This is a genomic window from Candidatus Leptovillus gracilis (assembly GCA_016716065.1).
Lineage (GTDB): Bacteria > Chloroflexota > Anaerolineae > Promineifilales > Promineifilaceae > Leptovillus > Leptovillus gracilis.
Genome location: JADJXA010000001.1, coordinates 403,700 through 461,370 on the forward strand (window position 1 = coordinate 403,700; position 57,671 = coordinate 461,370).

At 56.7% G+C, this 57,671-nt stretch carries 54 protein-coding genes and 1 pseudogene (1 of these 55 cut by a window edge); 28 read left to right on the forward strand and 27 right to left on the reverse strand.

The genetic code is table 11. The annotated features are described in order from the left end of the window. Positions 1-158 carry the beginning of a universal stress protein gene (locus IPM39_01740; protein ID MBK8984798.1) on the reverse strand. It extends 742 nt beyond the left edge of the window, so only the first 158 of its 900 coding nucleotides appear in the window; the start codon lies at positions 156-158; the stop codon falls past the left edge of the window. Between the two features lie 100 nt (positions 159-258). On the opposite strand from IPM39_01740, the gene IPM39_01745 reads away from it, so the two are divergent. The 4 genes from IPM39_01745 (at position 259) to glpX (ending at position 4,280) form a co-directional block, all read left to right on the forward strand. Next, on the forward strand, positions 259-411 hold the full coding sequence (locus tag IPM39_01745) for a pilus assembly protein (GenBank protein ID MBK8984799.1): 153 nt from the start codon (positions 259-261) through the stop codon (positions 409-411). A gap of 117 nt (positions 412-528) precedes the next feature. Continuing rightward, on the forward strand, positions 529-1,125 hold the full coding sequence (locus tag IPM39_01750; protein ID MBK8984800.1) for a zinc ribbon domain-containing protein: 597 nt from the start codon (positions 529-531) through the stop codon (positions 1,123-1,125). A gap of 21 nt (positions 1,126-1,146) precedes the next feature. Next, entirely contained in the window at positions 1,147-3,306 is a 2,160-nt protein-coding gene (locus IPM39_01755; GenBank protein MBK8984801.1) for an STAS domain-containing protein, read from the forward strand. After that, on the forward strand, positions 3,303-4,280 hold the full coding sequence (glpX, locus tag IPM39_01760; GenBank protein MBK8984802.1) for a class II fructose-bisphosphatase: 978 nt from the start codon (positions 3,303-3,305) through the stop codon (positions 4,278-4,280). Before IPM39_01755 ends, glpX begins: the two co-directional genes overlap by 4 nt. Before the next feature lie 175 nt (positions 4,281-4,455). On the opposite strand, the gene IPM39_01765 is transcribed toward glpX, so the two are convergent. After that, the gene (locus IPM39_01765) at positions 4,456-4,893 is read right to left on the reverse strand and encodes a hypothetical protein (protein MBK8984803.1); all 438 of its coding nucleotides are present in this window, start codon (positions 4,891-4,893) and stop codon (positions 4,456-4,458) included. A 360-nt stretch (positions 4,894-5,253) separates the two neighbouring features. Between IPM39_01765 and IPM39_01770 the strand changes: the two genes are divergently transcribed. The 7 genes from IPM39_01770 (at position 5,254) to IPM39_01800 (ending at position 14,447) form a co-directional block, all read left to right on the forward strand. Next, on the forward strand, positions 5,254-6,984 hold the full coding sequence (locus tag IPM39_01770; GenBank protein MBK8984804.1) for a sugar ABC transporter permease: 1,731 nt from the start codon (positions 5,254-5,256) through the stop codon (positions 6,982-6,984). 79 nt (positions 6,985-7,063) lie between these two features. Beyond that, positions 7,064-7,876 (forward strand): carbohydrate ABC transporter permease, encoded by an 813-nt coding sequence (locus IPM39_01775; GenBank protein ID MBK8984805.1) that lies wholly within the window; start codon positions 7,064-7,066, stop codon positions 7,874-7,876. Positions 7,877-8,028: 152 nt separating this feature from the next. Continuing rightward, a complete protein-coding gene (locus IPM39_01780) occupies positions 8,029-9,606 on the forward strand; it encodes an extracellular solute-binding protein (protein MBK8984806.1) in 1,578 nt (525 codons plus the stop codon). Positions 9,607-9,722: 116 nt separating this feature from the next. Next, positions 9,723-10,580, forward strand: a complete 858-nt coding sequence (locus IPM39_01785) for an inositol monophosphatase (GenBank protein MBK8984807.1) — start codon at positions 9,723-9,725, stop codon at positions 10,578-10,580. A 99-nt stretch (positions 10,581-10,679) separates the two neighbouring features. Further along, a complete protein-coding gene (locus IPM39_01790; protein MBK8984808.1) occupies positions 10,680-11,555 on the forward strand; it encodes an HAD-IB family phosphatase in 876 nt (291 codons plus the stop codon). Then, positions 11,506-12,588 carry an alanine--glyoxylate aminotransferase family protein gene (locus IPM39_01795; protein ID MBK8984809.1) on the forward strand — a complete coding sequence of 361 codons (1,083 nt, stop codon included), beginning with the start codon at positions 11,506-11,508 and terminating at the stop codon, positions 12,586-12,588. The genes IPM39_01790 and IPM39_01795 overlap by 50 nt, the downstream gene beginning before the upstream one ends. 272 nt (positions 12,589-12,860) lie before the next feature. Next, positions 12,861-14,447: a phosphoglycerate dehydrogenase gene (locus IPM39_01800; protein MBK8984810.1), complete on the forward strand. Its 1,587-nt coding sequence runs from the start codon at positions 12,861-12,863 to the stop codon at positions 14,445-14,447. A gap of 34 nt (positions 14,448-14,481) precedes the next feature. Here the strand turns inward: IPM39_01800 and IPM39_01805 are convergent, their stop codons facing one another. The 10 genes from IPM39_01805 to IPM39_01850 form a co-directional block, all read right to left on the reverse strand. Further along, positions 14,482-15,342: a Jag N-terminal domain-containing protein gene (locus IPM39_01805; protein MBK8984811.1), complete on the reverse strand. Its 861-nt coding sequence runs from the start codon at positions 15,340-15,342 to the stop codon at positions 14,482-14,484. 27 nt (positions 15,343-15,369) lie between these two features. After that, a complete protein-coding gene (locus IPM39_01810; GenBank protein MBK8984812.1) occupies positions 15,370-16,245 on the reverse strand; it encodes a membrane protein insertase YidC in 876 nt (291 codons plus the stop codon). Positions 16,246-16,278: 33 nt separating this feature from the next. Then, complete coding sequence (locus tag IPM39_01815; GenBank protein MBK8984813.1) at positions 16,279-17,427, reverse strand: PQQ-like beta-propeller repeat protein; 1,149 nt, start codon at positions 17,425-17,427, stop codon at positions 16,279-16,281. A gap of 14 nt (positions 17,428-17,441) precedes the next feature. Next, positions 17,442-17,651, reverse strand: coding sequence for a membrane protein insertion efficiency factor YidD (gene yidD, locus IPM39_01820; protein ID MBK8984814.1), 210 nt, complete (start codon positions 17,649-17,651; stop codon positions 17,442-17,444). Then, positions 17,648-18,028 carry a ribonuclease P protein component gene (rnpA, locus tag IPM39_01825; GenBank protein MBK8984815.1) on the reverse strand — a complete coding sequence of 127 codons (381 nt, stop codon included), beginning with the start codon at positions 18,026-18,028 and terminating at the stop codon, positions 17,648-17,650. The genes yidD and rnpA overlap by 4 nt, the downstream gene beginning before the upstream one ends. Positions 18,029-18,044: 16 nt before the next feature. Beyond that, on the reverse strand, positions 18,045-18,284 hold the full coding sequence (rpmH, locus tag IPM39_01830; protein MBK8984816.1) for a 50S ribosomal protein L34: 240 nt from the start codon (positions 18,282-18,284) through the stop codon (positions 18,045-18,047). 148 nt (positions 18,285-18,432) lie between these two features. Next, the gene (locus tag IPM39_01835) at positions 18,433-19,062 is read right to left on the reverse strand and encodes an ATP-dependent Clp protease proteolytic subunit (GenBank protein ID MBK8984817.1); all 630 of its coding nucleotides are present in this window, start codon (positions 19,060-19,062) and stop codon (positions 18,433-18,435) included. A gap of 321 nt (positions 19,063-19,383) precedes the next feature. Continuing rightward, entirely contained in the window at positions 19,384-20,676 is a 1,293-nt protein-coding gene (gene eno, locus IPM39_01840) for a phosphopyruvate hydratase (GenBank protein ID MBK8984818.1), read from the reverse strand. A 161-nt stretch (positions 20,677-20,837) separates the two neighbouring features. Continuing rightward, a complete protein-coding gene (locus IPM39_01845; GenBank protein ID MBK8984819.1) occupies positions 20,838-21,155 on the reverse strand; it encodes an AzlD domain-containing protein in 318 nt (105 codons plus the stop codon). After that, positions 21,152-21,883 carry an AzlC family ABC transporter permease gene (locus tag IPM39_01850; GenBank protein ID MBK8984820.1) on the reverse strand — a complete coding sequence of 244 codons (732 nt, stop codon included), beginning with the start codon at positions 21,881-21,883 and terminating at the stop codon, positions 21,152-21,154. The genes IPM39_01845 and IPM39_01850 overlap by 4 nt, the downstream gene beginning before the upstream one ends. 180 nt (positions 21,884-22,063) lie before the next feature. Here IPM39_01850 and cax point away from each other — a divergent pair, with 180 nt between their 5' ends. Continuing rightward, complete coding sequence (cax, locus tag IPM39_01855) at positions 22,064-23,146, forward strand: calcium/proton exchanger (protein MBK8984821.1); 1,083 nt, start codon at positions 22,064-22,066, stop codon at positions 23,144-23,146. An 18-nt stretch (positions 23,147-23,164) separates the two neighbouring features. Beyond that, positions 23,165-24,658, forward strand: a complete 1,494-nt coding sequence (locus IPM39_01860; protein MBK8984822.1) for a HAMP domain-containing histidine kinase — start codon at positions 23,165-23,167, stop codon at positions 24,656-24,658. 47 nt (positions 24,659-24,705) lie between these two features. Here the strand turns inward: IPM39_01860 and IPM39_01865 are convergent, their stop codons facing one another. Beyond that, positions 24,706-25,296, reverse strand: a complete 591-nt coding sequence (locus tag IPM39_01865) for a class I SAM-dependent methyltransferase (protein ID MBK8984823.1) — start codon at positions 25,294-25,296, stop codon at positions 24,706-24,708. 66 nt (positions 25,297-25,362) lie between these two features. After that, positions 25,363-26,502 (reverse strand): citrate synthase/methylcitrate synthase, encoded by a 1,140-nt coding sequence (locus tag IPM39_01870; GenBank protein MBK8984824.1) that lies wholly within the window; start codon positions 26,500-26,502, stop codon positions 25,363-25,365. A gap of 513 nt (positions 26,503-27,015) precedes the next feature. Between IPM39_01870 and IPM39_01875 the strand changes: the two genes are divergently transcribed. Next, positions 27,016-28,224, forward strand: a complete 1,209-nt coding sequence (locus IPM39_01875) for a citrate synthase family protein (protein MBK8984825.1) — start codon at positions 27,016-27,018, stop codon at positions 28,222-28,224. Positions 28,225-28,683: 459 nt separating this feature from the next. Here IPM39_01875 and IPM39_01880 read toward each other — a convergent pair whose 3' ends face one another. After that, the gene (locus IPM39_01880; protein MBK8984826.1) at positions 28,684-28,866 is read right to left on the reverse strand and encodes a hypothetical protein; all 183 of its coding nucleotides are present in this window, start codon (positions 28,864-28,866) and stop codon (positions 28,684-28,686) included. A 251-nt stretch (positions 28,867-29,117) separates the two neighbouring features. Here IPM39_01880 and IPM39_01885 point away from each other — a divergent pair, with 251 nt between their 5' ends. The 8 genes from IPM39_01885 (at position 29,118) to IPM39_01920 (ending at position 33,987) form a co-directional block, all read left to right on the forward strand. Then, entirely contained in the window at positions 29,118-30,284 is a 1,167-nt protein-coding gene (locus IPM39_01885) for a histidine--tRNA ligase (protein MBK8984827.1), read from the forward strand. Then, complete coding sequence (locus IPM39_01890; protein ID MBK8984828.1) at positions 30,235-30,390, forward strand: hypothetical protein; 156 nt, start codon at positions 30,235-30,237, stop codon at positions 30,388-30,390. Before IPM39_01885 ends, IPM39_01890 begins: the two co-directional genes overlap by 50 nt. Positions 30,391-30,447: 57 nt before the next feature. Then, complete coding sequence (locus IPM39_01895) at positions 30,448-31,293, forward strand: NAD(+)/NADH kinase (protein MBK8984829.1); 846 nt, start codon at positions 30,448-30,450, stop codon at positions 31,291-31,293. A gap of 4 nt (positions 31,294-31,297) precedes the next feature. Beyond that, positions 31,298-31,447 carry a hypothetical protein gene (locus IPM39_01900; GenBank protein ID MBK8984830.1) on the forward strand — a complete coding sequence of 50 codons (150 nt, stop codon included), beginning with the start codon at positions 31,298-31,300 and terminating at the stop codon, positions 31,445-31,447. Positions 31,448-31,459: 12 nt separating this feature from the next. Continuing rightward, the gene (locus tag IPM39_01905; GenBank protein MBK8984831.1) at positions 31,460-31,720 is read left to right on the forward strand and encodes a hypothetical protein; all 261 of its coding nucleotides are present in this window, start codon (positions 31,460-31,462) and stop codon (positions 31,718-31,720) included. A gap of 97 nt (positions 31,721-31,817) precedes the next feature. Next, positions 31,818-32,192 carry a hypothetical protein gene (locus IPM39_01910; GenBank protein ID MBK8984832.1) on the forward strand — a complete coding sequence of 125 codons (375 nt, stop codon included), beginning with the start codon at positions 31,818-31,820 and terminating at the stop codon, positions 32,190-32,192. A 44-nt stretch (positions 32,193-32,236) separates the two neighbouring features. Next, positions 32,237-32,944 (forward strand): AAA family ATPase, encoded by a 708-nt coding sequence (locus IPM39_01915; GenBank protein ID MBK8984833.1) that lies wholly within the window; start codon positions 32,237-32,239, stop codon positions 32,942-32,944. A 212-nt stretch (positions 32,945-33,156) separates the two neighbouring features. Continuing rightward, positions 33,157-33,987 carry a hypothetical protein gene (locus IPM39_01920; GenBank protein ID MBK8984834.1) on the forward strand — a complete coding sequence of 277 codons (831 nt, stop codon included), beginning with the start codon at positions 33,157-33,159 and terminating at the stop codon, positions 33,985-33,987. A 30-nt stretch (positions 33,988-34,017) separates the two neighbouring features. Here IPM39_01920 and IPM39_01925 read toward each other — a convergent pair whose 3' ends face one another. After that, entirely contained in the window at positions 34,018-35,223 is a 1,206-nt protein-coding gene (locus IPM39_01925) for a S41 family peptidase (protein MBK8984835.1), read from the reverse strand. 186 nt (positions 35,224-35,409) lie between these two features. Between IPM39_01925 and IPM39_01930 the strand changes: the two genes are divergently transcribed. From IPM39_01930 to prmA, 6 genes and pseudogenes are all read left to right on the forward strand, one after another. After that, on the forward strand, positions 35,410-36,945 hold the full coding sequence (locus IPM39_01930) for an undecaprenyl-phosphate glucose phosphotransferase (GenBank protein ID MBK8984836.1): 1,536 nt from the start codon (positions 35,410-35,412) through the stop codon (positions 36,943-36,945). Positions 36,946-37,096: 151 nt separating this feature from the next. Beyond that, positions 37,097-38,203, forward strand: a complete 1,107-nt coding sequence (hrcA, locus tag IPM39_01935) for a heat-inducible transcription repressor HrcA (protein ID MBK8984837.1) — start codon at positions 37,097-37,099, stop codon at positions 38,201-38,203. Continuing rightward, entirely contained in the window at positions 38,193-38,723 is a 531-nt protein-coding gene (gene grpE, locus IPM39_01940; protein ID MBK8984838.1) for a nucleotide exchange factor GrpE, read from the forward strand. The genes hrcA and grpE overlap by 11 nt, the downstream gene beginning before the upstream one ends. Before the next feature lie 25 nt (positions 38,724-38,748). Next, a pseudogene (dnaK, locus tag IPM39_01945) lies at positions 38,749-40,645 on the forward strand (molecular chaperone DnaK). A gap of 63 nt (positions 40,646-40,708) precedes the next feature. Next, positions 40,709-41,863, forward strand: a complete 1,155-nt coding sequence (dnaJ, locus tag IPM39_01950) for a molecular chaperone DnaJ (GenBank protein ID MBK8984839.1) — start codon at positions 40,709-40,711, stop codon at positions 41,861-41,863. A gap of 152 nt (positions 41,864-42,015) precedes the next feature. Next, positions 42,016-42,942, forward strand: a complete 927-nt coding sequence (gene prmA / locus IPM39_01955) for a 50S ribosomal protein L11 methyltransferase (protein MBK8984840.1) — start codon at positions 42,016-42,018, stop codon at positions 42,940-42,942. Positions 42,943-43,071: 129 nt separating this feature from the next. On the opposite strand, the gene infA is transcribed toward prmA, so the two are convergent. The 11 genes from infA to IPM39_02010 all read right to left on the reverse strand — a co-directional run bounded on the left by infA (position 43,072) and on the right by IPM39_02010 (position 57,642). Further along, positions 43,072-43,344: a translation initiation factor IF-1 gene (gene infA / locus IPM39_01960; protein ID MBK8984841.1), complete on the reverse strand. Its 273-nt coding sequence runs from the start codon at positions 43,342-43,344 to the stop codon at positions 43,072-43,074. An 18-nt stretch (positions 43,345-43,362) separates the two neighbouring features. After that, complete coding sequence (locus tag IPM39_01965) at positions 43,363-44,592, reverse strand: S1 RNA-binding domain-containing protein (protein MBK8984842.1); 1,230 nt, start codon at positions 44,590-44,592, stop codon at positions 43,363-43,365. Between the two features lie 322 nt (positions 44,593-44,914). Next, entirely contained in the window at positions 44,915-45,781 is an 867-nt protein-coding gene (locus IPM39_01970) for a fumarylacetoacetate hydrolase family protein (GenBank protein ID MBK8984843.1), read from the reverse strand. A gap of 149 nt (positions 45,782-45,930) precedes the next feature. Then, the gene (locus tag IPM39_01975) at positions 45,931-48,294 is read right to left on the reverse strand and encodes a M23 family metallopeptidase (GenBank protein MBK8984844.1); all 2,364 of its coding nucleotides are present in this window, start codon (positions 48,292-48,294) and stop codon (positions 45,931-45,933) included. A gap of 183 nt (positions 48,295-48,477) precedes the next feature. Beyond that, positions 48,478-49,719 carry a DUF3048 domain-containing protein gene (locus tag IPM39_01980; protein MBK8984845.1) on the reverse strand — a complete coding sequence of 414 codons (1,242 nt, stop codon included), beginning with the start codon at positions 49,717-49,719 and terminating at the stop codon, positions 48,478-48,480. A gap of 25 nt (positions 49,720-49,744) precedes the next feature. After that, positions 49,745-50,530 (reverse strand): alpha/beta hydrolase, encoded by a 786-nt coding sequence (locus IPM39_01985; protein MBK8984846.1) that lies wholly within the window; start codon positions 50,528-50,530, stop codon positions 49,745-49,747. Between the two features lie 96 nt (positions 50,531-50,626). Next, positions 50,627-50,992, reverse strand: coding sequence for a response regulator (locus IPM39_01990; protein ID MBK8984847.1), 366 nt, complete (start codon positions 50,990-50,992; stop codon positions 50,627-50,629). A 116-nt stretch (positions 50,993-51,108) separates the two neighbouring features. Then, positions 51,109-54,027, reverse strand: a complete 2,919-nt coding sequence (locus tag IPM39_01995) for a GAF domain-containing protein (GenBank protein MBK8984848.1) — start codon at positions 54,025-54,027, stop codon at positions 51,109-51,111. 56 nt (positions 54,028-54,083) lie between these two features. Further along, positions 54,084-54,980, reverse strand: coding sequence for a response regulator (locus IPM39_02000; GenBank protein MBK8984849.1), 897 nt, complete (start codon positions 54,978-54,980; stop codon positions 54,084-54,086). 151 nt (positions 54,981-55,131) lie between these two features. After that, positions 55,132-56,217, reverse strand: a complete 1,086-nt coding sequence (locus tag IPM39_02005) for a shikimate dehydrogenase (GenBank protein ID MBK8984850.1) — start codon at positions 56,215-56,217, stop codon at positions 55,132-55,134. Positions 56,218-56,361: 144 nt separating this feature from the next. Continuing rightward, complete coding sequence (locus IPM39_02010) at positions 56,362-57,642, reverse strand: multidrug transporter (GenBank protein ID MBK8984851.1); 1,281 nt, start codon at positions 57,640-57,642, stop codon at positions 56,362-56,364. Positions 57,643-57,671: the final 29 nt, after the last annotated feature.

The following is a 57,671-nucleotide window of genomic DNA, read 5'->3' on the forward strand; positions in this document are numbered from 1 at the left end:
GCCACCGGGTCCTGCGGGGAATGGTTTACGGTCGGAGCCACCACCGTCAATAGAACAAGTTCCGTCCCCACCCCTTCTGCCAACCGCGCCGCCGGCAGCGCCACCCGCTCGGCCAGGTCTGAACCATCTAATGGGAGTAAAATTTTTTTTAACTTCATAAAACCTCGCAAGTACCGCTATCGTACCATCATACCAATGACCTGTTGACAAACAAAGTATGCCCTGTTAGCCTACTTCGTACAAAAGGAGGTGAGATACATGTTATTTCTGCCGCATGAAGATGGGCAGGGCATGACCGAGTATGGGATTACCATCGTCTTAGTAGCCATTATCATCGTAGCTATTTTAACCCTTCTTGGCCCGCAAATCGGCAATATGTTTAGTCGAATTACAGGAGGATTCCCAGATTAAAGCCGGTCATTCATCATTGGTATTTTTCCCCTAAATTATTTTTTTATCTTGCGCCCCTTCACGGGGCGCTGCTTTTCTGTGTTATAATCTTCGCGCTGTGGTAGCGGAGAAGCAATTATGACAATTCCCGGTCTGGAAACGATCACCTCATTTCTGACAATTGTAGCGGCCGTGATGGGCGCGCTGTTGGCGGCGCTGTGGCTCAGCCTGGTGATTTGGGCTTTTCGGGACATGCGCTCGCGGTCGCGGGACCCATTCGCCCAAATTTTGGCGGCGTTGGTGGTGGCGGCGCTGCCCTTTGTGGGCCTCATCATCTACTTTATCCTGCGCCCGCCAGAAACGCTGGCCGAAGCTTACGAACGTGCCCTGGAAGAGGAAGCGCTGCTGCAAGAAATCGAAGAACGGCCGTCTTGCCCTGGCTGCTCGCGGACCATTGACGCCAACTGGATTCTGTGTCCCTACTGCCACACGCGCCTGCGTAAAGCCTGCCCCGACTGCCACTCGCTCATGGAACTATCGTGGAACCTGTGTCCGTTTTGCGGCAACCAACATATAGACCTGTACCACGTGCCGCTGCCAACCACAGAAGCGAACCCCACCCATCTACCAGACTTTGTGGCTCCCGCAGACGAATCATCGCCCAACACCCTGGCAGATGAAAGCGATGAACCAACGGCCGTTTCCCCTGCCCTGGAAAATCAACCAGACACGTAACCTGTACAAGGAAGTTGTTTCATGCTTGCCAAACTTAGACCCAGTCTGAACTTTGGCGTGTTGTTTAAGCCGGCGCTGTATTATTTGGCACGGCCGTTACGCCTGTTCCAAACATATGACTCCGCCAACCTCCGCCCCGATCTGATCGCCGGCATTACCGTTGCCGTTATCCTGCTGCCGCAAGCCATCGCCTTCGCCGTCATCGCCGAACTGCCGCCGCAAATGGGCATTTACGCCGCCATCATGGGCGCCGTCTTTGCCGCGCTGTGGGGGTCTTCCAACCAGTCGCACACCGGCCCGGCCAATGCCATCTCGCTGCTCGTCTTTTCCTCTCTGTCCGGCGTCGTCGCCGTTGGTTCCGATGATTACATAGTAGCCGCGGGTATGGTCGCCGTGATGGCCGGCCTCTTCCAACTGTTGATGGGGCTGGCCCGATTGGGCATTCTGGTCAACTTTGTCTCTCACTCGGTCATCGTAGGCTTTGCGTCTGGGGCGGGCATCCTCATTGCCATTTTGCAGCTCAAGCCGCTGTTAGGCTTGCAGTTCACCGATCAATCTATCGTGCAGAACATCAGCATGATTGTTACCCGACTGCCGGAAATACACGGGCCAACGGCCGTTATCGGCATCGGCGCGATGATGCTGATGATCATCCTGCGCCGCATCAACCGCAAATGGCCCGGCGCGCTGATCAGCATGATCATCGCCTCCATCATCGTCTACATTTTCAGACTCGACGAATCAGGCGTCAGCGTCATTGGACAGCTTCCCCGGCAGCTTCCCCCGTTGGCCGAACTGCCCTGGCTCAACTTGCGGCTCATCACCCAATTGTCGCCCGGCGCGCTGGCAATTGGGGCCATTGGTCTGGTGGAAACGGCGGCCATCACCCGCTCAATGGCTGTGCAGACCGGCCAAAGGTTAGACAGCAACCAGGAATTTGTCGGGCAAGGCATGGCCAACACCGCAGCCGGCATCTTCTCCGGCTTTCCCGTCGCCTGCTCTTTTTCGCGCGCGGCCATCAACTTGGAATCTGGTGCGCGCAGCCCGATGTCGGCCATTTTTTCCGCAATTTTTGTCGTTATTGCCATGTTTTTTGTGGGGCCGCTGGCCGCTTACCTGCCGCGCGCCGCCCTGGCTGGCGTGTTGATTGTCACCTCTTATGGCATGATCGATCAGGCAGAAATTCGGCGCATCTGGCAAGGCGCGGCCGGCGACGCCGGCATCATGGTCATCACCCTCTTCGGCACGCTGCTCCTTTCCATTGAATTTGCCGTCTTGTTGGGCATTTTGTTTTCCTTTGCCCTCTACGTCTTGCGCACCAGCACCCCCAGAGTCCATGCCGTCATCCCCGACGCCACATTTAAGCACTTCACCTATCAACCAGACAGAGAGCCATGTCCTCAGCTCAATATCATCGAGATTTTGGGCGACTTATATTTTGGCGCAGTCAACCACGTAGAGGAGATCATTCTCCACCACCTGGACAGGCATCCCGAACAGCGTTTTCTGATGCTGCGGATGCACAGCGTCAATCACGCCGACTTCAGCGGCATCCATATGTTGGAATCGCTGGTGCGCACGTTTCGGGAGCGAGGTGGTGATGTGTTTCTGGTGCGGGTGTCGCATCCGGTGATGAAGATCATGGCTTCTACCGGATTTGACAACTATTTGGGCGCAACGAATTTCCTGGAAGATGACAACGCGATTGCCTACTTGTTCTACCACAAACTAGATCCGGCCATCTGCATTTATGAATGTCCCTGGCGCGTGTTTGCCGAATGCCAGAACCTACCCAAACGCACCGACCTGATTGGCATCCCCAAACTGCAAGAAACGCCGGAAAACACGGTAAAGACCATCACGCCGCAGTGGCTCTGGCAGGCGCTGCATGGACCAACCAGACGGCCGCTGACCATTTGGGACGTGCGCGAACCGCGTGAATTTAGCCGGGGGCACATTCCAGAGGCCCAGCTATTGCCTTTGGCCGATGTTTTGGCTGCCGGCGAGCAGGAAACGGCCGTTGCCCCCGATGCCCCCCTCATCCTTGTCTGTCGCCAGGGCCGCCGCAGCCGGCGGGCAGCCTATGCGCTGCAACAACGGGGGTTTAACAACGTGCAGGTGCTGGAAGGTGGAATGGTCGCCTGGGAAGCGGCCGGTCTGTTAGAGGCAGTTGAGCTATGAATACGACACTTTCAACCCGTAACATTGGTTTAGACCTGATTCGCGTCACAGAGACGGCCGCCCTGGCCGCCGGCCACTGGCTCGGCTCCGGTGACCACCGGGCAGCCCACCGGGCGGCCACGCGGGCGATGGCCTCGGCACTGGATACGCTGGACATGGACGGCCGTATTGTCATTGGGGAAGAACGGCAAATGAACGGCCGTTCCCTTCTCGCCAGCGGCCAAAAAGTCGGCAACGGCGACGGACCAGAAGTAGATTTGGCCGTAGACCCCATAGATGGCACCAACCTGCTCATCAAAGGCCGCCCAGGAGCCATCTCCGTCGTCGGCATCACCCCTCGTGGCACATTATGGTCGCCCGGCCCGGCCGCTTACATGGAAAAGATCATCGTAGGCCAGGAAGCCGCCAGCGCCCTGGTCCGCGAATGCCTGGATGCGCCGGCCGCCTGGACCCTGGCCCTCATTGCCCGCGTCAAAAGCAAAGCCGTGCGCGATCTCACCGTCGTCGTGTTAGACCGGCCGCGCAACGAACCCCTTATCCAAGAAGTTCGCAACACCGGCGCGCACATTTTGCTCAAAGACGAAGGCGACGCCGAAGGGGCGCTGGTCACGTTATCACCAGGCACAGGGGTAGACATTCTGATGGGTATTGGCGGCGCACAGCAAGGCGTGTTGGCCGCCTGCGCCGTCAAGGCGATGAACGGCGGCATGTTGGCCCGCCTGGCGCCCCAAACCGCAGAAGAACGTCACGAAGTGGAAGCGGCCGGCCTGGACGCCAAGAAGATTATGACGTGCAGCGAATTGGTACGCACCGACGAGATCTTTTTCGCCGCCACTGGCATTACCGACAGCGCTCTGCTGCCGGCCATGCGCTTCAGCAGCAATGTGGCCGAAACCTATTCCCTGCTCATCCGCTCAGAAACCGGGACCCGCCGCTTTATTCACGCCGAACATGGAATGCGGGTGAAACCGTGATCCCTCGCAAATTCTCCCGGAGGCTGACAAGACAGGCGGAGATTGGCTCGCTTCAGCCTCCGGGAGGGTGAGAAAATGCTGTTCGCTGCGGCCGTTCCCGATCCACGCCACCCCGCCCCTGCCAGTGACCACGACATACCGAGACCGGCTGAAACCAGACAAGCTGCATCATCGCTTACGAACGCTGGCGCAGATGAATGTCGTAAACGCGCAGCGTTTCCGGGTGGAACAGCCAGGCCAGGCCCAACAACGGCTGCACCAGCGGGAAAAAGCCGTAATCGGCGCCAAAGTGCCGCCACACGGTGCTGCCAATCACATCCGGGATAATGAAACTGAGTGTCCCCACCACCAGCGTCATCGCCGATTCAAAGAGCAATACACCCACCGAGAGCTTCCAGGCCCAGGCGCGGCGCACAGCAAACCCGACAGTTGCCAACAGATAACTGGCAGCGGCGATAGCGCTGAGGTAAATAGGCAAAAAATCTGTCACCCCTTCTTTCAAGAAAAGCTGATAGATGGCGCGCGCGCCGGTGGAAAGGGCCAATACCGGATAAGACACGGCCAGGATAACGCCGGCCGCGCTGATAAACCCGGACAACCCGTTTTGGGCGATTGTTTCTGGCTGCGTCTGTTTGTCGGTTTGTTTAGATTGTGTCATGTCCTGTTATGCTCCTCGGTTATAAAGAGCCGACAGATCTCTGATACCTGTCGGCTTTGGTGATTATACCACGCCGGCGCAGCGGGGCTTTGTTAACAGAACCTTTACAAACTGTTAGCCGCGCCTTAACTGGCAGACGCCTGGATTCCGTCTCTGCGTATTGCCCTGACAAGTTGCCATGATATAATGCCTTCAATATGATGCTGCGAACGGAATACCTGTGGTAATCGTAAAACGATGGTCTTCTGGTGTGTGGTCTCTTAACCACCGGATAAGAGGTATGCAGACGGCCGTCACCTTACAACAACAATCTCCATGAGTGATACAATAACCCCTTCCAACACCAATGCGGCCGCCGCAAATGCGCCCAAAGTTGGTTTACAAATCTTCGCCGGGCGACGTGGACGCAAGCTCAGGGAGAATATGTTGGCTTATGCCCTTCTCTTTCCGGCGTTTCTGATTATTTTTACCTTCGGCATTTTCCCACTGGCTTTCTCCGCCTACCAAAGCACGCTCACCGGTCTGAATAAAATAGTAGGCACGTATACCGGCCTGGGCAACTATGTCAAAGCCGTCGCCAACCTGACCTATGTGATTGGCTTTTGGCTGGCGATTGGCTTTGGTTATACGGCCGTGCGCAGCCTGCTAAAAACCCGCCAAACCGCCCAGGAACACAACGAACGGCCGTGGCTCTGGCTCATTCCCGCCACGCTGCTCTCCGTCGGTATGCTCCTCTTCACCCGCTTCTTCTTCCTATTCCTGCCCCAACTGCTGGGCGTCGCCGACAAAATGCGCACCGCCCAACGCGCCGGCGAAGGCCCCCAATCCCTCCTGTTTCGGCAGTTCACCGGCGAAGCTTTCCGCCTGCCCCACGTGCAGCAAGCATTCTGGTTGGCTGTGGTTGTCCTCATCGCCGCCGCCATCCTCAGCTACGTTTTCAGCCGCGTCTTGCCAGACAGCCGCCATCAGGGCCAATATTACGGCAGCTTCGTCCAGGCATCCCTTCTCAGCCTCAGCGGCGCCATTTTGGCCTGGTACACCTGGACCGAAGTGCAACGCGCCTACGCCGAAGCGCTGGAAGCGGGCAAAACCTTAGACATTTGGGCGCAAGTCACCATCATCAGCGCCGGATTTGTGCTGCTCTTGCTCTCTTGGTGGTTGTGGGGCAGCGCCAGCCAGCGCGATTCCAACCTCAGCATGGCCTTGCGTCTCGGCGCGGCCGTCTTGCTGATGATCGGCGGCTACCTGCTCATTACCGAGCTGCCCCTGGCCATCGGCGCCGGCGACAAAAAATGGTGGTCCGGGCTGCGCACCACCGTTTACTACTCGTTGGGCACAATCCCGCTCCAGTTAGCCATCTCCCTGATGCTGGCGACCATCCTGTTTCAAGACATTCGTGGCAAATCGTTCTTCCGCATTCTCTACTTTCTGCCCTACATCACGCCTGTCGTCGGCGCGGCGGCCATCTTCCGCATCCTCTTTTCCGGCCGGGTAGATGCGCCCATTAACCGCATCGTCACCGGCCTCGGCTTTAACGCCCTGGGCTGGCTCAACGAACCTAAAGGTATCTTCCAAATGATGACCAGCAGCGCCATTACCCTGCCCGACTGGGCCGTCGGACCCAGCTTGTCGCTGGTCGTCGTCATTATCTTCAGCATTTGGACCTTTGTCGGCTTTAACACCGTCATTTTCCTGGCCGGGCTGGGCAGCATTCCCGGCACGTTGTACGAATCGGCCTCCATTGACGGCGCCGGCCGCTGGGCGCAGTTCCGGCACATTACCCTGCCATTGCTTTCCCCAACCATCTACTTACTCACCCTCTATGGCGTCATCGGCACGTTTAAGGCGTTTACCCACATCTTCGTCCTGCGCACCGGCGCTGCCCTCGGGACCACAGACACAGCCAGCGTCGTCATCTTCGACGCCTTCAATCGGGATACGCGCATTGGCTATGCGTCGGCTTTGGCCATGCTGCTGCTGCTTATTGTCATGGGGCTGACTATCGCCAACAACCGCATCGCCAGCAAACGAGTGTTCTATGGCTGATATAACCACCCCATCACCCCGGCAAAGCAACACGCCATCCCAATTGCACCCCAAAGCAATCCGCTTCGATGTGGGGAAGATGGTGATGTATCTCATTTTGATAGTCGGCGCGGCGGTGGCCGTCTTGCCTTTCATCTTCACCGTCAGCGTATCGCTGATGAACCTGACCGAAGCCACCGGCCGAACGCTTATCCCCTCCACACCCCAATGGGGCAACTACACCAGAGCCTGGCAGGAAGCGAAATTTGGCCTTTATTTTTGGAACAGCGTGCGCATCGCTTTTATTACCGTCACTGGTCAGGTGATTTTTTGCACGCTGGCCGCTTACGCCTTTGCCCAGTTTGAATTTCCGGGCAAAAATTTTCTGTTCGCTTTGCTGCTGTCTACATTGATTCTGCCGGAAGCCATCACCTGGGTTCCTAACTTCATCACCGTCTCCTGGCTGGGCCGGGTAACGCCGATCCAATGGATTAACAACTGGCCGGCATTGACAGTTCCGTTTATGGCCAGCGCCTTTAGCATTTTGATCTTGCGCCAATTTTTCCAGCAAATACCCGGCGAATTGTGGGATTCGGCGCAGATTGACGGCGCGGGTTATATGCGCTTTTTACTGCAAGTGGTCATTCCGCTGTCGAGACCGGCGCTGGTCAGCGTCATTTTGTTCAGCTTTATTGGCTCATGGAACGCCCTGGCCTGGCCAATTTTGGTGACGACAACGCCAGATTGGCGGCCGATTTCTTATGGCCTGTACAATTTTGTGGACGAGGGCGGCGCGCAAACCCATTTGCGCATGGCCGGGGCGGTGATCACCATTTTGCCGTTGATTATTGTGTATTTTTTCACCCAGAAGCAGTTCACCGAAGGAATTGCTACGACGGGCTTAAAAGGCTAATTCGCACAACACCATGTAAAGGAGGTGATGCCCGCGCCGGCTGCTGCATCGGCGGCCTGCCACCTGACGATATTCCACTTCTATTAGACTCGACGCCGACGTCTAACACGTCTGATTCACTTTATCAACACTTTTTGGAGGAGATTTTTGAAATGAACCATAAAACAATGAAACTTTTGCTGTTACTGTTTACGGCCGTTCTCTTCACCCTGGCTCTGGCTGCTTGTGGTGGGGACACAACCACGACCGAACCCGTCGCCCAGGCAACCACAGCGCCGGTTGAAGAAGTCGCCGCCGAACCCACCGAAGCGCCCATGGAAGAACCTACCGAAGAACCTATGGCCGAACCCACTGAGGCGCCCATGGAAGAACCCACCGAAGCGCCCATGGAAGAACCCATGACGGTCAACAACAGCCTGAACGGCGTTGACGAATGTATCATCGCCACCGACGGCCCCTTTGCTGGCGTGGACCCCACCGGCGTTAACATCGTCTGGTGGCACAACCACAGTGGTTCCCGCGAAGAAAAAATGCTGCCGTTGATTGATCAGTTCAACCAGAACAACGCCTGCGGCATCACCCTCGAAGCCCAAAACCAGGGCAGCTACGACGACATCCGCAACCAGGTCAACGCCAGCATCAACGCTGGCGACTTGCCGGCCGCGCTGGTTGTTGGCTATCAGAACGATCAAGCCTTCTACCAACTCAATGACACCCTGGCCGACCTGAACACCTTCCTGGCCGACGCCACTTGGGGTCTGAGCGAAGCCGACCAGGCTGATTTTTATCCCAGTTTCTTCGACCAAAGCATCCACCCGGTATTCGACAACCAACGCCTGGGCTTCCCGCCCAACCGCTCCATGGAAGTGATCTACTACAACCAGACCTGGCTGGAAGAATTGGGCTTCGATGGCCCGCCCACCACGCCCGATGATTTCCGTGAAATGGCTTGCGCCGCGGCTGAGGCCAATGGCGACGGAACCGGTGGCTTTATCCTGCGCGACGATGCGTCGGCGATGGCTGCCTGGACCTACGCCTTTGGCGGCGACATTCTCACCGAAGACGGCATGGCCTACTTGTATGATGGCGACGCTACCGTGGAAGCGATGGCCTTCTTGAAAGGCATGTTGGATGATGGCTGCGCCTACTTCTTCACCGAAGGTTTCCCGAACCCTGAATTTGCCGCCCGCCGGGCCATGTTCACCATGGGTTCCAGCTCTGGCATTCCTTTCTACGCTGGCGATGTGAAAACAATCGCTGAAGAAGGCAGCAAAGACCCCGACGTTTGGGGTGTAACGGCCGTTCCCTACACCACCGCCGAACCGGTGCAAAACATCTATGGTGGCGACATCATGATCACCAACACCACCCCGGAAGAACAACTGGCGGCCTGGATCTTCGTCAAATGGTTCACCACGCCGGAAGTTCAGGCGCAGTGGGACATTATCAGCGGTTACTTCCCGACACGCGCCGGGACCAGCGAATTCTTGACCGACTTCTTCACCGAGAATCCGCAGTGGGCGCAGGCGGTTGAACTGCTGCCCTTCTCCTATTACGAACCGCAGTTGATCTCCTACACCGCTGCCCGTGACGCCGCCCAGGCCACGTTCAACGCCATCATGCAGTTGTCCGCCGGCGCCACCACCGACGATATCCGCGCCCTTCTGACCGAGTTAACGGAAACGGCTAACGCTGCCCAGGAAGAGCTGATGTCCGAGGTTGGTCCGTAAAGGTCCGGAACACAATAATTTCCTGGTTAGACCTGACAAGTTTCCCCAAACTTGTCAGGTCTTGAGTGAACAGCCTCAAAGGTACACACCCTTGAGGCTGTTTCTTTTGACTTTTTATGAACGATTATTCTAACGCCCCCCAACCTGACGCCCTTCTGGCAGTGGCCCAGACAACGGCCGCTGCCGCCGGACAGATCATCCGCCAAAATTTCTACCAACCCCACCAGATCAGCAGCAAAGGCTTCCGCGATCTCGTTACCGATACCGATATTGCCGCCCAGGCCGCCATCACCGCTGCCATTCGCCATACCTGGCCGGATCATGGCTTCCTCACCGAAGAAGAAGACAGCGCTTTGCCCACGTCCGGCCCCATCATTTGGGTAATAGACCCATTGGATGGTACGACAAACTTTAGCCGGGGCCTGCCGGAAGTTTGTGTGTCCATCGCCGCCATGCGCTTCCCGGCCGCGAGTCGGCCAGAAATAGTGGCCGCGGCCATTTACGATCCGCTGCGCGACGAGTTGTTTAGCGCGGCGCACGGTCAGGGCGCTCATTTGCGCACGGGGGATGGGGTGATACGGCCGTTACACGTCAGCGCCATCCACACCCCTGGCGAAACGCTGCTCACCCACGATTGGAGCCACGTACCCATACACCGCCAACAAGGGTTGGACTGCATCAACCAACTGGCACACACCGTTTTTGGCATCCGCTGCGTCGGCACGGCCGCCCTGGCCCTGGCCTGGATAGCCGCCGGCCGCACCGACGCCTACCTGAACTTCAGCCTGAAACCATGGGACGTGGCCGCCGCCGCCCTGCTGCTGGCCGAAGCCGGCGGCCAACTGACCATGACGACCGGGGCGCCACTTTTGTGGGATGTGAAGGGCATGAGTTGTATTGGCAGCAACGGCCGTGTTCATCGCCTGTTGCTAGATATTGTGACAAAATACACAAGCTCGCCGACCGACAAATAAGAATTATTCACCCTACGCAACCAAGCGGCGGTTTGATACACTACAGACAATTGTGACACCGGGAACAAATCAACCCGGTATCTCCTGGCGGTTTGAACTATGCGCTGGCCTCATTATGAACACGTCTTTTTTGACTGTGATTCAACCCTCACCACCATCGAAGGCATTGACGTGCTGGCCGACTACGCCGGTAAAAAATGGCGCGTCGAAGTCCTGACCCGCGCCGCTATGGATGGCGAATTGGACCTGGAAGAAGTGTACGGCAAACGACTCCAGGCCGTAAAACCTACCCGCGAACAAATCCGCAGCATCCGTCAGGCGTATAAGCGCAACGTGGTGGAAGACGCCGCGGCGGTCATCGCCGCGCTGCAACACCTGGGGCACAAGGTTTACATCATCAGCGGCGGGCTGGCCGAGCCGGTGGAGGAATTTGGCATTTTCCTGGGTGTGCCCCAAGAAAACATCCGCGCCGTCGGCGTGGCCTACAACCAACTGTCCGGCGATTGGTGGCTCAACAACCAGCCCTACACCGAAGGCGACATGAAATACCTCACCTTTGAAGAAGGCGCGCTGACCATCAGCGATGGCAAGGCGCAAATTGTGCGCGAACTACTGGCCGGGCAGCGCGGCCGTTCGCTGCTTATTGGCGATGGCAACAGTGATTTATTGGCAGGCACGGCCGTTGACCTCTTCGTCGGTTATGGCGGCATCATCGAACGGCCGCGCGTGCGCGACCAGTCCCCCATCTACCTGCACACCACCAGTCTGGCCCCATTAACGGCCGTTGCCGCCGGTCCCGCCGCCCAACAACAACTACACAACAGCCCCCATTTACCCGTATTTCAAAAAGGCTTAGACCTAATCCAAACAGGAGCATTAACATTTAACGATGAACGACTCAAATCAAAATTCACCCAGGCACTCCATGCCACACGTCAAACTCTTCATCCCCGGACCAACGGAAGTCCGTCCTGAGATTCTGGACGCCCAGGCGGCATGGATGATCGGCCATCGGATGCCCGAATGCACCGACCTCATCGCCCGCATCCGCCCCAAATTGGGCCAGGTGTTTCAGACGGAAAAGCGCGTCCTGATCAGCGCCTCCACCGGCTCTGGGCTGATGGAAGCGGCCGTGCGCAACTGCGTCGGGCAAAAGGTACTCAACTGCGTCAACGGCGCGTTTAGCAAGCGCTGGCACGAAATCGTCGTCGGCAACGCCAAAGACAACGAGGTGCTGGAAGTAGAATGGGGCCAGCCCATCCTGCCAGAACAGGTGGCCGAGCGATTGGCTGGCGGCGGCTTCGATGCCGTCTGCCTGACCCACAACGAAACAGCCACCGGCGTAACCAACCCCATCCCCGAACTGGTGCAGGCCATCCGCCACAGCCCCAACGGCGACCAGATCATGATCTTGGTAGACGCTGTCAGCAGCCTGGGCGGCGCCGACATTCGTTTCGACGAGTGGGACCTGGACGTACTGCTGACCTCGACGCAAAAGTCGTTTGCCCTGCCGCCGGGGTTGGCGTTTGCGGCCGTCTCCGACCGGGCCATGGCCAAAGCGGCCACCATCCCCGACCGCGGCTGGTATTTCGACTTTCTCACTCTGGAGAAATACCTGGTCAAAGACCAGACGCCCTCCACTACCGTCGTTTCGCTGATGTACGCCCTGGATCAACAACTGGATTACATCCTGGCCGAAGGGCTGCAAAACCGTTTTGCCCGCCACCTGGCAATGCGCGACCGCACCATCGCCTGGGGCAAAGGGCATGGCATCGAAATCTTTGCCGCCGCCGGGTATGAATCGCCCACCGTTACCTGCTTCAGCAATAACCTGAACATAGACATCTCCGCGCTAAACAAATTCCTACGCGAACGGGGCATGATCATCTCCAATGGCTACGGCGCAAAATTGAAAAACGTCACCTTCCGCATTGCCCACATGGGCGACTTGCAGATGAGCGACATGGAAGAACTGTTTGCGGCATTAGACGAGTATCTGGCAGCCTAGACAAATTGGGAAGAGGCGTGTTTCCTCAGAAAGCCAGTTTGTAGGACAGGTTTGTTAATTTGTAGGGCAAGATAACATCTTGCCCTTTATTTTTGGGTTCTTCAGGATTTCACCAGGTAGACACCAGACGTAGGGGCGACCTTTGTGGTCGTCCTCGACTGGGCGGGGACAAGACCCGCCTCTACATCTAGCGATACCCCACGAGATCCGCAAGACCCCCTTTTTAGATGGCAGCTTACACAATATACCATGCCAGAGAGCCACATAACCCTATGTACCGAATTCTTGTATCAGACAAATTGGGCGCAGCCGGCCTGGACCTGTTAGATCAGGCCAACGACGTGCAGTACGACCTGAAACCGACGATGAGCAAGTCGGAGTTCCTACAAACCATCCCTGGCTATGAGGCGCTAATCGTGCGCAGCGGCACGGCCGTTGACGAAGACGTGCTGGCCGCCGGAACACATCTGCGCGTGGTGGGGCGGGCCGGCGTGGGCATAGACAACATAGATGTAGACGCCGCCTCCCGGCGCGGCATCATTGTCACCAATACGCCCACCGCCAACAATATCGCCGCCGCCGAACAGGCGTTAGGGCTAATGTTGGCCGTAAGCCGCCATACCGTTCCGGCCCACATTGCCCTCGGCGCCGGCGAATGGGAACGGTCCCGTTTTATGGGCAGCGAGCTGTATGGCAAAACGTTGGGACTAATCGGCTTTGGGCGTATCGGTCGGCTGGTGGCGGCGCGCGCCCACGCCTTTGGCATGGAAGTTGTGGCCTATGACCCTTACATTTCCGAGGCGATAGGGCGAGAAATGGGCGTGACGCTGCTGGACCTGGAAGACTTGCTGCCACAGGTGGATTACATCAGCCTGCACACCGCCTACACGGCGGAAACGGACCAGATCATCAACGCCGCGGCCATCGCCCGGATGAAGGATGGGGTGATTATTGTGAACGGGGCGCGGGGTAAGCTGATTGACGAGGCGGCGCTGGCGGCGGCGCTGCGCAGCGGCAAGGTGCGCGGCGCGGCGCTGGACGTGTACAGCGCCGAACCGCCGGTGGACAATCCTCTGTTAGGGCTGCCAAATGTCGTCCACACGCCCCATCTGGGAGCCAGCACCCACGAAGCGCAGACGGAAGTGGCGGCGCAAATTGTGGCCCAGGTGTTGGATGCGCTACGCGGCGTGGATTTTCGGCACGCAGTGAATATGCCTTTTACGGTGGGGCCAGGGGAGTATCAGAAGATACGGCCGTATATGCGTCTGGCCGAAAAGCTGGGCAAACTGGCCGTGTGCCTGGCCGATGGATTGATTCGGCAGGTAGAAGTGGAAGCCAGCGGCGAAGCGGTGGAAAACCAGGTGAAGGCGATTGCCGCCGCGCTGCTAAAAGGCATCCTCAGCGACAGCTACGACGGGCCGCTGAACGCCATCAACGCCCCCTTATTGGCCGAGCAGGCGGGTATCACCATCCGTCAGGCCAGGGGCATGAACGGCGTGGATTATCCCAACCTGGTTTCTTGCCGGGTGACATGGGATGGCGGCGAGCGGATGCTGGCCGGCGTGCTGTTTGGTGGCGCGGAGCCGCGTGTTGTGCAGTTGGATCAGTACAAGTTGGAAGCACGGCCGGAAGGTGTGCTGCTGATCATGCAAAATGAAGATGTACCGGGCGTAATTGGGCAAATTGGCACGATTTTGGCCGCCTATAAGGTGAACATTGGTGAGTGGCGCATGGGGCGGAATGAACCGGGTGGGCAGGCGTTGTCGTTTATCAACCTGGACAGTGTGCCGTCAGCGACGGCGCTGCACGCTTTGGGGGAGATTACGGCCGTTACCAAACTCAAGCTGGTCATTATCTAAAACAAGCGGTTGGCCCAGGCCAACCGCTTGTTTATTACTTATTCTTGGGGATGATCCGCACTTTGCGGCGGCCGCCTTCGCCGCTGCTTTCGGTGTAAACATATTTGTCTTCACGCAGCGCCATGTGGATGATGCGACGTTCGTGGGGCGGCATCGGTTCCAGGCTCATGGCTCGTTTTTGTTTGGCGACTTTTTGGGCCATGCGTTCGGCCAGGCGCGTCAGGGCTTGCTCGCGGCGTTGACGATAGCTTTCCACGTCAATGACAAAGCTGGCGCGTTGGTGTAGTTGGTGGCCGACCATCAGACGAGAGACGTATTGCAAAGCGTTCAGCGTCTCGCCGCGCGGGCCAATCAGGCTGCTCATGTCCTGGCCGTAAATCTCAATGACGTTGACCCGCCGGCCGGTCAGGTCGTCTGGCTCAGACAGGCTGGCTTGCAGAGTGGCATTGACGCGCATTTTGGCTAACAACTCACCGATAACGGTGACGGCCGTTTCCCCTTCTTGTTCACGCAAAGCCACTTCTTCGGCGCTTTCGGGGGTAATAACGGCCGTTTTGACCGGTTGTGGTTTGGGTTCTGGTTTGGGAAAGGTGGGTGATGGCGGTTGGGGAACGGCCGTGTACACCGGCTTCTGTGGCACTGGCAGCGGTTTTACCGGAACTGGCGGCGCGTCGGCCGCCGGTTTTACCGGCAATGACGGGGCGACAGGTGATTGGACCGGCTTCAAGCGCGTCAGCCGGACGACAGCCTCGCGCGCCCCAATGCCCAGCAACCCTTTGCTGCCTTTGTCCAAAATTTCCACTTCTACGTCATCACGCGACACGCGTAATTTACTCAGACCAGCGGCAATAGCCGCTTCAACATCAGATCCCTTCGCTTCAATTTTTTGTTCCATAGACATTTCTTCGACTCTCTTCGCTGCCTAGCGTTTCGCCGAGCGCTGTTTACGTTTAGAAGTTGGTGGTTTCGTTTTGTAAGGTTCAGGTCCACCCGTTTCACCGTCAGAAAATTCGCTTTTTTCCGGCAGCATCGTTTCCGCAGAAACCGAGGTCACTGGCTTAACGACGGCATCGCCGTGAGGCATGACACGCTGCATATACAAGCCCTGCAAAATCCCAATGACGTTGGAAAAGACAAAGTACAGCGATAACCCGGCCTGAAATTGCAGCGAAAAGAAGCCAAACATAATTGGCATGGTGTACTGCATAGACTGGGTCATAGCGGCCGTTGGGTCTTCTTGCTTTTTATCCTTACCATTTTGCGTCTTGGGTTTGGGGGTAAGATATTTTTGCTGCACAAACATCGTCGCCACAACCAAAATAGGCAAAATGAGGAAGGGGTCCGGCTGGCCCAGATTCCAGATAAACGCATGGTTGTTAATCGGCAGAATCAACGACAAATCAATGCCGTCATACACCCGCTGCGTCAGTTCAAACAACGCCTGGGGCGTCGTACCCAGCATAATCTGAAAGACCTGGAACATGCCAAAGAGAATGGGCATTTGGATGATGAGCGGCAGGCAACCGGTCAGCGTATCAGCCGGGTTATAGCCGATTTTGGCGAATTCTTCCTGCAGCTTCTGCGGATTGTCTTTATATTTTTTCTGAATTGCTTGAATTTGCGGTTGAATCTCTTGGGTCTTCATCATCGAGCGCTGCTGGCGGATATTCAGCGGCAGCGTAATTAAGCGAATGATGATGGTAAACACCGCAATCGCCAGAAGCAGGTTGTTGCCGAGAAAGTCATACAGCAACAACATCGCGTTTAGCATGGGGTTAACGACAAATTGAGCCCACATAAAATTTGATCCTATCCCAGGTGACTGGTTTGATTAATTAGCACTCGCCGCCAATGTCCACTGCTGGCTGCCTGTTTCACCATCAAAACCAGCCAGCAAAAAATCAGGGCTGTTGTGAAGCGCCACTACCAGGGTATTATCAACCATCACCGGCGTGGTATAAACCAGTCCCGGCGCTGCTTGCTGCCAGAGCTGTGCCCCAACGTCCGTCGAGAAAGCGGTTATCTGCCCATTGGAGCTTGCCAGATTGCCCTGTGACACAAAGTACACCAGGCCATCGGCAGCGATGGGGCTGGTTTGAATGGGGCCAACAACTGCCTTTTGCCAGAGCAAATCGCCTGTGTCTGCGTTTAAGGCAAAGACATTGCCTTGCAGATCGCCAAAGAAAACAGCGCCATCCACCACGGCCGGCGCACCCCATACCCAATCTGGTGTTGTATAGGCCCAGATTTCTGAGCCAAACTGGGAGCGGTCCAAGGCGTGGAGTTGGCTGTCGAAGCTGCCCACGTAGATACGGTCGCCGACGATGACAGGAGAGCCAGAAACGGCTCCGGAGGTTTCCCATTGGCCGAGCTTCGCGCCTGTTTCGACGTCTAAAGCGTAGACATTGCCATCCAATGACGATACATACAATGTACCATCGGCGAAGGCTGGCTGGCCCCAAATGGCATTTTCAGCCACAAAAGGCGCGTCCCACAGCGGCGCGCCGGTGTCTGTGTTGAGGGCAAATACATGGTTGTCGGCCGTGCCCACAAATACCCGGTCGCCAACAACCAGGGGCGGGGCCACGATTTTGTCGGCGGCTAAGCCAGACTGATCCCAAATGGTGGCGGGGGTGGTAGGCTGCTCTTGCAGACCTAAGATGTGGACGATGATTTTGGGGCTGAACATACCGCCAGCCGCGCCAAAATCGCCGATGACCACACGGCCGTCATCTACGGCCGGCGCGGCATAATATTGGGCAGAACTGCGGCTGGCCGGAAAGCTCCAGACGCGGCTCTGGCTGCTGACGTCGAAAGCGGTGACGTTTGCGCCATGGGCCAGGTATACAACGCTGCCAGCAGCGGATAACCCAGGCCAGTTTACGTTTTGCACTTGTCCGGTGCAAGCTGCCAGGACAAAGCTGGCGATGATGAGAAAAAAGGTAACTGGCTTAAGGAACGGCCGTTTTGCTGCGTACAAAGAGGAGCCTCCGATTAGGGAACCGGGTCATAACCGCCAGGATTAAACGGATGACAGCGCGCCACGCGCTTCACCGCCATCCAGCCACCTTTTAAAAAGCCATGCCTTTCAATGGCTTCATAGCCATAATGCGAGCAAGTAGGCGTAAAGCGGCAGCTTGGCGGAAAGGCCGGTGAGATAAATCTTTGATAAAAGCGAATGAGCAACAGGGCAAAGCGCTTCATGACATCCCCGTGGTTGAGGCGGGGTCGTCGTGTTGTGGCGCTTGCAGCAGATGTAAGCGTGTTAACAAAGAGAGTACGGCCGTTTCCACTTCCCAGTATGACGCACCAACTATCTCGTGGCGGGCGATGAACACACAATCGTAACCCTGTTCAATTTCCATCAAATGACCACGAACTGCTTCACGCAGTAAACGCCGGGAGCGGTTTCGCTGCACGGCGTTCCCAACGCGGCGGCTGGCGATAAACGCAAACCGGCTAACATCCAACTCATTTGGATGAGCAATCAGCACAACCAGGGGATGACGACGACTCCGACCCTCTTGTCTGACACGTTTCAGATCGGCAGAACGCCGCAAACGATAGTGAAGTTGCAGCATCCCCCAAGGCTAAAGCCTAGCCACCTTTGCCTTTGTAAAGATTGCCTTGCCGCTTCACCGAGCGGTAAGCAGTCGCCGAAGTGGCGTTCCAATTGATCCGCTTGCCAAATTGATTCATGTCAACGGTTAACGAGCGGCGGCCTTTGGCGCGGCGCGTTTTTAACACGTCCCGCCCACCTTTGGTCTGCATCCGCTGACGAAAGCCATGAACACGCATCCGGCGGCGGATTTTTGGTTGATATGTACGCTTTACCATGTCTAAATTCTCCCAAAAAAACCAGGGCTTTGAAGCCCTGTGATGATTTCATGCCAGGTTATCATGCTGCCACACTGCTGATAAGGCAGTGCGACGTAAAATTATACATGAGCGGTATAGGTGGGTCAAATCTACGGTAGTCCTGGTTTTATACCTGATCCATAGATTCGATGATCTGGCCCACCAGTCCGTAATCCTGGGCCTGTTTGGCCGACATCCAGAAGTTACGGTCTGTGTCTTTTTCCACTTTTGCCAGTGGTTGGCCGGTCTGGGCGGCAAAGGTCTCGTTGAGGCGCTTGCGCATCTTGATGATCTCTTCCGCCTCAATGGCAATGTCTGAAGCCTGGCCGACAGTGCCGCCCATGGGTTGGTGGAGCAAAAAGCGCGTATTGGGCAAACTGTAGCGGTTCTCTTTGTCGGCGGCGGCATAAATGAGAGCGCCGGCGCTGGCAACCCAACCGGTTCCAATGATTTTGACGGTTGGCTTGACAAAACGAATCATGTCGAAGATGGTATCGCCGGATTCCACATGGCCGCCGGGGGAGTTGACGATGATTTTGATGTCGTCATCGGAATCGGCCGCCAACACCAGGAGCTGCCGGGTAATTTCCTGGGCGACCTGCATGTTAATTTCGCCAAAGAGCAGGATAGTACGGGTCTCCAACAGCTTCTCTACCAGGTTAAAGCGGGGGCTTTTGTCGTTTTCCGGTTTCTGCGCCGGTTGTTCTTGCTCTTGCTCTTCTTCCAGTTCTTCGTCTTGTTCTTGTTCTTCTTCCATGAAATGAGTCATGTGTCGGTCTCCAGGTTGATTTGCGCCGCCGGATGGGGGCAGTGGTTGTTGAATGGCTAGTAGACGTAAACCGCGATCCGTATGATGTTTTCCGTTGGCATTTGCCAAAGACCGCGCCCTACGGAATACGGGATACGGATTACCGAATACGTGTACTAGATTATGCCTGATTACCATTAGATTGGCGTAAACGGCCGTTACCCCAATGACTCGCAGGCAAAGTGAATTGTGCCACGGAGCGGCTTATCCTTCAAATAAAAAGGGGCGCAGTACGCGCCCCTGGGGTAAATCGTTAGGATGTGTTAATGGTTAACGCTTGAGGTTGGTGAAGGCAGCCAGTCCGGGATAGACGGCCGTATCGCCCAATTGGTCCTCAATACGCAGCAGTTGGTTGTACTTGGCAACCCGGTCGCTGCGCGCCGGCGCGCCGGTTTTGATCTGCCCGGCGTTCAAGCCCACCACCAGGTCGGCGATGGTGGCGTCTTCGGTTTCACCACTGCGATGGCTGACAACGGCCGTCCAGCCATGCCGGTGTACCATATCAACCGCCTGAATAGATTCTGTCAGGGAGCCAATCTGGTTCACTTTGCAGAGCAAGCTGTTGGCTGCCTGGCGTTCCAGCGCCATCTCAATGCGCTTGACATTGGTCACCAGCAAGTCGTCACCGACAATTTGGATGCGGCTGCCCAGTTTGAACATCATCAACTGCCACGCGTCCCAGTCATCCTCAGCCAGCCCATCTTCGATGGAAATGATGGGGTATTTATTGACCAGGTCCACGTAAAAGTCCACCATTTCCGCGCCGGTAAGCTGCTTGCCTTCCACTTTCATGTTGTACAGGCCATTTTCGTAAATCTCTGAAGCAGCCGGGTCCATAGCAAACATGATCTGTTCGCCCGGTTTGTAACCTGCTTTTTCGATGGCAGCCAACATCAGTTCAAACGGTTCGGCATTGTTCTTCACGCGGGGAGCAAAACCACCTTCGTCGCCAACAGTGGTTCCGTACCCTTTGCTGTCCAGTACCTTTTTTAAGCTCTGGTAGATTTCAGCGCACCAGCGGGCCGCTTCGGCAAAGGTGGGCGCGCCGACGGGCATGATCATGTATTCTTGCAGGTCGGTGGCCCCGGCGGCGTGTTTGCCGCCATTCATAATGTTCATCATGGGCACGGGCAGGGTGCGCGCGGAGACGCCGCCCAGGTAACGGTACAGGGGCAGGCCCACGCTGATGGCCGCCGCTTTGGCGACGGCCAGAGAAACGCCCAAAATGGCGTTGGCTCCCAGGCGTTCTTTTTTCTCGGTCCCATCCAGAGTAATAAGCGCCTGGTCTATGCCCACCTGATCGGTGGCGTCCCAACCAACAATGGCTTCGGCGATTTCTTCGTTGACGGACTGGACGGCTTGCAGCACGCCTTTACCGCCATAGCGGCTTTTGTCGCCGTCGCGTTTTTCCCAGGCTTCGTGAATGCCGGTGGATGCGCCGGAGGGCACAATGGCTGAACCGACGGAGCCATCGAACAGTAAAACTTCAACTTCTACAGTGGGGTTGCCGCGAGAATCCAGCACTTCACGGCCGTGAATTCCTTCAATATAGGTCACAGGTATCACTCCTTTGCTAAAGCCTAAAGATTCGGGAAAACCTTTAGCGTCTTGCGAAAACTATTTTTTTGACAATCGTTCAAGTTGAAAGACCACCCGCAACTATACCGAAGCCGTCCTGAAACCGCAACCACAGGCGTCATGAGAAATACCTGTCATTTATCATGTTATCGGGCGATGGCTGGCAAAATCCACAATACAATCATGCCCGCCACAATCGTCCACAGCACATTTTTGCTGCGCCAGGCGACGACGGCCGCGAACAGGCCAGCCAGCAGCCGCTCGTTGCCCAGAGAGATGTCTGGCGCGCCGCCGGGCATGAATAGTTCGGGGAAGATGATGGCGCAGAGTACGGCCGTTGGCACAAAACGCAGCGCCTGCCTGGCCGTTGCGCCAATCTCCATGCGCTCCAGCAGCAGCAGCGGCCCCAGCCGCAGCCCATAAGTCACAATCCCCATGCCGATAATCGCCAGCCAAATGTTCATAGATTTGCCTGCCTGCGGCGCTTACTCCGGTTCTCCAAGACCACGCCAATGCCAATGCCGGTCAGCGCGGCGGCCATGAGGCCCAATTTGTAGGGCAGGCTGTAGGCCAGCAGCGCCATCACACCAGCCGCCACCGCTGCTGCCACAAACGGCCGTTCCTTTAACGCCGGCACAACAATGCCAATAAAGGTCAGCGCCAGGGTGAAATCCAACGACCAACTGGCCGGAACTTCCGCGCCCAAGAAAATGCCAATGGCCGTGCTGAGCTGCCACGACGCCCATAATGTCAGCCCGGCTCCCAGAAAAAACCAGTGTTTGTGGACAACGGCTGTGTGGCGATTGGCGTAGTGGACGGCCGTTACCGCATACGCCTCATCCGTCAGCAAGTACGCCAGCAGCCAGCGCCAGCGGCGCGGCAGATGGCCCAAATCTGGGCTTAGGGCGGTGCTGTACAAGACGTGGCGCAGATTCACAACGGCCGTCGTCAACCACAATACCGACAGCGGTGCGGCCGCGCCCAACAACTGCGCCCCAATAAACTGAGCCGAGCCGGCAAACACAATCGCCGACATCGCCTGCGCCTGCCAGGCATTCAGCCCGGCCGCCAGGGCCAACACGCCATAAATCATGCCAAAAGGAATCACCCCCAGGGCGATGGGCAGTTCGGCGCGAACGCCGACCCACCATTGGGTCAGGCGCGGCCGCGTTTGTGATTGAGGTTGAGGCATCATGCTAGAGATGGTAATGGGGTCGCGGCAGAGAAGCAAATAGCCAGGAACAACAATTTTGCCGCAGGCCAATGGCGTCTATAATTAGGTGATTGGCCTGACGGGTCATATGGAGCAATGAGGCTAGAATTGTCAAATCTTAAAGATTTGACAACTCTATTTTCAGGAGGAAGACCATACATGCAAGCATTGGAATCGCTTAAACATGGGTTGGGATTGGGCAATATTTTGCTCATATTGGCGTTGTTCATCCCGGCGGCTGTGGTATTGGAATTGACCCATGCCGATCCGGTAATGGTTTTTGTGGTAACGGCCGTTGGCGTTATCCCCCTGGCCGGTATGATCGGGCAGTCTACAGAGTCTCTGGCCGAAAAAGTGGGGCAGCGGTTAGGTGGCCTGCTCAACGCCACCCTGGGCAACGCCGCCGAACTCATCATCTCCCTCGTCGCCCTGCGCGCCGGGTTGATCAATCTGGTTCTGGCCTCCATCACCGGCTCCATTTTGGGCAATTTGCTGTTGGTATTGGGCCTGTCTCTATTGGTCGGCGGCATCAAAAATGGCAAACAAACCTTCAACCGCTCCAACGCCGGCATAGACGCCACCCTGCTCATCCTGTCGGTTATTGCCCTGGGCATCCCGTCGTTGTTCAACTGGGCGTTGGAGCCAGACTTTGCCGCCGTTGAAGGATTGAGCCTGGGCGCTTCCACCGCCATGCTGGTGATGTATGGCCTGGTGGTACTCTATTCATTTACCTCGCAGCCCAACCACGACGACCCGGTCATACGTGAGGCCCACGCCCCATCCGGTTGGTCCACCACCCACGCACTGGTCATTTTAACAGTCGCCGTCGCTCTGATTGTGGTACTCAGTGAAATTCTGGTGGGCGCGGTGGAGCATGTCACTGAACTGTTAGGCTGGAGCGAGTTTTTCATCGGCATCATCCTCATTCCGCTGATCGGCAACGCCGCCGAACATCTGGTGGCGGTGCAGGTAGCTATCAAAAACAAGATGGACCTGAGCCTGAGCATCGCCATCGGTTCCAGTTTGCAGATCGCCCTGTTTGTCGCTCCTCTGCTGGTGTTCCTGAGCTTGCTCATGGGCAACCCGATGCAGTTGGAGTTTACCCAATTTGAACTGGCAGCTGTAGCCGCCGCCGCGTTTATCGCCGCCTTTGTGTCGCTAGACGGGGAAAGCATCTGGCTGGAAGGGGCGATGCTGTTGATTGTGTACGTCATTTTGGGATTGGGTTTCTTTTTCCTGTAACGGCCGTCTCTCATCACCATGAACACACCTTCCACGCGCGCCCGACTCTTTGGTTACCTGGACAACCTGCGGCAAATGAGAACATGGGGTGTTCCCCAGGCGCAGGTAGACGAGGCCATCAACCGGGCCGAACTGCGTATCTTGCCATTTATCTATGGCAGCATCACCTTCTTTTTTATCGCCTATCTCCTGATCCAGATCGTGTTTTTGCGCGAACCGGGGATGCCGGTGCTGGTGGCGGCCGGCCTGGCCAGCACCCTGCTGCTGGCGGTGCTGTGGGCGCTGCTGGTGCAGAACAAGTTTTCACCCTGGCAGGCCGAAAAGTTAGCCGCCGTTTTGGCCTTCACCGTCCTGGTGAACATCCAACTCCGCTTTTACCTGACCCAAGACCCCAAACAGGCAGCCAACCTGGCCCTGTTTGTTTTTGGCGTCAGCGTCTTATTCCACGCCACGCGCTGGTACTTGTTCATGATGGCCCTGGCGTTTGCCGCGCTGGGCCAGGCGTTTCTCTTTTTTGTAGACGGGCAAGATTTCCGCTATTACCTGGTGGTGCTGTTGGCGGCGGCGGCCACCGGGTTGGTAGCCCACATAGGCCGCGTGCAGGCTTACCGGCGGGCGGAGATTTTGCGCATGTTGGGCGAGCAGCGCGAACAGGAGCTGCAGCGCCTCAACAGCGAAATCAAACAGTTTAATCAGCAGTTGGAGGCAATGGTCGCCGAGCGCACCCAGGCTTTGCAGGCCGCTTATACCCGCCTGGAACGGCTGGACAAGACCAAAACCGACTTCATCGCCATCGCTTCTCACGAACTTCTGACCCCCCTGACCATCATCAACTTAAATGCGCAGATGTTTATGCAGGATGAACAGGTGCGCCAAGATGAGGTCTATGCGCGCTGGTCGCAGGGCATTGATACCGGTGTGGTGCGGATGCAAGAAGTGGTAGATCGCATGTTGGATGTGGCGAAGATAGACAGCCAGTCGTTGGATTTGCAGCCGGCGCCGCTGGACCTGCGCTTTTTGCTGCGCCAGACGGCCAATCGTTTTCGCGCCGCCCTGGCCGAACGCCACCTGAGCCTGGAATTTGCGCCCCTGGCGAATTTGCCAGAGGTGGAAGCCGACGCCGAGGCGATGCAGAAGGTGTTTTATCACCTGTTTATGAACAGCATTAAGTATACACCAGACGGCGGGCAGATTTGGGTGGACGGCCGTTTCCTGCCACCATCTTCCGTAGAAATCACCATCGCCGACAGCGGCATTGGCATTGCCCCGGATGTGCAGCCCTTTATCTTCGACAAGTTTTACCAGACCGGCGAAGTGATGCTGCACTCCTCCGGCAAGACCAAATTCAAGGGGGGCGGCTCTGGGCTGGGGCTGGCGATTGTCCGTGGGATTGTGGAGGCGCATCACGGCCGTGTCTGGGTAGAAAGCCCGGGCCTGGATGAAGCTGCCTGCCCTGGCAGCCGCTTCCACATCGTCTTACCGCGGCAGCAACCCAATACCACTGTGAATTGAGTTGTGAAGTCTGGCGTTTGGGGGTTCACCCAATCCCCAATCCCGTTTCAAACCTTACGGCAGACCAGCACCCCCGTCCCAATCGGCACAATCAGCGCATCTACAAGCGGGTCGGCCAGCGCCCGATCCAGGATGGGCTGCAACACAGCGCGATGGTTGATGGCGTTATCGGCCACCAGCAGGCCGCCACGCACCAGACGCGGCACAACTGCCTCGTAACAGTCGGCGTAAATATCTTTCTCCGCGTCCAAAAAGCAAAACCCAATCTGGCCCAACGCCGGTAAAAACTCACGCGCATCGCCCTGCACCAGTGTCACCACGTCTGCGACGCCCGCCTGGGCAAACGTTGCCGTCGCCAGGGCGACCTTGGCCGACAGCACCTCAAACGTGGTGAGGCGGCGGCCTATTTCCCGGCAGGCCAGCGCCAGCCACAAAGTGGAATAACCGGCGCTGGTCCCAATCTCGATCACCTCACCTTCCGGCGCTAACGCCGCCAGCAGCGCCAAAAATTGGCCCGTCTCCGGCGGAATTTGGCGCAGCCGTTCCAGGCGGGGCGTGCCATCATCGCGGTCACGCCTGTCAATCATCTCCAACTCGTGCATCCGCGCCAACATGGGTTCAGGAATGGTATGAAACATGGCTGTCCTCTTAACTGTAGGCTGTTAGGATCCAGGCTAACGGATTACGGATTACGGATTGCGCTGCTAACGCTCTTCCAACGGAACCCACTGCCGGTTCATCTCGCCGACGTACAACTCTTTGGGGCGGATAATACGGCCGTTTGCCATCTCCTCAAAACAGTGCCCCAACCAGCCGCCCACCCGGCCCACAGCAAAGGTTGGCGTGAAGAGGGCTGTGTCCAGACCCAGCCCATGCAGCAGCAGCGCGGTATAAAATTCGACGTTGGTTTGCAGATTGCGACCCGGTTTGTATTCGGCCAATAGGGTGACGGCCGTTTGTTCCACCGATTTTGCCATCTCATACAAAGCCATATCCCCATCCGCCTGATACAACGTTTCCGCCGCCGCCGCCAACACCTCGGCGCGTGGGTCGCGCACTTTGTAGACGCGGTGGCCGAAACCCATCAGCCGTTCACCCCGTTCAATCTTGGCCCGCAAATACACCTCTGCCCGGTCGGCCTGAGCAATCTCAAAAACCATATCCAACGCCGGGCCGGGCGCGCCGCCGTGCAGCGGCCCCTTTAGCGCCCCCACCGCCCCGGTAATCGCCGACACCAGATCGGATTGGGTTGAAATGATGACCCGCGCCGTGAAAGCTGACACATTGAGGCCATGATCGCTGACGGTGTTGAGATAGGTTGTCATGCCGCGCGTCTGGGCAGGCGACGGCCGTTCCCCCTTCAGCATGTACAGGTAATTGGCGGCGTGGCCCAAATCGGCCGTCGGCGGGATGGGTTCCTGCCCCTGGAGCAGCCGCCAATACGTGGCGACGATGGTGGGAAAGCGGGCTACCAGCGCCAGGGCTAACGTGTCCGTGTCTGTGGCGTCCAGGCCCAGGCTCAACGTACCGGCGGCCATGCGCAAGGCGTCCATCACTGGCGCGCCGGCCGGGGCGATGGTTTGCAGCAGGGTGAGGGTGGCGGGGGGTAACGGCCGTAAAGCCGCCAATTTCGCTTGCAAGTCGGCCAGTTCGTCTGCGCTGGGCAGCCGGTCATGCCATAACAAATAGACCACCTCTTCAAAGGTCGCCTGCCCGGCGATGTCGGCCAACGGATAGCCGCCAATGAGCAGTTGGCCGATTTGCCCATTGACATAACTGCGGCGCGTCTCGGCGGCAATTACGCCTTCCAGACCCGGTTTGTACTCAGATTGTGCTTGCGTCATGTTTTGCTCCAGAGAAGAATTTATTACAAAGAAACAAAGGGACAAAGGGACAAAGGGGCTAAGTTTAGATGAAGGTGATCATATAGGGTTGATTTTTGAATGTCAATATTGATTGATTAATCAACTTATTATATATTACAATCAACCAAATGAGATACTTATTTTGGCATGGTTCATCGAGCGAAGCATCCCGTTTCAAACAGAGGAGGGGGATGCTTCGGCTTCGCTCAGCACAGGCTCTCAGCATGACGCGCTTTCTGGCCAAATTTGTAAAGCACCTATCGCCTGGAATGAACCATGCCCTTATTTTTTTAGACGCTGTCAGCAATAATTCTATATCGCGCAAAGACGCAGAGGCGCAGGGGTGTTTCTCTTTGCGTCTCTGCGCCTCTGCGCGAGTTTGATTATTTCCAATGATCTCTTTTATTGTTCCTTTGTTCCTTTGTTCCTTTGTTCCTTTGTTCCTTTGTTCCTTCGTTCCTTTGTATTAAATTCCCATTCCCACCTATTATTATGACCCAATCCACCTACCTGACCGCCCAAGAAGCCGCCCAACTGCTGGGCATCCAGGTTGCCACTTTGTATGCCTATGTCAGCCGAGGATTGATTCGCTCGGAAGGAGGCGACGGCCGTTCACGGGCGCGGCGCTATCTGGCGGCAGATGTGGCGGCCTTGCGGCAGCGCAAAGAACTGCGGCACGACCCGGCCAAAGCGGCCGCCGCGGCGCTGCATTTTGGCGCGCCGGTGTTGGAATCAGCCATTACGTTGATTGACAACGGCCGTTTCTACTACCGCGGCCACGACGCCATTAGACTGGCAGATGAACGGCCGTTGACCGATGTGACCGGGCTGATCTGGAGCGGCCGCCTGAACGCCGACTGGCTGACGACGGCTGTGTCGCCCTCACTGCCCCACCTGGACTTAACCGGACTGTCTCCCATCGAGGCGTTCCAGACCGTCTTGCCGCTGGCCGCCGCTCAGGACATGGCGGCCTACGATTTATCGCCGACGGCCACAGCCCAAACTGGGGCGCGTATCTTACAGTTGTTGACGGCCGTCCTCACCAACCAACCAACCGACCAACCGATCCAATCCATCCCCGACCAGCTGCAACAAACCTTCGCTCCCCACCAACCCGCCGCCGCCGATTTGTTCAACGCCGCCCTCATCCTGTGCGCCGACCATGAGCTAAACGTCTCGTCGTTTACGGCGCGCTGCGTGGCCTCGGCCGGCTCCACACCCTACGCGGTGGTAATGGCCGGGTTGGCGGCGCTGCAAGGGACTAAACATGGCGGCCACACGGAGCGGGTAGAGGCACTTTTCCGCGAGGCTAGTACACCGGAACAAGCAGCAGCGACCATCACCAGCCGTCTACGGCGCGGGGAAGGCATCCCCGGCTTTGGGCATCCGTTGTACGCGGACGGCGATCCGCGTGGGCGGGCGCTGATAGATCGGGTGCGGGCGACGTGTGGGCAAGAAACGGCCGTCGCCTTGGCCGAAGCATTAGAAACGGCCGTGTGGCAAACAGTGGGATTGCGGCCAACGGTGGATTTTGGTCTGGTGGTCCTGGCGAGGGCATTGGATTTGCCGCCGGGCACGGCGCTGGCTTTATTTGCCTTGGGGCGGGTAGTTGGCTGGATTGGTCACGCGCTGGAGCAGTATCAGAATGGGCAAATTATTCGACCCCGGGCGCGTTATGTGGGTCCAGGTGTGTCTGGATGAGGGTGGCGAGTTCGGTGACGGCCGTTCGCCACACCGCCTCGCCAATCCTCGGCCAGCGCCAACTACCCATCAAATTACGCTCTGAGGCGAATTCCGAGAAATAATCGAGTGAAAATCCGATGTATTTCGGAATTCGCTTGAGGCATTTTCGCATTGAAGGCTTATTGATTATTCCGAAAATGCCTGACATGCCGATGAACCAGATAAATTCCTGGAGTCTGGGTTCTACTAACCTTTGATCATGACAGAAATCTTTCGTTAAAGGTAACTGGTAACATCTCAATAATCAGGCGGGCCTCCGGGAAGTTTGTTGCTACCGTCATCGTCGTCTTTAGCTCCAGGTGCAGTGGACAACCGGCGACGACCAGCGCTAAAGCGCCGGTCTATAAAACAACGCCGGGTAAACCCGGCTTTTATCTATTTACCACCGATTGACCCCAAAATAGCGAGAAGATACTTTTATTGGTTGATTGGGGGTGGGCAACGGCCGTTGCCCCCATCAACCCCTTCAATCCAGGCATTTACCCACGCTGCGCCAACAGTTCCCTTGAAAATAGGAGCGCGGACGTCCCGTCCGCCCGGCCGGCGAGACGCCTGCGCTCCCAGGGTTTTGATTCGTGATGGTGGGTGCAGCCCACTCATGAAGTCTCCTGGCGCAATCTCCTGGCGCAATCTCACTGACATTAGATCATGCGAGATACGGCCGTCTCCGGTATAATAATCCCCTGGTAGCCGTAAACCGTTAGCTCGGTAGCTGTGAACCGAACTCCGTATCCCGTTTCCCATTGGCATTTGCCCCAGGCAGCGCCCACAGATTACCGAACACGGCTTACGGCTTACGGAACACGGTTTACGGAACACGGAACACCGACCACAAAACACGGAGGCTATTTTTGACAGCAATTCAACGAGCGACCGGCATGCAAGACGTGCTGCCCGAAGACCGCCGCTATTGGGACCTTGTCACCAGCAAAGCCGCCGACCTGGCCCAACGTTACGGTTTCCAGCGCATAGACGTGCCCATCATCGAATACACCCCTCTTTTCGCGCGCGGCATGGGCACGGCGTCCGACGTCTTTGTGCAAAAAGAGATGTACACCATCGAAGAGCCAGACGACCTCAGTGTAACGCTGCGGCCAGAATTTACGGCCGGATTTGTGCGCGCCTTCATCGAAAACGGCATGATGACCTGGCCGCAGCCGGTTAAGCTCTATTCAATTGGCCCCATCTTCCGCCGCGAACGGCCGCAAGCCGGCCGCTATCGCCAGCACAGCCAATTTAACGCCGAAATCCTGGGCGAAACAGACCCCGCCGCCGACCTGGAAGTGATGATGCTGGCGATGAACCTGTACCGCGAACTGGGTTACAAAGGGTTGACCTTTCAGCTCAACAGCACCGGCTGCCCGGTCTGCAAACCGGTCTACATCCAGGCCCTCACCGCCTACCTGGCCGAGCACCAGGACAAACTGGCGGCCATAGACAAAGAACGCCTGGGCAAAAACCCGCTGCGCGTGCTGGACAGCAAAGAGCCGGGCATGGACAGGTTGTTAGCCGCTGCGCCGCACATCATCAACTACCTTTGCGATGACTGCGCCGACCATTTTGCCGACCTGCGCCGCCTGCTGGATGCGCTGGGCCAGGGTTATGCCATCAATTTCCGGCTGGTGCGCGGCATTGATTATTACACCAAGACGGTGTTTGAAGTGTGGGCCGAAGGCATTGGGGCGCAGGCGGCCGTGTGCGGCGGCGGCCGTTACGATGGGCTGGCCGAAGCCATCGGCGGGCCGGCTACGCCCGGCGTCGGTTTTGGCAGCGGCATCGAACGCATTGTCTTGGGGATGCGCGAGCAGGGGCTGGAGCCGCCGGAACCGCCACAGCCGACCGTGTTGGTGGCCCATTTTGGCGGCAAGACAAAGGAAACGGCCGTTACCCTCACCTACCAAGCTCCGCGCCGCGGGCATCGGAACCCGGTTGGCCTTTGCCCGCGACAAACGCAGCCTGAAAAGCCAGATGCGCGAAGCCAACCGCTTCCACATGCACACCGTCCTCATCCTCGGTGAAGATGAAGTAGCCGCGGGATTGGTGGCGGTACGGCCGTTAACCGGCGGCGACCAGAGCCAGGTCCCGCTCATTGACATTGTAAATACATTCACAGCTGGTAGTTGATAGTTGTTAGTAGATAGTGTCACTAACAACTCCCAACTAACAACTCCCAACTCCTTCATGACAATCTTCGGCATTCTCTACCATCCAAAGATCGTGGCTTCGCAGCCGTTAGCCGGCGAAATTGAAGCCTGGTTGGGGCAGCACGGCGTTACAGCCTGGTCGGCCTCTGCCTGGGAAGAGGCCGCTTTCAGCGAAGCCCTGGGCGGCGTTGATTTGCTGCTCGTCCTGGGCGGCGACGGCTCCACACTCCATGCGGCGCGCCTGGCGCTGCCATATCAAATCCCCATTTTCGGCATTAACCTGGGCCGGGTCGGCTTTCTCAGCGAAGCCCGGCCCGACGACTGGCGCGACAAACTCAGCAAAGTCATTCAGGGCGAGTATTGGATTGAAGAACGGCTGATGCTGCACGCCGATTTGCGCCGCAACGGGTATGTCATTAATACCTTCACCGCCCTTAACGATCTGGTGATCGGCCGGGGCAAGCAGGCGCGGGTGCTCCATTTGCACCTCAGCGTTGATGGCGATCACGTGACCACTTACACGGCCGATGCCCTCATCGTGGCCACGCCCACCGGCTCTACCGCTTACTCTATGGCCGCCGGCGGGCCGCTGCTGCCGCCGCAGTTGCAAAACTTTGTCGTCGTGCCGGTGGCGGCGCACCTCAGCCTGGATCGCGCGCTGGTGCTGCACGAAGAAGCGGAGATCATCATCCAGGTGCAAATGGGCCACGAGGCCATGCTGACAGCCGATGGCCAGGATGGTTTGGACCTGGAAAGCGCTGATGAGGTGCTGATTCGCAAGCATACCCATTACAGCTATTTTGCACGGGTGGAAAGTTCAGGTTATTTTTACCGTCGTTTGATGCGACGATTGGGCCATTTGCGCCCTCCAGCAGAAGGATAAGCCTATGACGATGAGTGAACCGCGCCTGCGCACGCTGCTGCGCCAGGCGGAAAAGGCCCGCAGCGCCGGCAAACGCGCCGCCGCCGCGCAGTTGTACCGGGAGATTGTGGCCGAGGAGCCGGAAGTGGAAGCGTGGCAGGGGTGGGCGAATTAACCAACGACCCGGATGAACAGAAGCAGGCTTGCCAGCAGGTGCTGGCGCTGGGAGCCGGGCAATGCCGTGGCCCAGGCGGTCTTGGCCGGCGAACCGCTGCCAGAGATGGCTGCGCCGGTAGAAGGCGCAAGATGGAACGGCTGCCCAGAACGGCTGTTCACCACCCGCAACGGCCGTGCCCCAAAACGGGATGCCCGGCCGTTGTCATTAAGCCCAACGCGCCCACACCGCCGAAGAGCCGGTCCTTTTCTGCTATCGCCACCCCGACCGTGACACCGCCTTGCGTTGTTACAACTGCAACCGGCCCATCTGCATCGACTGCGCCAACAAAACCCCGGTCGGCTACATCTGTCCGGAATGCAAGTTCAACATGGAGGAAAAATTTTTCACCGCCACCACCGTCGATTACGTGCTGGCCACGATTGTTTCCTTTATTCTGAGCCTGTTGGCCGGTTTTGTTGTTGTCAACTTTGGCGGCGGCTTTTTCTGGATTCTGATTGTGCTGTTTGTGGCCGGGGGGGTGGGCGGCTTCGTCGCCAAGATGACCCATCGCGCCATTGGCGGCCGGCGTGGGCGCTATATTCCCCATCTGGTTGCCACCATGGTGATTTTGGGCGTGGTGATTCCGGCGCTGCCGCTGCTGCTCGGCATTTTGCTTGGCGGCGTGGGAGCGCTGTTTGGGCTGCTGGTGCCGGGCGTGTACGCGTTTGTCGCTTCCAGTTCGGCGTTTTATTGGATGCGGTAAGGCGATTGCGGATTTCCGATTGCGGATTTCGGAATATTGAATCTATGTTAGCTGAATTGTACATTCGTCATTTTGCCATCATAGACGAACTGCGCATGAAGATGATGCCCGGATTTAACGTCCTCACCGGCGAAACCGGCGCGGGTAAATCCATTATTCTGGACGCGGTGATGTTGGTGTTGGGCGGCCGCGCCGATACCAATATGGTGCGCGCTGGTGCGGAGACGGCATACGTCGAGGCTACCTTTGTCCTGACGCCCGCGCTGCAAACGGCCGTTCTCCCCCTCTTAGAAGCGGAAGGGCTGGAAGACGAAGCCGGCCAAGAGCTGCTTCTGGCGCGCGAACTGCGCCTGAGCGGCCGCAACATTTGCCGTATCAACGGCCGTGCCGTCGGCCTCTCCCTGCTGCGCGACGTAGCCGAACCTCTGATAGACATTCACGGCCAGGGCGATCACCTCTCCCTGCTCAAACCCCGCGCCCACCTGCCTTTGCTGGATTCTTACGCCCGGCTGGAAAAAGAACGCAGCCTGGTGACCTCAGGAAGTGGGCGCCTTGGGTCGCGTGCAAAAAAGAATTGGCGGCGCTGCGCCAAAACGAACGGCTGCGGGCGCAGCGCAGCGACATGCTCGCCTTCCAAATCCAGGAAATCGCCGCCGCCAACCTCCAGGTGGGCGAAGAAGAAGACCTGCGCGCCGAGCGCGTGCGCCTGGGCAACAGCGAACACCTCACGCGCCACGCCGCCGAAGCCCTGAGCCTGCTTTCCGGCGTGGACGACGAAGCCCGGCGGTCATCGACCTGCTGGGGCAAGCGGAACACGCCCTGACGCAGTTGGCGCGGGTGGACGCCGGGCAGCAAGCCGCAGCTAGAGCAGCTTCAAGGGCCGGCCTTCCAGGTCAGTGATCTGGCGGCCGAGCTGCAAAAATACCTGGAGCGGTTAGAGTTTAATCCGGAACGGCTGAATTTTGTGGAAGAGCGGCTGGAACTGCTGAATACGCTCAAACGCAAGTACCAGGCCGCCGACGAGGCGGCGCTGCTGGCGCTGCGCGAACAGGCGGAAAAAGAGTTGGACAATCTCACCCACAGCGAGGAACGCATTGCCGGCCTGCTGGTGGAGGAGGAAAAACGCCTGCGGGAAATCGGCCGGCTGGCGGCGGCGCTGTCTGAACGACGCCAGGAAGCAGCCAAACGGTTGGCCACGGCCGTAGAAGATGAACTGGCGCACCTGAGCATGAGCGGCGCGAACTTCAGCGTCGATTTTCAGACAGAACCGGCGGCCAACGGCGTTTTTGTTGGCGCAGAGCGGCTGGCCTATGATCAGTCGGGCATTGATAAAGTGGAATTTTTGCTCTCCACCAATCCCGGCGAACCGCTGAAGCCGATGGCGAAGGTCGCCAGCGGCGGCGAGACGGCGCGCCTGATGCTGGCGCTAAAAACCGCCCTGGCGCAGGTAGACGCCACCCCGACGCTCATTTTTGATGAGATTGACCAAGGGATTGGCGGCCGGGTAGGCGATGTGGTGGGGCAAAAGTTATGGGGTTTAACGGCCGTTGGCCGCCATCAGGTCATCGTCGTCACCCATTTGCCGCAGTTGGCCGGCTATGGCGACGCCCATTTCCACGTGAGCAAACAGGTTCACGATGGCCGCACCACAACGGCCGTAGAAGATTTGGACCGGAACGGCCGTATCACCGAATTGGCGGCCATGCTGGGCACTCAGGGCGTCCACGCCCGCGGCGGCGCGGAATCCATTCTAGCCCAGGCATCCCAGGCGAAGGCCATTGTTAATAGTCAATAGCCAATTGACCATTGACAATTGACCATTTGTTCAGCCTCCCGGTTCCGCTGTCGGCGGCACACTAATGATGGTTTCCCCCAACAGGTATCTGATGGCCGCCTGTAACTGCGTATCGGCAAATTCCTCGCCACGGTCCGTTTCCGGCAGGGGGATAAATTCATTGACCCAGGTTTCGTCAGGAGTCAACCACCGGGCGATGGTCAGGCGCACGCCGCCGCCATTGCTTAGCGCCTGCCAGGTCTGCACCGTGCCCTTGCCATAAGTAACCTGCCCAATCAACGTGCCCCGTTCCAGGTCCTGAATAGCGCCGGCCAGCACTTCGGAGGCGCTGGCGCTGCCTTCGTCGATGAGCACAACCAGCGGTATGTCTTGCGCCAGCCCTTCGTCGGTTGATTCGTATACACGCTCGTTGCCATCGCCAAACTGCTCTCGCAGGATGAGGCCCGCCGGTAAAAACTGGTCGGCAATGTCTATGGCCGTATCCAGGCTGCCCCCGGGATTACGGCGCAAATCCAAAATCAGACCGGCCGGGTTAGCGGCCAACAACTCCGCCAGCGCGTTTTCTAGCTCTTCACCAGACTCATTGCCAAAGCGCGACAGGCGCAAGTAAGCGATATTGTCGTCCAGGATTTCGCTGCGCACGCTTTTCAGGTCCACGTAATCACGCACAATCTCAATTGTAAAAGACTCATCGCCACGTAGGATCAGCAGTCGAACGGCCGTGCCCGCCGGCCCGCGCACCAACTGCGCCGCGTCGTACACATCCATGCCGGTCAGGTCCACGCCATCCGCCTGCTGCAAAATGTCGCCCGGCAGCAATCCCGCTGCTTCGGCCGGCGACCCCTCAATCGGCGATACAATGACGATGTTGCCCTCAACCGCTTCCACCTCGGCGCCAATGCCCTGGAACTTACCAGACATCGAGTCACGGGCGGCAGCCTCATCGGCCGGCGACAAATAACGGGTGTGCGGATCATCCAGCACGGCCAACAGGCCATCAATCGCCCCCTGCGTCAGCCGTACATTATCCAAGGGCTGGTCATAGTAGCGGGTGTGGACCAGGTCCCACACTTCCCAAAACGGGGCGAAGGCGGCTTTCGCTTCGTCCGGCGTACTGGTCGCCGGGCCAAAAAATGCGACCGGCGCCCAGGGAGATTGTCCTGCCACGTAACCAGCGCCAAAACCAACAATAAGCAGCAGCAGCATAATAAAGCCGGTGAATGATTTTGAATTCATAGAATTTCTCCAGTCCCAGGTGTGGGGGTTGCCTTCCTCAACTAGCCAGCTAAGCCCAACACAAAATCTACCCCGCCACATGAGTTTTGACTTGGCGTAGGCTAAGAGATGTCTAAACGGCAGTATGCCGTTTTGAAGCCGTTTCACCCTCTGTTACAATTAATCCTCAGGAAGGGTAATCAAACAATGAACAATCAGAAAATTCGGACCACCTATACCATCACGCTGGTGATATTGGATGCGCTGTTGGTTAGCGTCGCATTTATCCTGGCTTACCAGCTGCGCCGCACCATCCCCTGGCCGGAAGAACTTGCCAATCCCGCGCCTATTGCCAGCTACGCCGGTCTGATTCTGGTTCAGATTGCCGCAATTATTACCGTGCTGTTTTTCTACCGGCAATATTACATTCCCCGCGCTGTTTCCCGCGTAGATCAACTGTATTACATGTTTGCGGCCGTTTCAATAGGCACGCTGCTGTCTGTCGCCATCTCCACCTTTATCTTCAAGGGGGATGAAGTCATCCGCGACTATCCGCGCGCGATGATTATTTATGCCTGGCTGCTGACAATTGTGCTGCTGCTGTTCGGCCGGGTGTTCCACCAGCTTGTGCGGGCGGCGCTGCGGCGCAACTATGGCATCGGCGAAGACAGACTGCTGCTGGTAGGAACCGGCGATATGGCCCAGGTGGTATTGCAGCGCATTTTGTGGTCGCCACAATTAGGTTATAACCTGATAGGCATCGTCAATGGCGAAGACAAAAAAGATCTGCTGGGCGTGCCGGTGTTGGGCCGGCCTGAAGACCTGCCCGCGCTCATTGCGCAGCACGGCATCGATGAGGTGATCATCGCCATGCCGGAAAAAGGCCACCGGGAAACGGTGCGTATCATCTCCTATTGTGAACGCGGCCGGGTATCCATCAAAACCTTCCCCGACATTTTCCAGTTTGTCACCTCAGAAGCCACCATAGATGACCTGGGCGGCCTGCCGCTGCTTACCGTGCGCGACTTTGCTTTGCGCGGGTACATGCTCATCTTCAAGCGCTGGATAGATTTTATCGTAGCTGCTTTGGGCCTGATCTTTTTGTCGCCGCTGATGCTGCTGGTGGCTGTAGGCATCAAGTTAGAATCGCCAGGGCCGGTATTTTTTGTACAAGAACGCATGGGACTGGATGGCAAACCCTTCCTGATGATCAAGTTTCGCTCCATGCGCTCAGACGCGGAAAAAGATGGCCCAGGCTGGACTACCGACAACGACCCCCGCCAGACCAAACTGGGCAAATTGATTCGCAAATTAGAAGTGGACGAGCTGCCTAATCTCATTAACGTCTTTATTGGTGAAATGAGCCTGGTGGGGCCGCGTCCGGAGCAGGCCCACTACGTGGAGCAGTTCCGCAAAATTGTGCCCCGCTACATGGATCGCCACCGGGACAAGGGCGGCATGACCGGCTGGGCGCAGATCAATGGCTTGCGCGGCGACACTTCCATCAACGAACGCACTAAATACGACTTGTGGTATTCAGAGAACTGGTCCGTTTTATTAGATGTAAAAATTATTCTGCGTACCGTCTGGCAAATTATTGATCGTGAAAACGAGCAGCGCCAATCTGGGTCTCAGCCAATTGTGTCTGAACTAAAAAATACCCCACCCGACGCCAACGGCTCTATGCCCAGTTCCATGAGCCATCCCCTTCCCCCGACTAAAGCTACGCAAAACAAGCGCTAAATATCTAACGCGGTTCTTATTTGACGCTGATCTGGTCGCATGATATGATATTTTAAGGATAGCTTTAGCACTCTGGTGATAAGAGTGCCAGTACACCTGCTAAGACAAAATGGGCGAACAAAAAAGTTCGCCTTTATTGTGAATAGGTAACATGTTCCAATCATTAACCGAGCGCCAAGAACGCATTTTGGATCTGGTAATCCGCACGTACATCCGCACGGGAGTCCCGGTTGGTTCTAAAATGCTGGTGGAACTGTTCGATCTGGATATTAGTTCGGCGACGGTGCGTAACGAACTGGCGTCGCTGGGTGAAATGGGGTACCTGGGGCAGTTACACACTTCGGCCGGCCGAATTCCGACTGAAACCGGGTATCGCTATTTTGTGCAGAAGCTGCTGGGTGAGTTTTCGCTGCCTTTGCATGAACGGCAAATGATCCGCCATCAGTTTCATCAGGCGCGGCTGGACTTGAACCAATGGATGCAGTTAGCGGCGGCCATTTTGGCGCATACGTCGCGGGGGGCCAGTTTTGTTACCGCCCCACAGCGGCGCATTAACCGCTTCAAGCACTTGCAGCTCATTTCCACGCAGGGGCGGTTGGTGCTGATGATTTTGGTGCTGACCGGCGGCGAGGTGAACCAGCAAATGTTAACATTGGCGGAACCGCTGGCGCAGGCGCGGCTGAGTACGGTGGCGCAGCGGTTCAATGATCTTTACAGCAATGCAGCGTATGACGAGATCGTGGCCCTGAGCGTTCATCAGGATGCGTTAGAATCTGAGGTGACGCGCCTGATTTTAGACGTGATTGGGCGGGCCGATAAGCGGGCCATCAGCGATATCTATCGAGATGGGCTGGTTAATTTGCTGGAAGATGAAGGCACACGCCAGGCGGTGCGCGTCCTCGAGGAGCGCACGCTGTTGGCGGATGTCATTTCTGGGGCGCAGCCGGCCGGAATGCGCGGTGTGCAGGTCTTGATTGGCGGCGAAGGCCGGTGGGAAGAGCTAAAAGATTGCACGATTATTTTATCGCGCTACGGGGTGACGGAACAATTTAGCGGCACGGTGGCCGTGATTGGGCCAACGCGGATGATGTACGGCCGTAACGTCGCCGCCGTGCGCTATGTGGCCGATTTGATGAGCGGCCTGGTATACGACTATTACATGGACGAGTTACCGGCGGGCGAGGCCAAAAGATACCGAACGGGTGACAGTCAGCGAGTGAGTAACTGTGAACGAGGAAGAAACCATTGTGACAAATGAAGAGGAAAGCGCCGGTCTTGGTGTGGATGGACAGACGGCCGCCGACATACTAGAGACCGAACCAACGCTAGAAGAACAACTGGAAGCGGCCAGAGCCGAAGCCGCCAAAAATCTGGATGGGTGGATGCGCGTGCAGGCTGAATTTGCCAACGCCCGTAAACGCATGGACAAACAGCGGGTAGATATTCATTACCGGGCTGTAGCCGATGCAGCCGAAAAGTTGCTGCCCATCGTAGATGATTTTGAGCGGGCCATGGAGAGTGTGCCCGAAACCATCGGCGGCGATGTCTGGTTTGAGGGCATGCAATTGGTCTACCGCAAGTTGACCAATATTTTGGAAGGCATGAACGTCAAAGCCATCGAAGCAGTGGGGCAGCCGTTTGATCCCAACTGCCACGAAGCCATCATGCAAGAAGCGTCTGACGATTACGAAAGCGGGACTGTGACCCGCGTATTACAAAAAGGATATATGTTAGGCGACCGTGTGATACGGCCGTCACTCGTATACGTAGCTGAATAATTCAATCGAGTGAGGAAACACAAACATGGGCAAAATAATAGGTATTGATCTAGGTACAACCAACTCCGTGGCTGCCGTGATGGAAGGCGGCGAACCCACCGTCATCCCCAGCGCAGAGGGCAGCCGTCTCTTTCCCTCCATCGTCGCCGTCAATCCCAAAACCGGCGAACGGCTGGTAGGCCAGGTCGCCAAACGCCAGGCCGTCATCAACCCGCAAAACACCATCTACTCCGTCAAACGCTTCATGGGGCGCAAATTCGACGATCCCGTCGTGCAGCGGGCCATCAAATACGTCCCCTACGGCGTCCACAAAGCGCCCAACGGCGACATCCGCGTCTCCATGAGCGAACGCGAATACTCCCCGCCGGAAGTTTCGGCCATGATCCTGCAAAAAATCAAAACCGACGCCGAAGCGTACCTGGGGCAGCCGGTGACACAGGCCGTCATCACCGTGCCCGCTTACTTCAACGACAGCCAGCGGCAGGCCACCAAAGACGCCGGTAAAATTGCCGGCCTGGAAGTGCTGCGCATCGTCAACGAACCGACCGCCTCTTCCCTGGCCTATGGCATTGGCAGCAGCAAAGATGAAATTATCGCCGTGTATGACCTGGGCGGTGGCACGTTCGATATTTCCATTTTGGAAGTGGGCGACGGCGTGTTTGAAGTCAAATCCACCAATGGCGACACCTTCCTGGGCGGTGATGATTTCGATCAGAAAATTATTGATTGGGCAGCCGAACAGTTCAAAATGGACCAGGGGATCGACTTGCGCAACGACCGGCAGGCGTTACAACGCTTGAAAGAAGCGGCCGAAAAAGCCAAGATTGAGCTGTCCACCACCATGCAGACCGAGTTGAATCTGCCCTATATCACCGCCGACGCCAGCGGACCCAAACACCTGAACCTGAACCTGACACGCGCCAAACTGGAGCAGCTCACCGAAGATTTGATCAAACGCTCCATCGAACCGTGCCGCCAGGCCCTCAAAGACGCCGGATTGTCCACGGCCGAAATCGGCGAAGTGGTGTTGGTGGGCGGTATGACCCGTATGCCGGCTATCCAGGAAGCCGTCAAGAAATTCTTTGGCAAAGGAGCCACACAAGGGAGTGAATCCGGACGAGGTGGTAGGCATTGGCGCAGCGATTCAAGCCGGCGTGTTGGGCGGTGATGTGAAAGACGTGCTGCTGCTGGACGTGACCCCGCTGACCCTGAGCATTGAGACGCTGGGCGGCGTCGCTACCCCGCTGATCGAACGCAATACCACCATCCCCACGCGCAAAGGCCAGGTCTTCTCTACGGCCGCCGACATGCAAACGCAGGTGGAAATCCATGTCACTCAGGGCGAACGCCCCATGGCCAACGACAACAAAAGCCTGGGCCGCTTTATTTTGGATGGCATTCCGCCCGCGCCGCGCGGCGTGCCGCAAATTGAAGTCACCTTCGACATCAACGCCGACGGCATTTTGAATGTGACGGCCAAAGACAAGGCCACCGGCCGTGAACAGGCTATGCAGATCATCCCCTCTAGCGGCTTGCAAGAGAAGGAGATTGACCAGATGGTGCGCGACGCGGAATCCCACGCCGCCGAAGACGCCCGCCGCAAAGAGGAAGTGGAAGCGCGCAACATGGCCGATTCGGCCGTGTACACCGCCGAGAAGTTCATCAGCGACAACGCGGCCACTATACCAGAAGCCCAGAAAACGGCCGTGCAAACCCAAATCGAAGCCGTCAAATCAGCCATGTCGGCCGGCGACCCGGCGGCGATGAAAGACACGGCCGCTCAACTGCAAAACGTCCTCCAACAGGCTGGCGCAGCCATGTACCAGCAGCAGCCCGGCCCACAAGGCCCCGGCCCTGACGGCGGCCCCACCGGCGACCCTACCGGCTCCGACGAAGACGTCATCGAAGGCGAATTTAGCTAAAGTTAGTCTATTGGTTGGTTGGTTGGTTGATATGAACCAACTAACCAACCCTCCATCCTGCTTATGGCCACCAAACGAGATTATTACGAAGTTTTAGGCGTGAATCGCAGCGCCAATAAAGACGAGCTAAAAAAAGCGTACCGTCGTCTGGCGCGGCAGTATCATCCCGACGTGAACAAAGATACAGACGCCGGTGAGCGGTTTAAGGAGATCAATGAGGCGTATGAAATGTTGTCGGACGACAACATGCGCGCCCGATATGATCGCTTCGGCCATGCCGGGGTAGAAAACGGCGCGGGCGGCTCCTCCGGCTACGAAGGCGGCTTTGGCAACGTCGCCGACATCTTTGAAGAATTTTTTGGCGGCGCGTTTGGTGGCGGCGGCTCGCGGCGGCGGCGGCGGGGTCCGCGGCGCGGCGCCGATCTGCGCTACGACCTGAAAATCTCGTTTGAAGAGGCCGTGTTTGGCGTTGATAAAGACATAGACGTGACGCGCCCGGCTGTTTGCCCATCGTGCAGTGGGTCCGGCGCAGAACCGGGGACCCATCCTAAGAACTGCCCCACTTGTAATGGCTCCGGCGAGGTACGTCGTGTGCAGCAGTCTATTCTGGGTTCCTTTGTCAACGTGGCTACCTGCCCCACCTGCCAGGGTGTGGGCGAGATAATTGAAACGCCGTGCCAGACGTGTCACGGCCGTAAACAAGTCCAGGAAACCCGCACGCTCAAGGTGAAGATTCCGGCCGGCGTAGACAACGACACCCAGATCCGTCTGAGCAACGAAGGCGCGCCCGGCATAGATGGCGGGCCGCCCGGCAATCTGTTTGTCGTCATCCGCGTGCAAGAACATAAAGTCTATGAACGGCGCGGTGACGACATCTGGATTGACCTGGAGATCAATTTGGCCCAGGCGGCCCTGGGCGACGAGCTAAAAGTGCCGACCATTGACGGCGAAGAAACGCTGACCATCATGCCCGGCACGGAGTCTGGCAAAGTGTTTCGGTTGAAAGGGAAAGGTGTGCCCCACCTGGACCGCAGCGGCCGGGGCGCCGACGTGGGGCGCGGCGACCAGCATGTGTTGATCCATGTGACTGTCCCCAAAAAATTAAGCGACGAACAGCGTGATCTGTTTGAGAAACTGGCGAAAACGTTGGGCAAGGAAGTGATTCCGCAGCGGGAAAAAGGTATTTTTAGCCAGTTGAAGGACGCGCTAGGATTTTAAGAGTTTGGTATTCAGTCTACTAGCAGCCATAAACCGAAGTCCGTGTGCCGTTTTCCGTTGGCATTTGCCAGAGGCCGTCCCTGCGAAATACGGATTACGAATTACGGATTACCAAATACGGGTGCTAGACTGCCAGGCGAAAATGTGACGATATGTATTGGCTAGAAGTTAGCGTGGTGACAGACGGCGAAGGGGCGGAAGCGATTGCGGAGGTGTTACGGCCGTTTGCCTATAACGAAGGTGTGGTGCTGGAACAGCTTGGGGACATGAACAACCTGGACCCCGAAGCGTTGGAACCGGCCGTCACCGTCAAGATATACCTGCCCGAAGAGCAAGATTCGCCAGAACTGCGCCAGCGGCTTGAGGAATTGTTGTACCAATACGGCCGTCTCTATCCCCTACCCCCACCTACCTTCCGCAGATTACAAGAAGAAGATTGGGCCAATGCCTGGAAAGCCCATTACCATCCCTTCCGTGTCGGTCATCGCTTGTGGATTCAGCCCAGTTGGGAAGAGTCGCCGGTCAGTACAGACCCAGAGGTAGAGGGGCTGCGCCCCGATGATGTGGTGGTCACGTTAGACCCGGGCATGGCTTTTGGCACGGGCCTGCATCCCACCACCCAGATGTGCTTGCAGGCGTTGGAGCAGATTGTCAGGCCGGGGATGCGCGTTTTAGATGTGGGCACAGGTTCGGGCATTTTGGCGATTGCCGCCGCCAAATTGGGCGCAACCGAACTAGTGGGCGTGGACACCGATGATCTGGCAGTGCGCGCGGCGCTGGAGAATGCGGCCAAAAATGGGGTAACGGCCGTTACCACCATCCGCAAAGGTACCCTTGCCGACGTGACCAAACGCGGCTGGGACGTGGTCGTCGTCAACATTTTAGCGCCGATCATCGTGAATTTGTTTGAACAGCACGACCTGATGGGCTACGCAGCGCCAGGAGGCAGCCTGATTTTAAGCGGAATTATAGACCAGCAGGCGGAAGAAATAGAAACGGCCGTTCGGGCGGCAAACGGCCGTGTTCAACAACAACTGCAAGTCCGTGATTGGGTCAGCTACATCATTCGTCATCGCTAATCTTTCTATCAGGCACTCTCGCCTGCAAATAGAACACAAAAAAACGTCACAACAATGTTGTGACGTTTTATGTTAACTTACAAACAGACCTGCTAGATGTAAGCGGATACTGTGATCAAGAGAGCAGCATTACTTTTTGGCTGGTGACGGTGCGGCGGTTGGCGCGGCAGTAGTTGCTCGATTGCGATGGTAACGATAATTGATTCGCCCACGACTTAAATCATAAGGCGTCATCTCCAGGCGAACCCGATCTCCCAACAAAATGCGAATGTAATACTTCCGCATCCGCCCAGAGAGATAAGCCAACACCTTGTGACCGTTATCCAACTCCACCATAAACTGCGTGTTGGGCAGCAGTTCTATCACAGTACCTTCGACTTCTAGTTTTTCGTTTTTGGCCATAATCCTCTCTATCAGGTCTTACTCTTCTTCACGGTCGGCAACGGCGCTGTCGCTGACGGCCGTTGCGGCGACGGCGGTTGCCGCAGCCGAAACCGCCACGTCGTCAACAGCCTCATCGGCCATACGCGCCATATGCTGCGCCATCCACTCAATTTGCTCCTGGGCCGTCACCGCTTTCAGGCTCAAGCCAATCCGCTGCCGCTGCGAATCAATGCTCACCACCCGCAGCAAATGCGTCTCCCCTTCTTTTACGACCTCGCCAACATTTTCGACGTTAGTCCGCGAAAGCTGAGAAACATGCAGCAGCCCTTCGATACCCGGTTCAATTTCGGCAAACGCGCCATAATCCAGAATGCGGGTAACTTTACCTTCAACGAGTTGATTAATCTGGTAACGTTCTTCAACCGAATCCCAGGGATTCGCCATTACTTTTTTGCGGCTCAGGCTGATACGTTGATCGGCGCGGTCCAGTTTTAACACCACCACTTCGATTTCATCGCCAACTTTAACGACTTCGCGTGGGTGGTCAATGCGGTGCCAGGCCAGCTCGGAAATATGAACCAGACCGTCGGCGCCGCCCAAATCAACAAACACGCCAAAATCACGCAGGCCACTGATCGTGCCGCTGAGAACATCACCTTCTTTCAGGTTGTCCAGCAGTTCACCCTTGCGCTTTTCTTCCCACTCTTTTTGGGCATCGCGCTGCGAGAAGACCAGGCGGCGGCGGCGGCGATCTACTTCGATGATTTTCATCGGCAGTTTTTCGGTGCGCAATTTCGCCAGACGCTGCTGCCGTTTGCGGTCACTCATGCCCGGCGTCAGGTCAACCAGGTGAGAGGCCGGAACAAAACCACGTAAATGGCCGAACGGCACAATCGCCCCACCTTTGTTATAACCAATAATCTCGCATTGCAAGATTTCGCCGCTCTCCATCTTCGCTTCGGCATCAATCCAGTCCTGGTTCAACTGAGCCATATGGATAGACACGATGACACTTTCCGATTGTTCGTTATTCACGATATAAACCGGAATTTCATCATTGATCTGCAAAGCAGCGCGGTCCTCTTCGGATAACTTGCTCAAATCGGATGGCGGGACCATGCCATCACGTTTTGTGCCCAGATCAACAATAACGCCTTGCGAGTTAATGGCGACAATGATGCCTTTACGAATATCCCCAACTTCCGGGAGTTCGTAATCATGTTGATCTAGTAATTCCTGCAATAAATTTGTTTCTTCACTGGACATACGTACTGATCTCTTCCCACAAAAGGATTTGTTATTCAAGAAAAAACTCGGCCAATGCCCAAAATTATCAATAGGACATGGCCGAGTTAGAGGGTTCGTAACTCACTTTTACCGCTGATCAGAGCGTCATTAAGTAAACTATTTACTTAAACATAAGCCTCAGAGGAGACAACAAAAATCGTTGTTAACTTCTTGTCGCCTCTCTATACACTTCGCAAATTGTGAAGCGCCATCCCAACAGTAACTCAGCCTGTGACAATCTAACTTGGGAATTATAGCCACTCCCCTGGTGGTTGTCAAAAGGTTTGGACGCATTGGCGCTTTATTCAGAGGCGATTGGGTTGCGAATGAGACCCAACCCTTCAACTTCACACGCCACCACATCGCCTGGGGCCAGGAATTCGGGTGGCTGGCGAGCAAAACCGACGCCGCTGGGTGTGCCGGTGGCGATGATGTCGCCGGGCAGCAAAGTCATGCCGCGTGACAGGTGGTAGATAATCGCCGGCAGGTTAAAGATCATGTGGCGGGTGTTGCTGGCTTGTTTGGTGACGCCGTTGACCCGGCTGGTGATATTCAGGTTGTGGGGATCAGGTATTTCGTCGGCGGTGACAATCCAGGGTCCCATCGGGCAGCTTCCGTCCAGGCTTTTGCCCTTGAAGTATTGCTTGTGTTGGGTTTGCAGGTCGCGGGCGCTCACATCGTTGATGATGGTGTAGCCGAAGATGTAGCCCATGGCTTCTTCGGGCGAGATGTTTTTGCCCCGCCGGCCGATAATGACGGCCATTTCGGCTTCCCAATCAATTTTGGCGGAAACATGTGGATTGTAAGGAATTGGCGCGTAAGGTCCGGTAACGGCCGTTGTCGCTTTGGTGAACACAATGGGAAAGTCCGGTATCTTCGTCTCCTGGCCGCGGGCAGTGTAAGACTCTTGGGCGTGTTCCACGTAATTCAGGCCCAGGCACATCACGTTGCGGCGGGGCACGGGGATGGGCGCCAGCAGCGTGGCCTCCGCCAGCCGCAGCGCAGGGCTGGCGGTTTGGGCATAGGCTTCCGCCTGGGCCAGACCGGCTGCGCCAGATTCGATGAGAGAGAGCATGTCGGGGGCAACGGCCGTTAAATCCACAATAACCTGGTCGCGCACAGCCCCTAAACGGCCGTCGCCATGCAGTTCATAAGTCACCAGTTTCACGCTGCTGCCTCCTTTGAAAATGGGAGCGCGGACGTCCCGTCCGCCCCGGCAGGCGAGACGCCTGCGCTCCCAGGGTTTTCATTCGCGGTGGTAGGTGCAGCCCACTCATGATGTCTCCTGCAAAAATAGAGTTGTCAAATCTTAACGGGTTAACGACGGCCGACTATCTGGCCGATGCCATTGCCAACCCAGACTTCGTAGCGAAAGGCCGGGTTACTGGCCGAAGCCACAAAATAAGTCACGCCCTGAACCGTCGGGCGAGATTGTAACGCCTGCCAAAACTCAATGTACTGCCGTCCTTTCATGTAGAAGGGTGTGCCATCCTTGTTGTTGCTGGCCTCTGTCACCCAAATCGGTTTGTAGCGGAAGCGAGAAATGTAATCATCCAGCACATTCAGGCTCCAGGCCATCGGGTAAACGTGGGACCAATAGAGGTGAACGCCCAGGCCATCGGACGCTTCTACCGCTTCGCGGCTGGCTTCAATGAATTGGATATGGTCGTGCTTAACGCCGCTGACCGCGCTGCCCGGCGACAATCCGGGGTAAATGAAGCGCACGCCGGGCAGCGCCTGCCGGTACAATTGCAGCAGTTCCAGGAACCAGCGATTAAACGCTGCGCCATCGGCCCAGGTGTGGAACAGACCTTCCATAATCAAATTGGGTTCATTGTGTAATTCCACCACCACATCTTTACCAGTCAGCAAATTCAGGGTACGCTGCACATCGCTGAGGGTGTCGTTGAGGAATTGGCGCGGGCTGATATTGCGCCCGCCAAAATCCAGAAAGGCGCGCACAACCCACTTCACGTCCGGGTGGGCGGCCACCAGTTTGCGAATGCCGGCCGGGTTGTGGAAAGAAAGCAGCTTGATCATGCCGGGGCGGGTGTCGGCAAACTCTTGCACTTCGGCGTCGCTGATGTCGGGGTCGGCGGCGGCGTGCAGGCCAATGCGGGCATGGCCCACCGGTTCGGGGTCCGGGTTAACAACCGGCGGCTGACCGGGATCGGGCGTCACTGTGCCAAAGGGCGGCTGCAAAATGGCGTCACTGACACGCACCGGGGTGTACTCGCCCTGGGCCACGCCGATAACGATCATCGGGGCGTTGGCCGGGATGAAGCCTTTGTTTTCGGCGTTGCGGCGCGGTTCGGCGCGGAGATTGATGCCGTAGGGACCAGCAACGGCCGTATCCCCCGACACCAACAACTGCGACGTAAACGCCCAACCGGGCGTGGTATCCTGCGGCGGCGCAGGTGGCGGTGTGGGCGGCGGACCCGGCAGCGGTTCTGGCTGCTCGATGGGCGGCAGCGGGGTTGGAATATCGCTTATATCGGCGCGGTTGGCCTGCACCGGCGTGTATTCGCCGCGGGCTTTGCCGACGATGGTGGCCCGCGCCCCCTCGCGCAGCGTGCCCAAACGCGCCCCGGTAGCCAACGGCTTGGCGCGCAGATTCACGCCAAAACGACCGGATACGGCCGTTCGGCCATCTACCACCAAATTCTTCGTCCAGGCCCAACCCATCAGCAAAGCGCCAGGCGTGGGCGCAGGGGGTGGGATGACGGGGGGCAAGCCAGGAACATTTACCGGCCCGGAAAAATCGCTCAGGCGTACACGCACGGGGTGGTACTCGCCTTGCTGCCCGCCCAAAATGACAACGGTGCTGCCACCTTTGACCAGGCCGATATTGCTCGCCGTGCGCGCTGGGGCCGTGCGCAAATTGATGCCGTATTGTCCCACCACAGCCTGGGCGCCGCTAATCGTGAGGTAAGGCGAAAAAGCCCAACCATCCACTTGCGGTGTGCTGCCAGGCGGCGGGGTAGGCACGGGCGTAGGTGTGGGTTGGGCATTGCTAAGAGCGGCCGTGGGCACGAGGATCGGCAGATAGCTGCCCTGTTTGCCGCCGGTAACAATCATAATTGTGCCGCCGGGGACCAGGTCTATGGCTTCGCCATTGACACTGGGCGTGCGGCGCAAATTGATGCCGCCATAATTGGCCTGAGCCAGATCGCCAACCAGAGTGAGGCCATCGGCATAGGCCCAACCGGTGGTATAGGGGCCGGCCGGGCGCACAAAACCGAGCAGCGGCAGCAGGAAGGGGGTGGGGTCTATGATGTTACCGGGCCAGTTGCCCTGAGTCTCGCCCTCCCGCTTGAGGGTCAGGTGCAGGTGGGAGCCAAAGCTGTTGCCAGTGTTGTCGGCGCGGCCGATCAGGCTGCCGGCTTCGACAACCTGGCCGACGCTGACGTTGACCGATTCCAGGTGGGCGTAGATGGTTTCGTAGCCGTCCTGATGGGCGATGCGCAGGTGACGGCCGTAATTGTGTCCATCTGGGTTGGTGCGTACCATCTTCACCGTGCCCGGCGCGACAGCAAACACCTTGCTGCCGCTGGGGGCCATGATGTCTATGCCTTCGTGGCCGGGCAGGCCAAATTGGGCATAATTCTGCGGGTTGGCGGCGAAATATTGGTTGATGCTGCGAAATTCGGTGGGCCAGGCTTCAAATCGAAAGTCACTCATTGCCTACTCCTTTGTGTATGAGGACAGTTGCGGGCTGTGTATGAACAAACCATAGACGATGACTAAGTGATCATCTAGAAATTATAGGGTCCAGATTGGACCAATCTTGGACATTGGTCCAATCTAAAAAACAGGAAGTTATTCTTAGACGATTGCGAAGGGCCATAAGAGTACCAGACTATGTTACGGCGTAACTGTCAAGTCGTCAAAGCCGGTGGGCACGATCTGAAAAAAACTGCTGCCGGGGGCCAGAGGCAGGGGGCCGCCTTCTTTGTCGGTGAAGGTGAGCATGTGGTGGGGGTCGTCGCGGCGCCAACGGCCGTCGAAGCGCTGCCCGTCGCGGAAGATAGAGACCGGGCCTTCCCCCCAAATTTGAATTTGAATAGAGTGGCTGCCGCCGGTGTCTTCGACAATATCGGTCTCGACATGTTGGGCGCTGAGGACGATGATATTTTTGAAGCTGAGCTGTTCGCCGGTATTGGCGTCCAGGTGGGGTTTGCCGTCGGTCCAGCGCCGGTAACGGCCGTCGCCCACATCGTAGCCCCAAAACGCATTCGTACCCTGGTATTGAATCTCCAGGCTGCGGGCCAGTTCGCCGGGGGTGATGGGGGCGGCGCGGAATGTCATGCCGTTTTGCAGCTGGGGCGGCGTGTTTTGGCCCCGCTCATCTAGCAGATAACGCAGCCGGGTGGTGTCGGTGAAGAGGGAATGGACGATGGGGCGGTCTGCTTCTTCGACACGGTAGAAGCCGCCGTGGCCGAAATCAATGGAGATGAGCCGGTTGAAGAACTCGCTTTCCTTAAACATCAGGCGCACCGGCCCGACAGAGCCGGAGTAAGCGAAGGCGGCGTCGTACATGTTGGGAATTTCCAGGTCTATCAGCCGCCCGCTGCGCACGGAGCCGACCGGGTCGGCGTCCTGGCTGTAAAAAACGGCCGTAAACCGCGTGAACCCTGCCTCCACATAATGCTCAAACACCAGGTCGGCGCTGTTCAAGCCAGCCTGGGGGCGGACGAGGATGGGGTGGTTGGAGATTTTGATGGCTAACGGCCGTCGCGCCAGCACGGCCGAATTGCCCACCACTTCGCCGGTGAGCGGATTCACGTTGGCCGGGAAATTGTCTGGGCCGATGAGTCCTTCGATGGTCGGGGTGATGGTTGGTTGGGGCGTTGGCGTATGGGTCGGTTGGCTGGCCGGCGTGGCTGAGGAAATGGCCGAGGGAGTGGCCGAGGGAGTGGCAGATGGCGTAATCGTGGCCGTTGGCGATGGTGTATCGGCAGCAGTGACAGTTGGCGTGGGGGAGAGCGGGGCAGCAGTGAGAGTGGGCGTGGGCGGAACGGCAACGGCCGTTCCGCCACAGCCCACTGCCAACCACATGACAACCCAAAACAGCCAATGGCGCTGATCAATACGGTTATGAGACATCACCAGGGGGGATAGCATTGCCGGGTCAGCGCACGCGGCGCTGCCAGTATTCTTTGGGCACGAGTTCGTCCAAATTCTCGTTGTGCAAGAAATCCATCAGCAGCCGGTTAAAGACCGCTTTTTCTTGCAGCATGGGGAAGTGATGGCAGGTATCCAGGCCAACGTAGTAGCGGTTGTTGATGGAGCGGCGCAAATGAGTCAACTCGCCGGTGGGCGGCCTGACAATGGTATCCTGGTCGCCATAGACCATGAGCAGGGGGCGCGTACAACCTACCAGGTCGGTGGCCAGGTTCATATCGGCTACCTGGCGGGCTAATTTATTAACGGCCGTCTGGTCTATCTTACGCACCTCAGCATCCACTTCCTGATAGCTGTTGGCCTTGCCCAGATTCTTCAAAATCGTACCCGGATCAGAATCCAACAGCCGGGCTTCCATAGAAGCGCCTTCAATCGGCAGGGCCACCATCACCAATTTTTCCACGTTCTCAGGGTACTTATTGGTATATTGCAGCGCAGCCACGGCTCCCAGCGAATGTCCAACCAACGTCACCGGCTTCATGATGCCCAATTGATTCACAAACTGATCGATCATCTCCACGTAAGACGCCAGCGAGTAGCTGGCCTGGTCCTTGCTGGAATCGCCATAGCCCCACAAGTCAAACGCAAAAGAGCGATGACGCGAAGACAACGCCTGCATCGAAGGCCACCAATAGCGCCACGAACCGAGCCAGCCATGAATAAACAGGATCGGCTCGCCGCGGCCCAGCACTTCGTAATGAATCAGGTGGCTGCCTACAGTTGTGATGCTCATACGTCAGTTCAAATGACCGCTTCAGCTTTCCGGCGTTTCACACACAACGGAGAGCCGGTAATCAGGGCGCGCTGGTCCAAATTACCGCGATACGCTCTAATGCTTTAAAACCTTATGAATAGCGCCGATCAGTTCGTCGGGGGCAAACGGTTTCAGGATATACTGCTGCGCGCCCACATCCAGGCCGGTCTGAATTTCCGTTTCCTGTCCTTTGGCTGACAAGAAAATAACCGGAATATCACGGGTGATGTCAATTTCTTTCAAGCGCCGGCAGGCTTCGTACCCGGTCATACGGGGCATCCGCACATCCATCAGAATGAGATCGAATCTATCATTTTGTGCCGCTTCCACAGCCAACGCGCCATTTTCGACGCTTTTCACGTCGAAACCGTTAAACTGCAAAGTCAGGACTATCAGTTCGCGAATGTCTTGATCGTCTTCGGCAACCAAAATTTTGGCCATACTGTTCTCTCTTTAAGTTGGATCGCTGTCTTCGGCCACGATGGGCAAGTTAAATGTAAATATGCTGCCTTCACCCAGGCGGCTTTCAACTTTCAGATCGCCGCCGTGCATTTCGATCAGGCTGCGGACAATGGAAAGGCCCAACCCGGTTCCAGGCACGGCCTGTACCTGCTCATCGTCAGCGCGAAAGAAGCGGTCGAATATCTTGGCTTGATTGTCTCTGGAGATGCCAATGCCGCTGTCTTGCACGCTGATGTACACGTATTCGCCGTTTCTGGTGACATCAAGCTGAATTTTGCCGTATTCAGGGTGTAATTGAAGGCGTTGTCAATGAGATTGGTCAGGATTTGGGTCACTCTGGCGTGGTCGGCATTGACCAGCGGCAGCGACGGTTCAATAGTGGTGGAGACTTCCAGCCGTTTTTGCTCGTGTTGGATACGGCCGCGCAAATGACCTTCGACAACCTGGTCTATGACTTGGGGGATGTCTAACGGCCGTAAATCCAGCGTCGTCTTGCCCGTTTCAATGCGCGAGATATTCAGCAAATCATTCACCAGCATGTGCAGGCGGTCAGCATTGTTCTTGATCACCTTCAGATAACGCTGCTGCGGCGGCGTCATCGGGCCGGCCGCCCCCATCAGCATCAGGTCCGCATACCCTTTAATCGAAGTCATCGGCGTGCGCAATTCATGCGAAACAGTCGAGACAAACTCGCTTTTCAGCTTATCCACTTCCACTTCTTTGGTAATGTCGCGGAAAATCGAAACAGTTCCAAAAAACTGTTTACCGGCCATTACTGGCGAAAGATGCACGCTGACCACCTTTTCTTCAATGGTCAACTCATCGGCCAAAAAGGTCAATTCCTCAACCGCCTCTGAATTTTGCGCCCATTTCTCAATAATATGCACCCAGGAATCGCCCGAATGCCCATAGAGACCCAGCAGTTCATTGATGGATTTGCCAATCAACTGCTGGCGTGGAATATCCAGAATTACGCTGGCCGGCCGATTACCCAGAATAATGCGGCTGTAACTATCGGCCACCAACACACCATCGGCGATGCTTTCCAGAATGGCCTGACTTTTCGCCGTTTCAATCTGTTCCGCGTGCAGCAGGCGGCCCAGCCGCTCCGCCTGATCGCGGATGAGCAAATAAAGGTTGGCGTTATTAATGGCATTGGCGACTTGAATGGCCGCCACCTCCACCAGGTCCAACTGCTGCATGGTAAACGCGCCCGTCTCCGAGTGGAACAACATCATCACCCCTATCACTTCATCGTTTGAAATGAGGGGCACACCCAAAACCGCGCGATGTTCACGGCTTTCAGGGCGGCTTACCCACCGGGGGTCTATGCTGGTATCATCCACAATGACGGCCGAGCGATTCTCAATGATCCACCCGGCCAGACCTTCGTGCTGCATCATGCCGGTGTTGACGCCGCGCAGCGGGAGAGGCCGTTCCAACCCCATGGCCGCGCGAAAGACAAATTGGCTGCTCTCCGGATCAATCAGCAAAATGACGCCCTGGGTGGCGTTCACCACTTCGTTGACCAGGTGGAGCGCCTGGTTGAGTACGTGGTCCTGATCCAGGCTGGCCGAGAGTTCGGAGGTGATGCGCAGCAAAATTTTGACCCGGTTGCTTTCCTCGTGCAGCGCGCGCGTGCGTTCGGCGACGCGCAGGTCTAGCTCTTCGTTGAGCAGGCGTAATTCTTCAAATAGCTTGGCGTTTTGTAGGGCGATAGCCGCCTGAACGCCAAACGTGGACGCGCGGGTGACATGCTTATGGCCAAAACGGTTGGGGTTGTGGGCATCCACCAGAACCAAAACGCCAATAATGTTCCCTTCTTGTTCCAGGGGCACGCCGAGGGCCGACTGGGCCGCTTCGCTGTGCGGCAGACGCAGGGAGATGGTGGGCGTCTCGGCCAGGTTGTTGGCAAAGCTGGCCTGGCCGTGGCGGGCTATGGCCGCGACAAAGGATTGCTCGTCGGTGGCCGCTATGGTTGTGCCGATAAATCCTTCTTCACCGTATCCCCGGCCGGCGCTGCCGACGAATTGGTCGCCGGCCACTTGCCAAATGTAAGCGCCATCTACCTCAAAGATGCGCAGGCTTTCGTCGCAGATGAGGCTGAGCAGGGTTGCCTGTTCCAGGGTGAAGTTGATCGCCATGCTGACGTTGCCCAGGGCATTGTAGAATTGTTCCCGCTCGTAGGTGTCTTGGAAGATAAAGGCGGTTTCTAACGCGGTGCTGGCCCGGCTGGCCAGGGCTTCTAGCAGGCGGATTTCTGTTTCATTGAGGCGGGCGGCAGCGCCCTGACGGATTAGTTGAATGAGGCCGACTGTTTCATCGGACACAATGAGGGGGAAGTAGGCTTCGGCCAGGGGAAGGTTGGGGTTGAGCCAGGGAACGGGAACGGCCGTTGCTGGGGGTTGGGCGGTGTGCCAGTATGCCGCCGACCTTTGATTGTGGATGACCTGGAGGATGGGGTTGGCCGGGTCAAGGATTTGGCTTGCGCCAACGGCCGTTACCGGGGCTTCTGGCAGCGCGGCATACACATCCAACAGGGTCAGGCGATGTTCTTCGGGCTGCCAACGATAGGCGGCGTAACCGTGCGCCTGAACCGCCTGGCACATGTGTTGGCTGATGAGGGCAATAATCTCTTCCGTTTCCAGCGTCACGGCGAGAACGTGATTGGCTTCGGCCAATATCTCGAAGGCTGGTGTGGGCGACTCATGGAGAATGATTTGGATGAGGGTGGGGTTGGTCGTCTGGTAAAGATGAGAATGGAAACGAAGGCTACGGCCGTCTGGCAGCCGCACTTCCTCTTGCCCGGCCGTCTGGCGCAGCAAGTGGTGGTCGGCGTCGGGGAATAATTGGCGTAAATGCCGCGGCAAGGTGGCATTGTGCTCCAGCCCACACAAATTCCTGGCTGCACGATTCATATAATGAACAGCGCCATCAGCCTCGACGATAATAACCCCTTCACTCAGAGGGTCGAGCACACGAAAGTCGAGAGCCGAAATGAATTCCTTTTCCATTGTTTACTCAATACCCCAATAAGGTACTGCATATGGGACAAGGTGATTGGTGCAAATCACTGAAGCTTTGCTTGTTTGGCCTGATCCAATCGCCGAAGTTCAGCGGCCGTTTCCGTAATTTCACGAATATCGGCAAAGCGCTGCGTTTGGGATGAAACGACGCCCAGTGAAAGGGTCATAAACGGGGCAAATGAACCGCTGGCAGTTTGCATCGCGCCCTGTTCGCGGTCCAAGAAGTCATAATGGGACAAAATTTCCTCGTTAAAACGCTGCCGCAATTTATCCACCATCGCCGGTACATTCTCGCTCATGGAGATCAATACAAAGGTGTCGCCGCCAGGGTGTCCAATAAAATCATCCAGCGTGCCAAATTGGTCATCAATTTCATTCAGCAAAAAAGCGCCAAATCGCAGCACTTCATCGCCGGCCACAAAGCCATACTTATCGTTAAATGGACCAAGATTGTCTATGCCAACCTGAATGTACGTCCAAGTATTGGCGCGCATCAGCGTGCGCAGTTGGTCTTCAATGAGGCGGCTGCTGGGCAAGCCAGTGATGGGATTGGTCATATTCAGCCGTTGATGAGTGCGGATCGCCGTGCCAACCCGCAGTTTGAGTTCTTCGATGTCGAATGGCTTGGTAATGTAATCATCCGCGCCCAATTCTAATCCTCGAATTCGGTCGCTGCGCTCATCTTTTTGGGTCAGGAAAATGATGGGGATGTGGCTGGTGCGCGTCGTTGTGCGCAGGGCCAGGCAAACGTCATAACCGTCCATATCGGGCAGCATAATATCGAGGACGATTAAGTCGGGCAGCTTTTTGCGGCATTTGTCCAGCGCGTCGTTGCCTCTGGCGGCAATGTCCACGTGATAGCCCTCGTTGGCAAAGAAAATGCGCAACATATTGGAAATATCGTAATCATCTTCGACTATAAGAATTCGACCATTGCTCATGAGCTTTTCCTTGGCAATTATAGAATGACCGGGTCAATCACAGGTTGATCACCCATTGATCTATTGTTTTGTGATGACATTTTTCAGTAATCATTCAAACTTGACCGGTTTTTGCCGGTCCAACTTAGAACTTTGAGAATCAAAAAGTCGGTCAGGTTTCCAGCGAAACTGAACGTTTGTGAGTTTTAATCTGGGCAATGTCGGCATCGGTGATGGCTTTTTCAAAGCTGCGGAACCCACCCAGTTTAAAACCATGCTTCAGAGCGATTTTATCAATTGTCTGGACTTGTGACAATTGGATGTCTTTTCCCAGCGTAAAAGACTCGTAACGCTGCTCCAGGGCCAGGGCCATGGTTTCGGCCATGCAGGCGTAGGCCATTTTGGGCGGAAAGCCAAAGTTGAAATTAAATTCTACCGCTCCTGGTACTTCGACCATCCCCCCTTCAATAACCAGTACATCGGGCCTCTGCGCGGCTACCTGCCGTGATACGTCGCGGGGACGGGCCACGTCGCAGACGACAGCGCCCGGGCGCAAATGCGGCGCGATGATGGCATCCACGGCACTGGTGACGGTGATGATGAGGTGGGCCTGGGTCAGATCGTTGATGTGATCGCTGGTGGTGACGTGGCTGCCGCCGGCCTCCCGGACAAGTTGGGCGACCTGGTCCAGCCTGTCTTGCCGGCGGCCGATGAGGATGGTCTGGTTGACTTGCGGCGCTAGGAGCTGCCCGCAGACTGCGCCAATGGCCCCGGTGGCCCCAACGATGGCGACGGTGGCGCTGGGGAGAGGGATGTCCATGATTGCGGCTGCTTGTTGAATGGCTTGCACGGCCGTTGCAATGGTCAAACTATCGCCGGTGGTCACGGGGATGTTGAGTTGGTTGGCCACTGTCAGGCCGCCATCACCGACGACAGAGGTGAACGCGCCCAACCCCAGGATGCGCGCACCCAATTTTTCAGCCAGACGGCCGGTCTGGATGATTTTTTTGTAGACAACGCGGGGCGGTAGGCTCATCATGCGGGCTGGTGTAAGGGGACAGGCCACGAACCAGCCATGCAGGGTACGGCCGTTGGCCTCCGAGCGAATGTTTTGAATTTCAGAGATATAAACTGGTGGGAAAAACAGGGACAGAAAATCAATCAACCAGACAGGCAGTTTGCCTAAAGCCGGATACTTTCGGCTGACGTCGCGCTGTGGGTCAATGGGATGAATGATAAATGCGAAAGAATCTTCCATAAATGGCAGTTTATCCAAGAGGTGTCCATATCTTCAATGGTATATCTGTCCCTGAGCAGGTGCTAGGGCCATCCGGCGTATTCTGCGTTTGGCGTCGTCGGCTGCCCATAACAGGAAAAGTCGTCGGATGACGCTCTCCATTCATTACGTTCCATCTGGGCGGGGGTATAGGCGGGGATAGGGATATTTACTCTCAAAAGAATAATGGTCGCTGTCCTCATAGCGCACGTTTTTGGTGATGAATTTACGCTCTTCCGAAGCCAGCAGCACCACGTCGGACTCAATGGTGCGCGCGGCGTAGATCACCAGACCCGAACTGAGGCGGCAGTGATGCCCCACACACCCACCCAAGACCAGCATATTGGTTTGTTCAAGACGGCCGTTTTTGCTGCTCGTCGTCCGCAAAGGCCCACCTAAAATATTAAAATCGGTGAACGTCGTGCCCGCGCCAATAAACGAATCACGCCCCACCACACATAACTGCAAACAAGTATTCTGCGCCACCATCGTATTTTCCATCATCGTCGTCATAAACAACGAAGTACGGAAAGGGAGAAAACAGCCATCACTAATCACGCTCAGCATCAACTGGCAGCCCTGAGACACAGTAACGTTACTGCCAAGGGTGCAGTTATCAATCACCGCGCCGGCGCCGATATTCACATTATCCCCGATCACCGTTGGCCCATGAATCACTGCGGAAGAATCAATGCTCACGTTCTTGCCAATTTTAACCATCTCCGAATTAGACAAAACGTGTTTCTGTTCCAGCAGCGAACGATACAAAATTTTCAGTTTTAGTTTCCAATTGGTGTCTATCTGGTTTTCAAAAAAGGCCCCACGCGCAAACACGCCAAACAAAATATCGGCAATAAAAACATGCACCCAGTTTTCAATCAATACAAACGCCTTGCGTGGCAGTTGGTACACCAGATCGCCAAATTCCGTCGCCATGTAAGGCGGAACGTGGTAATAACCACGTTCCAGCGGTTCCGTATCAATCACCAGCGGCTGCGCCTCAACGCTTTGCGACAGACCTTTGGGTAAATACCACATATCGGCCAACAGCAGTTTGTCTTGCTGAAAAAAAGAGTGGGTCAGCGGTTTCACGTGAGTCACAATGGCTGGATCATCGGCGGCAAACGCTAAACGCACCGGGCGACGGCCGTCCCGCGCCCGAGCCACAAACTCACTGATTAACTCCTTGTTAAAAAACAAATTATCGCGGTGTACCAGGCATTCCACCGCCTCCTCTTCAAAACGATACGCCGTTTGCCAATCCGGGTATTCACGCTCTTCGGACGTATAAGGCGTCAGCAAATCCCGCTGCCACAACCACAGCGGCTTGTTCTGCACGCGCAAATCCCGAGCCGGCTCATTAAACGGCTGAATGTGCGTAGTCTCCGTCAGAATAATTCGGCGCATAACTCAAAACCCGTTCCGGTTACAGATTC

What these genes read in the sequence shown, in the direction of transcription:
- IPM39_01745 (MBK8984799.1), top strand. Translation starts at nt 259, where the DNA reads ATGTTATTTCTGCCGCATGAAGATGGGCAGGGCATGACCGAGTATGGG.
- IPM39_01750 (MBK8984800.1), top strand. Translation starts at nt 529, where the DNA reads ATGACAATTCCCGGTCTGGAAACGATCACCTCATTTCTGACAATTGTA.
- IPM39_01755 (MBK8984801.1), top strand. Translation starts at nt 1,147, where the DNA reads ATGCTTGCCAAACTTAGACCCAGTCTGAACTTTGGCGTGTTGTTTAAG.
- glpX (MBK8984802.1), top strand. Translation starts at nt 3,303, where the DNA reads ATGAATACGACACTTTCAACCCGTAACATTGGTTTAGACCTGATTCGC.
- IPM39_01770 (MBK8984804.1), top strand. Translation starts at nt 5,254, where the DNA reads ATGAGTGATACAATAACCCCTTCCAACACCAATGCGGCCGCCGCAAAT.
- IPM39_01775 (MBK8984805.1), top strand. Translation starts at nt 7,064, where the DNA reads ATGGTGATGTATCTCATTTTGATAGTCGGCGCGGCGGTGGCCGTCTTG.
- IPM39_01780 (MBK8984806.1), top strand. Translation starts at nt 8,029, where the DNA reads ATGAACCATAAAACAATGAAACTTTTGCTGTTACTGTTTACGGCCGTT.
- IPM39_01785 (MBK8984807.1), top strand. Translation starts at nt 9,723, where the DNA reads ATGAACGATTATTCTAACGCCCCCCAACCTGACGCCCTTCTGGCAGTG.
- IPM39_01790 (MBK8984808.1), top strand. Translation starts at nt 10,680, where the DNA reads ATGCGCTGGCCTCATTATGAACACGTCTTTTTTGACTGTGATTCAACC.
- IPM39_01795 (MBK8984809.1), top strand. Translation starts at nt 11,506, where the DNA reads ATGCCACACGTCAAACTCTTCATCCCCGGACCAACGGAAGTCCGTCCT.
- IPM39_01800 (MBK8984810.1), top strand. Translation starts at nt 12,861, where the DNA reads ATGTACCGAATTCTTGTATCAGACAAATTGGGCGCAGCCGGCCTGGAC.
- IPM39_01805 (MBK8984811.1), bottom strand. Translation starts at nt 15,342, where the DNA reads ATGGAACAAAAAATTGAAGCGAAGGGATCTGATGTTGAAGCGGCTATT.
- IPM39_01810 (MBK8984812.1), bottom strand. Translation starts at nt 16,245, where the DNA reads ATGTGGGCTCAATTTGTCGTTAACCCCATGCTAAACGCGATGTTGTTG.
- yidD (MBK8984814.1), bottom strand. Translation starts at nt 17,651, where the DNA reads ATGAAGCGCTTTGCCCTGTTGCTCATTCGCTTTTATCAAAGATTTATC.
- rnpA (MBK8984815.1), bottom strand. Translation starts at nt 18,028, where the DNA reads ATGCTGCAACTTCACTATCGTTTGCGGCGTTCTGCCGATCTGAAACGT.
- rpmH (MBK8984816.1), bottom strand. Translation starts at nt 18,284, where the DNA reads ATGGTAAAGCGTACATATCAACCAAAAATCCGCCGCCGGATGCGTGTT.
- IPM39_01835 (MBK8984817.1), bottom strand. Translation starts at nt 19,062, where the DNA reads ATGGAAGAAGAACAAGAACAAGACGAAGAACTGGAAGAAGAGCAAGAG.
- IPM39_01845 (MBK8984819.1), bottom strand. Translation starts at nt 21,155, where the DNA reads ATGAACATTTGGCTGGCGATTATCGGCATGGGGATTGTGACTTATGGG.
- IPM39_01850 (MBK8984820.1), bottom strand. Translation starts at nt 21,883, where the DNA reads ATGCCTCAACCTCAATCACAAACGCGGCCGCGCCTGACCCAATGGTGG.
- cax (MBK8984821.1), top strand. Translation starts at nt 22,064, where the DNA reads ATGCAAGCATTGGAATCGCTTAAACATGGGTTGGGATTGGGCAATATT.
- IPM39_01860 (MBK8984822.1), top strand. Translation starts at nt 23,165, where the DNA reads ATGAACACACCTTCCACGCGCGCCCGACTCTTTGGTTACCTGGACAAC.
- IPM39_01865 (MBK8984823.1), bottom strand. Translation starts at nt 25,296, where the DNA reads ATGTTTCATACCATTCCTGAACCCATGTTGGCGCGGATGCACGAGTTG.
- IPM39_01870 (MBK8984824.1), bottom strand. Translation starts at nt 26,502, where the DNA reads ATGACGCAAGCACAATCTGAGTACAAACCGGGTCTGGAAGGCGTAATT.
- IPM39_01875 (MBK8984825.1), top strand. Translation starts at nt 27,016, where the DNA reads ATGACCCAATCCACCTACCTGACCGCCCAAGAAGCCGCCCAACTGCTG.
- IPM39_01880 (MBK8984826.1), bottom strand. Translation starts at nt 28,866, where the DNA reads ATGAGTGGGCTGCACCCACCATCACGAATCAAAACCCTGGGAGCGCAG.
- IPM39_01890 (MBK8984828.1), top strand. Translation starts at nt 30,235, where the DNA reads ATGCGCGAAGCCAACCGCTTCCACATGCACACCGTCCTCATCCTCGGT.
- IPM39_01895 (MBK8984829.1), top strand. Translation starts at nt 30,448, where the DNA reads ATGACAATCTTCGGCATTCTCTACCATCCAAAGATCGTGGCTTCGCAG.
- IPM39_01900 (MBK8984830.1), top strand. Translation starts at nt 31,298, where the DNA reads ATGACGATGAGTGAACCGCGCCTGCGCACGCTGCTGCGCCAGGCGGAA.
- IPM39_01905 (MBK8984831.1), top strand. Translation starts at nt 31,460, where the DNA reads ATGAACAGAAGCAGGCTTGCCAGCAGGTGCTGGCGCTGGGAGCCGGGC.
- IPM39_01910 (MBK8984832.1), top strand. Translation starts at nt 31,818, where the DNA reads ATGGAGGAAAAATTTTTCACCGCCACCACCGTCGATTACGTGCTGGCC.
- IPM39_01915 (MBK8984833.1), top strand. Translation starts at nt 32,237, where the DNA reads ATGTTAGCTGAATTGTACATTCGTCATTTTGCCATCATAGACGAACTG.
- IPM39_01925 (MBK8984835.1), bottom strand. Translation starts at nt 35,223, where the DNA reads ATGAATTCAAAATCATTCACCGGCTTTATTATGCTGCTGCTGCTTATT.
- IPM39_01930 (MBK8984836.1), top strand. Translation starts at nt 35,410, where the DNA reads ATGAACAATCAGAAAATTCGGACCACCTATACCATCACGCTGGTGATA.
- hrcA (MBK8984837.1), top strand. Translation starts at nt 37,097, where the DNA reads ATGTTCCAATCATTAACCGAGCGCCAAGAACGCATTTTGGATCTGGTA.
- dnaJ (MBK8984839.1), top strand. Translation starts at nt 40,709, where the DNA reads ATGGCCACCAAACGAGATTATTACGAAGTTTTAGGCGTGAATCGCAGC.
- prmA (MBK8984840.1), top strand. Translation starts at nt 42,016, where the DNA reads ATGTATTGGCTAGAAGTTAGCGTGGTGACAGACGGCGAAGGGGCGGAA.
- infA (MBK8984841.1), bottom strand. Translation starts at nt 43,344, where the DNA reads ATGGCCAAAAACGAAAAACTAGAAGTCGAAGGTACTGTGATAGAACTG.
- IPM39_01965 (MBK8984842.1), bottom strand. Translation starts at nt 44,592, where the DNA reads ATGTCCAGTGAAGAAACAAATTTATTGCAGGAATTACTAGATCAACAT.
- IPM39_01975 (MBK8984844.1), bottom strand. Translation starts at nt 48,294, where the DNA reads ATGAGTGACTTTCGATTTGAAGCCTGGCCCACCGAATTTCGCAGCATC.
- IPM39_01980 (MBK8984845.1), bottom strand. Translation starts at nt 49,719, where the DNA reads ATGTCTCATAACCGTATTGATCAGCGCCATTGGCTGTTTTGGGTTGTC.
- IPM39_01985 (MBK8984846.1), bottom strand. Translation starts at nt 50,530, where the DNA reads ATGAGCATCACAACTGTAGGCAGCCACCTGATTCATTACGAAGTGCTG.
- IPM39_01990 (MBK8984847.1), bottom strand. Translation starts at nt 50,992, where the DNA reads ATGGCCAAAATTTTGGTTGCCGAAGACGATCAAGACATTCGCGAACTG.
- IPM39_01995 (MBK8984848.1), bottom strand. Translation starts at nt 54,027, where the DNA reads ATGGAAAAGGAATTCATTTCGGCTCTCGACTTTCGTGTGCTCGACCCT.
- IPM39_02000 (MBK8984849.1), bottom strand. Translation starts at nt 54,980, where the DNA reads ATGAGCAATGGTCGAATTCTTATAGTCGAAGATGATTACGATATTTCC.
- IPM39_02005 (MBK8984850.1), bottom strand. Translation starts at nt 56,217, where the DNA reads ATGGAAGATTCTTTCGCATTTATCATTCATCCCATTGACCCACAGCGC.
- IPM39_02010 (MBK8984851.1), bottom strand. Translation starts at nt 57,642, where the DNA reads ATGCGCCGAATTATTCTGACGGAGACTACGCACATTCAGCCGTTTAAT.